60 protein-coding genes, 4 pseudogenes and 2 riboswitches (1 of these 66 running past the window's edge) are annotated in these 57,671 nt (G+C 35.8%); of the genes and pseudogenes, 39 read left to right on the forward strand and 25 right to left on the reverse strand.

The window, feature by feature from the left end; genetic code table 11:
• Positions 1 to 17 precede the first annotated feature (17 nt).
• From JCM9157_RS25935 to JCM9157_RS01405, 15 genes and pseudogenes are all read left to right on the forward strand, one after another.
• A complete protein-coding gene (locus tag JCM9157_RS25935) occupies positions 18 to 107 on the forward strand; it encodes a GNAT family N-acetyltransferase (RefSeq protein WP_369384680.1) in 90 nt (29 codons plus the stop codon).
• Between the two features lie 588 nt (positions 108 to 695).
• Complete coding sequence (locus tag JCM9157_RS01340) at positions 696 to 1,112, forward strand: hypothetical protein (RefSeq protein ID WP_035661309.1); 417 nt, start codon at positions 696 to 698, stop codon at positions 1,110 to 1,112.
• Between the two features lie 205 nt (positions 1,113 to 1,317).
• A complete protein-coding gene (locus tag JCM9157_RS01345; RefSeq protein WP_035661311.1) occupies positions 1,318 to 1,653 on the forward strand; it encodes a PadR family transcriptional regulator in 336 nt (111 codons plus the stop codon).
• Positions 1,640 to 2,380 (forward strand): VanZ family protein, encoded by a 741-nt coding sequence (locus JCM9157_RS01350; protein ID WP_035661313.1) that lies wholly within the window; start codon positions 1,640 to 1,642, stop codon positions 2,378 to 2,380. The genes JCM9157_RS01345 and JCM9157_RS01350 overlap by 14 nt, the downstream gene beginning before the upstream one ends.
• A gap of 175 nt (positions 2,381 to 2,555) precedes the next feature.
• Positions 2,556 to 3,194: a hypothetical protein gene (locus JCM9157_RS01355; protein WP_035661315.1), complete on the forward strand. Its 639-nt coding sequence runs from the start codon at positions 2,556 to 2,558 to the stop codon at positions 3,192 to 3,194.
• Positions 3,195 to 3,523: 329 nt separating this feature from the next.
• Positions 3,524 to 4,771 (forward strand): MFS transporter, encoded by a 1,248-nt coding sequence (locus tag JCM9157_RS01360; RefSeq protein WP_035661317.1) that lies wholly within the window; start codon positions 3,524 to 3,526, stop codon positions 4,769 to 4,771.
• 221 nt (positions 4,772 to 4,992) lie between these two features.
• Positions 4,993 to 5,406: a hypothetical protein gene (locus JCM9157_RS01365; RefSeq protein WP_035661319.1), complete on the forward strand. Its 414-nt coding sequence runs from the start codon at positions 4,993 to 4,995 to the stop codon at positions 5,404 to 5,406.
• A 434-nt stretch (positions 5,407 to 5,840) separates the two neighbouring features.
• Positions 5,841 to 6,890, forward strand: coding sequence for a PIN domain-containing protein (locus JCM9157_RS01370; protein WP_035661320.1), 1,050 nt, complete (start codon positions 5,841 to 5,843; stop codon positions 6,888 to 6,890).
• 381 nt (positions 6,891 to 7,271) lie between these two features.
• A pseudogene (locus tag JCM9157_RS01375) lies at positions 7,272 to 7,652 on the forward strand (sigma-70 family RNA polymerase sigma factor); the annotation flags it as partial.
• Between the two features lie 419 nt (positions 7,653 to 8,071).
• A complete protein-coding gene (locus JCM9157_RS01380; protein ID WP_035661321.1) occupies positions 8,072 to 8,764 on the forward strand; it encodes a DUF1538 domain-containing protein in 693 nt (230 codons plus the stop codon).
• Positions 8,761 to 9,507 (forward strand): DUF1538 domain-containing protein, encoded by a 747-nt coding sequence (locus tag JCM9157_RS01385; RefSeq protein WP_035661322.1) that lies wholly within the window; start codon positions 8,761 to 8,763, stop codon positions 9,505 to 9,507. The genes JCM9157_RS01380 and JCM9157_RS01385 overlap by 4 nt, the downstream gene beginning before the upstream one ends.
• Positions 9,479 to 9,820, forward strand: a complete 342-nt coding sequence (locus JCM9157_RS25080) for a P-II family nitrogen regulator (protein WP_035661325.1) — start codon at positions 9,479 to 9,481, stop codon at positions 9,818 to 9,820. The genes JCM9157_RS01385 and JCM9157_RS25080 overlap by 29 nt, the downstream gene beginning before the upstream one ends.
• A gap of 23 nt (positions 9,821 to 9,843) precedes the next feature.
• The gene (locus JCM9157_RS25085) at positions 9,844 to 10,215 is read left to right on the forward strand and encodes a P-II family nitrogen regulator (RefSeq protein ID WP_035661326.1); all 372 of its coding nucleotides are present in this window, start codon (positions 9,844 to 9,846) and stop codon (positions 10,213 to 10,215) included.
• Entirely contained in the window at positions 10,199 to 10,633 is a 435-nt protein-coding gene (locus JCM9157_RS01400; RefSeq protein WP_035661328.1) for a CBS domain-containing protein, read from the forward strand. The genes JCM9157_RS25085 and JCM9157_RS01400 overlap by 17 nt, the downstream gene beginning before the upstream one ends.
• 34 nt (positions 10,634 to 10,667) lie before the next feature.
• Positions 10,668 to 11,507, forward strand: coding sequence for a YitT family protein (locus JCM9157_RS01405; RefSeq protein ID WP_035661329.1), 840 nt, complete (start codon positions 10,668 to 10,670; stop codon positions 11,505 to 11,507).
• Positions 11,508 to 11,706: 199 nt separating this feature from the next.
• Here JCM9157_RS01405 and JCM9157_RS01410 read toward each other — a convergent pair whose 3' ends face one another.
• The 3 genes from JCM9157_RS01410 to JCM9157_RS01420 form a co-directional block, all read right to left on the reverse strand.
• Positions 11,707 to 12,492 carry an alpha/beta fold hydrolase gene (locus tag JCM9157_RS01410; protein ID WP_035661331.1) on the reverse strand — a complete coding sequence of 262 codons (786 nt, stop codon included), beginning with the start codon at positions 12,490 to 12,492 and terminating at the stop codon, positions 11,707 to 11,709.
• Positions 12,493 to 12,666: 174 nt separating this feature from the next.
• Positions 12,667 to 14,172, reverse strand: coding sequence for a potassium/proton antiporter (locus JCM9157_RS01415; RefSeq protein WP_035661334.1), 1,506 nt, complete (start codon positions 14,170 to 14,172; stop codon positions 12,667 to 12,669).
• A gap of 18 nt (positions 14,173 to 14,190) precedes the next feature.
• Positions 14,191 to 14,751: a tyrosine-type recombinase/integrase gene (locus tag JCM9157_RS01420; RefSeq protein ID WP_035661336.1), complete on the reverse strand. Its 561-nt coding sequence runs from the start codon at positions 14,749 to 14,751 to the stop codon at positions 14,191 to 14,193.
• 195 nt (positions 14,752 to 14,946) lie between these two features.
• On the opposite strand from JCM9157_RS01420, the gene JCM9157_RS01425 reads away from it, so the two are divergent.
• Both JCM9157_RS01425 and JCM9157_RS01430 read left to right on the forward strand, forming a co-directional pair.
• Positions 14,947 to 15,591 (forward strand): phosphatase PAP2 family protein, encoded by a 645-nt coding sequence (locus tag JCM9157_RS01425; protein ID WP_035661337.1) that lies wholly within the window; start codon positions 14,947 to 14,949, stop codon positions 15,589 to 15,591.
• Positions 15,592 to 15,735: 144 nt separating this feature from the next.
• Positions 15,736 to 16,116: pseudogene (locus JCM9157_RS01430) on the forward strand (sigma-70 family RNA polymerase sigma factor); the annotation flags it as partial.
• Between the two features lie 627 nt (positions 16,117 to 16,743).
• Here JCM9157_RS01430 and mgtE read toward each other — a convergent pair.
• The 9 genes and pseudogenes from mgtE to pssA form a co-directional block, all read right to left on the reverse strand.
• Entirely contained in the window at positions 16,744 to 18,105 is a 1,362-nt protein-coding gene (mgtE, locus tag JCM9157_RS01435) for a magnesium transporter (protein WP_035661339.1), read from the reverse strand.
• A gap of 217 nt (positions 18,106 to 18,322) precedes the next feature.
• Positions 18,323 to 18,488, reverse strand: a riboswitch (M-box (ykoK) riboswitch).
• Between the two features lie 445 nt (positions 18,489 to 18,933).
• Positions 18,934 to 19,099, reverse strand: a riboswitch (M-box (ykoK) riboswitch).
• A gap of 375 nt (positions 19,100 to 19,474) precedes the next feature.
• The gene (locus tag JCM9157_RS01445) at positions 19,475 to 20,275 is read right to left on the reverse strand and encodes a YibE/F family protein (RefSeq protein WP_035661343.1); all 801 of its coding nucleotides are present in this window, start codon (positions 20,273 to 20,275) and stop codon (positions 19,475 to 19,477) included.
• On the reverse strand, positions 20,272 to 21,354 hold the full coding sequence (locus JCM9157_RS01450; protein WP_052012903.1) for a YibE/F family protein: 1,083 nt from the start codon (positions 21,352 to 21,354) through the stop codon (positions 20,272 to 20,274). The genes JCM9157_RS01445 and JCM9157_RS01450 overlap by 4 nt, the downstream gene beginning before the upstream one ends.
• A 562-nt stretch (positions 21,355 to 21,916) precedes the next feature.
• Positions 21,917 to 22,954: an ion channel gene (locus JCM9157_RS01455; RefSeq protein ID WP_052012876.1), complete on the reverse strand. Its 1,038-nt coding sequence runs from the start codon at positions 22,952 to 22,954 to the stop codon at positions 21,917 to 21,919.
• Positions 22,955 to 23,160: 206 nt separating this feature from the next.
• Complete coding sequence (locus JCM9157_RS01460) at positions 23,161 to 24,291, reverse strand: histidine kinase N-terminal domain-containing protein (protein ID WP_035661349.1); 1,131 nt, start codon at positions 24,289 to 24,291, stop codon at positions 23,161 to 23,163.
• A 193-nt stretch (positions 24,292 to 24,484) separates the two neighbouring features.
• On the reverse strand, positions 24,485 to 25,363 hold the full coding sequence (locus JCM9157_RS01465; protein WP_052012877.1) for an SDR family oxidoreductase: 879 nt from the start codon (positions 25,361 to 25,363) through the stop codon (positions 24,485 to 24,487).
• Positions 25,364 to 25,513: 150 nt separating this feature from the next.
• A pseudogene (locus JCM9157_RS01470) lies at positions 25,514 to 26,316 on the reverse strand (DUF2935 domain-containing protein).
• A 103-nt stretch (positions 26,317 to 26,419) separates the two neighbouring features.
• Positions 26,420 to 26,695 carry a non-specific DNA-binding protein Hbs gene (gene hbs, locus JCM9157_RS01475; protein ID WP_035661351.1) on the reverse strand — a complete coding sequence of 92 codons (276 nt, stop codon included), beginning with the start codon at positions 26,693 to 26,695 and terminating at the stop codon, positions 26,420 to 26,422.
• 260 nt (positions 26,696 to 26,955) lie between these two features.
• A complete protein-coding gene (gene pssA, locus JCM9157_RS01480; RefSeq protein WP_035661354.1) occupies positions 26,956 to 27,495 on the reverse strand; it encodes a CDP-diacylglycerol--serine O-phosphatidyltransferase in 540 nt (179 codons plus the stop codon).
• 137 nt (positions 27,496 to 27,632) lie between these two features.
• Between pssA and JCM9157_RS01485 the strand changes: the two genes are divergently transcribed.
• Entirely contained in the window at positions 27,633 to 28,427 is a 795-nt protein-coding gene (locus JCM9157_RS01485) for a phosphatidylserine decarboxylase (RefSeq protein WP_035661356.1), read from the forward strand.
• Between the two features lie 57 nt (positions 28,428 to 28,484).
• Here the strand turns inward: JCM9157_RS01485 and mnhG are convergent, their stop codons facing one another.
• From mnhG to JCM9157_RS01520, 7 genes are read right to left on the reverse strand one after another with little or no spacing between them, the layout of a single operon-like run.
• Positions 28,485 to 28,841, reverse strand: coding sequence for a monovalent cation/H(+) antiporter subunit G (mnhG, locus tag JCM9157_RS01490; protein WP_035661359.1), 357 nt, complete (start codon positions 28,839 to 28,841; stop codon positions 28,485 to 28,487).
• Positions 28,828 to 29,103: a Na(+)/H(+) antiporter subunit F1 gene (locus JCM9157_RS01495; protein WP_035661361.1), complete on the reverse strand. Its 276-nt coding sequence runs from the start codon at positions 29,101 to 29,103 to the stop codon at positions 28,828 to 28,830. Before JCM9157_RS01495 ends, mnhG begins: the two co-directional genes overlap by 14 nt.
• Positions 29,103 to 29,579, reverse strand: a complete 477-nt coding sequence (locus tag JCM9157_RS01500; RefSeq protein ID WP_035661363.1) for a Na+/H+ antiporter subunit E — start codon at positions 29,577 to 29,579, stop codon at positions 29,103 to 29,105. The genes JCM9157_RS01495 and JCM9157_RS01500 overlap by 1 nt, the downstream gene beginning before the upstream one ends.
• 5 nt (positions 29,580 to 29,584) lie before the next feature.
• The gene (locus JCM9157_RS01505) at positions 29,585 to 31,066 is read right to left on the reverse strand and encodes a Na+/H+ antiporter subunit D (RefSeq protein ID WP_035661366.1); all 1,482 of its coding nucleotides are present in this window, start codon (positions 31,064 to 31,066) and stop codon (positions 29,585 to 29,587) included.
• Complete coding sequence (locus JCM9157_RS01510; RefSeq protein WP_035661368.1) at positions 31,059 to 31,397, reverse strand: Na(+)/H(+) antiporter subunit C; 339 nt, start codon at positions 31,395 to 31,397, stop codon at positions 31,059 to 31,061. Before JCM9157_RS01510 ends, JCM9157_RS01505 begins: the two co-directional genes overlap by 8 nt.
• Complete coding sequence (locus tag JCM9157_RS01515) at positions 31,398 to 31,835, reverse strand: Na(+)/H(+) antiporter subunit B (RefSeq protein WP_439644328.1); 438 nt, start codon at positions 31,833 to 31,835, stop codon at positions 31,398 to 31,400.
• Positions 31,832 to 34,252 carry a Na+/H+ antiporter subunit A gene (locus JCM9157_RS01520; RefSeq protein WP_035661370.1) on the reverse strand — a complete coding sequence of 807 codons (2,421 nt, stop codon included), beginning with the start codon at positions 34,250 to 34,252 and terminating at the stop codon, positions 31,832 to 31,834. Before JCM9157_RS01520 ends, JCM9157_RS01515 begins: the two co-directional genes overlap by 4 nt.
• Before the next feature lie 337 nt (positions 34,253 to 34,589).
• Between JCM9157_RS01520 and JCM9157_RS01525 the strand changes: the two genes are divergently transcribed.
• Complete coding sequence (locus tag JCM9157_RS01525) at positions 34,590 to 34,820, forward strand: hypothetical protein (protein WP_035661373.1); 231 nt, start codon at positions 34,590 to 34,592, stop codon at positions 34,818 to 34,820.
• A gap of 175 nt (positions 34,821 to 34,995) precedes the next feature.
• Here JCM9157_RS01525 and JCM9157_RS01530 read toward each other — a convergent pair whose 3' ends face one another.
• Positions 34,996 to 35,136: a sporulation histidine kinase inhibitor Sda gene (locus JCM9157_RS01530; RefSeq protein WP_035661375.1), complete on the reverse strand. Its 141-nt coding sequence runs from the start codon at positions 35,134 to 35,136 to the stop codon at positions 34,996 to 34,998.
• A 499-nt stretch (positions 35,137 to 35,635) separates the two neighbouring features.
• On the opposite strand from JCM9157_RS01530, the pseudogene yqeH reads away from it, so the two are divergent.
• The 8 genes and pseudogenes from yqeH to JCM9157_RS01570 all read left to right on the forward strand — a co-directional run bounded on the left by yqeH (position 35,636) and on the right by JCM9157_RS01570 (position 41,073).
• Positions 35,636 to 36,743: pseudogene (gene yqeH, locus JCM9157_RS01535) on the forward strand (ribosome biogenesis GTPase YqeH).
• 30 nt (positions 36,744 to 36,773) lie between these two features.
• Positions 36,774 to 37,619 (forward strand): shikimate dehydrogenase, encoded by an 846-nt coding sequence (gene aroE, locus JCM9157_RS01540; RefSeq protein ID WP_035661377.1) that lies wholly within the window; start codon positions 36,774 to 36,776, stop codon positions 37,617 to 37,619.
• Positions 37,613 to 37,906 carry a ribosome assembly RNA-binding protein YhbY gene (gene yhbY / locus JCM9157_RS01545; RefSeq protein WP_035661380.1) on the forward strand — a complete coding sequence of 98 codons (294 nt, stop codon included), beginning with the start codon at positions 37,613 to 37,615 and terminating at the stop codon, positions 37,904 to 37,906. Before aroE ends, yhbY begins: the two co-directional genes overlap by 7 nt.
• Positions 37,907 to 37,965: 59 nt before the next feature.
• Complete coding sequence (locus JCM9157_RS01550; RefSeq protein ID WP_035661381.1) at positions 37,966 to 38,580, forward strand: nicotinate-nucleotide adenylyltransferase; 615 nt, start codon at positions 37,966 to 37,968, stop codon at positions 38,578 to 38,580.
• Positions 38,534 to 39,103, forward strand: a complete 570-nt coding sequence (yqeK, locus tag JCM9157_RS01555) for a bis(5'-nucleosyl)-tetraphosphatase (symmetrical) YqeK (RefSeq protein WP_035661384.1) — start codon at positions 38,534 to 38,536, stop codon at positions 39,101 to 39,103. The genes JCM9157_RS01550 and yqeK overlap by 47 nt, the downstream gene beginning before the upstream one ends.
• Before the next feature lie 6 nt (positions 39,104 to 39,109).
• Positions 39,110 to 39,463, forward strand: a complete 354-nt coding sequence (rsfS, locus tag JCM9157_RS01560) for a ribosome silencing factor (RefSeq protein ID WP_035661786.1) — start codon at positions 39,110 to 39,112, stop codon at positions 39,461 to 39,463.
• On the forward strand, positions 39,463 to 40,323 hold the full coding sequence (locus tag JCM9157_RS01565; RefSeq protein ID WP_052012878.1) for a CvfB family protein: 861 nt from the start codon (positions 39,463 to 39,465) through the stop codon (positions 40,321 to 40,323). Before rsfS ends, JCM9157_RS01565 begins: the two co-directional genes overlap by 1 nt.
• A 9-nt stretch (positions 40,324 to 40,332) precedes the next feature.
• Complete coding sequence (locus JCM9157_RS01570; protein WP_035661386.1) at positions 40,333 to 41,073, forward strand: class I SAM-dependent DNA methyltransferase; 741 nt, start codon at positions 40,333 to 40,335, stop codon at positions 41,071 to 41,073.
• A gap of 57 nt (positions 41,074 to 41,130) precedes the next feature.
• On the opposite strand, the gene comER is transcribed toward JCM9157_RS01570, so the two are convergent.
• Positions 41,131 to 41,964 (reverse strand): late competence protein ComER, encoded by an 834-nt coding sequence (gene comER, locus JCM9157_RS01575; protein ID WP_035661387.1) that lies wholly within the window; start codon positions 41,962 to 41,964, stop codon positions 41,131 to 41,133.
• Positions 41,965 to 42,047: 83 nt separating this feature from the next.
• Entirely contained in the window at positions 42,048 to 42,302 is a 255-nt protein-coding gene (locus JCM9157_RS01580; protein ID WP_035661389.1) for a DUF2533 family protein, read from the reverse strand.
• Positions 42,303 to 42,374: 72 nt separating this feature from the next.
• Between JCM9157_RS01580 and JCM9157_RS01585 the strand changes: the two genes are divergently transcribed.
• Genes JCM9157_RS01585 through JCM9157_RS01595 form a run of 3 tightly spaced genes read left to right on the forward strand, consistent with a single transcriptional unit; the run spans position 42,375 to position 45,946 of the window.
• Positions 42,375 to 43,007: a helix-hairpin-helix domain-containing protein gene (locus JCM9157_RS01585; protein WP_052012879.1), complete on the forward strand. Its 633-nt coding sequence runs from the start codon at positions 42,375 to 42,377 to the stop codon at positions 43,005 to 43,007.
• Positions 43,008 to 43,067: 60 nt separating this feature from the next.
• Complete coding sequence (locus JCM9157_RS01590; RefSeq protein ID WP_035661391.1) at positions 43,068 to 43,637, forward strand: ComE operon protein 2; 570 nt, start codon at positions 43,068 to 43,070, stop codon at positions 43,635 to 43,637.
• Entirely contained in the window at positions 43,634 to 45,946 is a 2,313-nt protein-coding gene (locus JCM9157_RS01595) for a DNA internalization-related competence protein ComEC/Rec2 (protein ID WP_052012880.1), read from the forward strand. Before JCM9157_RS01590 ends, JCM9157_RS01595 begins: the two co-directional genes overlap by 4 nt.
• Positions 45,947 to 46,028: 82 nt before the next feature.
• On the opposite strand, the gene JCM9157_RS23760 is transcribed toward JCM9157_RS01595, so the two are convergent.
• Complete coding sequence (locus JCM9157_RS23760) at positions 46,029 to 46,163, reverse strand: YqzM family protein (RefSeq protein WP_035661392.1); 135 nt, start codon at positions 46,161 to 46,163, stop codon at positions 46,029 to 46,031.
• A gap of 403 nt (positions 46,164 to 46,566) precedes the next feature.
• Here JCM9157_RS23760 and holA point away from each other — a divergent pair, with 403 nt between their 5' ends.
• Entirely contained in the window at positions 46,567 to 47,598 is a 1,032-nt protein-coding gene (holA, locus tag JCM9157_RS01605) for a DNA polymerase III subunit delta (protein ID WP_035661394.1), read from the forward strand.
• A gap of 50 nt (positions 47,599 to 47,648) precedes the next feature.
• Here holA and rpsT read toward each other — a convergent pair whose 3' ends face one another.
• The gene (rpsT, locus tag JCM9157_RS01610; RefSeq protein ID WP_035661396.1) at positions 47,649 to 47,915 is read right to left on the reverse strand and encodes a 30S ribosomal protein S20; all 267 of its coding nucleotides are present in this window, start codon (positions 47,913 to 47,915) and stop codon (positions 47,649 to 47,651) included.
• A gap of 215 nt (positions 47,916 to 48,130) precedes the next feature.
• Between rpsT and gpr the strand changes: the two genes are divergently transcribed.
• From gpr to JCM9157_RS01625, 3 genes are all read left to right on the forward strand, one after another.
• A complete protein-coding gene (gpr, locus tag JCM9157_RS01615; protein WP_035661398.1) occupies positions 48,131 to 49,246 on the forward strand; it encodes a GPR endopeptidase in 1,116 nt (371 codons plus the stop codon).
• 294 nt (positions 49,247 to 49,540) lie between these two features.
• A complete protein-coding gene (gene spoIIP / locus JCM9157_RS01620; protein ID WP_035661399.1) occupies positions 49,541 to 50,713 on the forward strand; it encodes a stage II sporulation protein P in 1,173 nt (390 codons plus the stop codon).
• A gap of 10 nt (positions 50,714 to 50,723) precedes the next feature.
• Positions 50,724 to 51,077 carry a DUF3679 domain-containing protein gene (locus JCM9157_RS01625; protein ID WP_035661401.1) on the forward strand — a complete coding sequence of 118 codons (354 nt, stop codon included), beginning with the start codon at positions 50,724 to 50,726 and terminating at the stop codon, positions 51,075 to 51,077.
• Between the two features lie 39 nt (positions 51,078 to 51,116).
• Here the strand turns inward: JCM9157_RS01625 and JCM9157_RS25880 are convergent, their stop codons facing one another.
• Entirely contained in the window at positions 51,117 to 51,413 is a 297-nt protein-coding gene (locus JCM9157_RS25880) for a YjcZ family sporulation protein (RefSeq protein ID WP_052012881.1), read from the reverse strand.
• A gap of 195 nt (positions 51,414 to 51,608) precedes the next feature.
• Between JCM9157_RS25880 and lepA the strand changes: the two genes are divergently transcribed.
• From lepA to dnaK, 5 genes are all read left to right on the forward strand, one after another.
• On the forward strand, positions 51,609 to 53,429 hold the full coding sequence (gene lepA, locus JCM9157_RS01635) for a translation elongation factor 4 (protein WP_035661403.1): 1,821 nt from the start codon (positions 51,609 to 51,611) through the stop codon (positions 53,427 to 53,429).
• A 108-nt stretch (positions 53,430 to 53,537) separates the two neighbouring features.
• Complete coding sequence (gene hemW / locus JCM9157_RS01640; RefSeq protein WP_035661404.1) at positions 53,538 to 54,683, forward strand: radical SAM family heme chaperone HemW; 1,146 nt, start codon at positions 53,538 to 53,540, stop codon at positions 54,681 to 54,683.
• Positions 54,684 to 54,835: 152 nt separating this feature from the next.
• Entirely contained in the window at positions 54,836 to 55,867 is a 1,032-nt protein-coding gene (gene hrcA / locus JCM9157_RS01645; RefSeq protein WP_035661406.1) for a heat-inducible transcriptional repressor HrcA, read from the forward strand.
• Positions 55,868 to 55,946: 79 nt separating this feature from the next.
• A complete protein-coding gene (gene grpE / locus JCM9157_RS01650; RefSeq protein ID WP_035661408.1) occupies positions 55,947 to 56,498 on the forward strand; it encodes a nucleotide exchange factor GrpE in 552 nt (183 codons plus the stop codon).
• An 82-nt stretch (positions 56,499 to 56,580) separates the two neighbouring features.
• Positions 56,581 to 57,671: the 5' portion of a molecular chaperone DnaK gene (dnaK, locus tag JCM9157_RS01655; protein ID WP_035661410.1), read on the forward strand. 751 nt of this gene lie beyond the right edge of the window; 1,091 of the gene's 1,842 nt are visible here — the first part of the coding sequence; the start codon lies at positions 56,581 to 56,583; its stop codon lies beyond the right edge, outside the window.

Genomic DNA, 57,671 nt, shown 5'->3' on the forward strand with positions numbered 1-57,671 from the left:
CTATGAAAACAGCTTGAATATTAAATGACTTATATGTTGATAAAGAAGCAAGAAAACAAGGAGTAGGAGAAATGCTCTTACATAAAGCTAAAGAATACGGAAATTGAAACAGGTGCAAATAGCCTTAGTCTCAGTACAGCACCAGATAATTATTCTGCACAAAGATTATATGAAAGAAATGGATACAAAAAGGATTCTCTATTTTATCATTTTGAATTAGATTTAGCTGAATAAACCTTCTTCAACTAACATGAAAATAAACTTCTGTAACTTAGGAAAAACGGCAATACTAAAGAAGACGCAGCTCATTCATTTTTTTAAAAGGGGAGAGCGCCTGTTTCGTTTAGATGAAAAAGTACGCTCTGGAATTTCTACCTTTGCAAATTTGGCTTCAAAGGACGAAATTGAAGAAGGTTGTAATAAGTTGAAAATGGACATTGAAACTAAGAAAATAGAAAATGTTTTAAATAAATATAGTAGCAATTTAGGTGATTATATTTATGTAGTTGCTGAGAAGAAATAGAAAATCTTGTTGAACTAACGGAGGCGTTAGTAAAATTACGGGCTGTAAGAGATGCAGCTCGTTTTTTTTTATACCCACTTATTGGAAGATGATGTTAAACTAAAGGGCAGTTTATTGCAAGAAGGGTTGTTTTTATTATGGAGGAATCTATTAAGAAAAGGGTGGTTTAAAAATGAAGTTGAGAGTATTGTTTGGTATTTTACTTATTGTTATTTTGACGGCTTGTTCTTCAACGACACAAACGGTTATTTCCGATGAAGTAATCTTTTATGGGGAAGGAGAATACTGGAATGTTAGTTACATATTCAATTCAGGATTGTATGAAGAGAAAAAAATAAATTGGGTTGAAATCGAAACAAAAGGTTTTGAGCTAACACAGGAAGAAATTGAGAATATTGACATTGAATTTGAAGGTAGAGATGGTTTGATTACAGGTAATGTGGGAGATATGGAAACGAAAATTGAGGGTAATGCTATCTCTTTTTTAGTTGGTACTGTTAATTTTGAAACATATGAAGAAGATGAATATAAAATCACTATTAACTTCAAAGATAAACACGATTTTATAAAGTTGCAGATAAAACGTTGATATTCAACTAACGGAATCGATAGCTTAATAAAGGTTATCGCCGTCTTCCCTGTTGAAGTTACGAGGCAGTTTAGTCGAAGATATATTTGTAATCACTAAACTTTTTTGAAATAATGGGAAAGTTCCCCAATAACCTTGTAATACGATGTACTTTGTATTACTATATTCAATATAATATTTTGTATTTTTTAGGAGGACAAGTCGTATGGACAAAGAGATGATGAAAGGAAGCATTGATATTTTAATATTATCAGTAGTGAACCGTAGTGATTCATATGGATATGAAATTGTAAAAATATTAAAGCAACAAAGTGATAACGTTTATGATATGAGCGAGGGAACTTTATATCCAGCTTTAAAGAGATTGGAGAATAAAGACTTTATAGAAGCTTATTGGGGAGAATCTAATGAAGGTGGGAGAAGAAAGTATTATCGTATTACTGAAAACGGTAAAAAGGAACTAACTAGAAAAGTAAGCCAGTGGAAAGAAATTAATATATTAGTTTCCAAAGTTACGGAGGGATGGTATGAGTTATATTAACCATTACTTAGAGAAATTGACTTCAGGTCTCAATTGTGATGAAAAGACGAAACAAGATTTGCTTGATGAGTTCAGTGACCATTTATTTTTATTGAAGAAGGAGTATTTAGAACAAGGTCTGTCAGATGAAAATGCTGAAAAATGTGCTGTTTTAGACTTTGGAGAACAATCGCATATTCAGAGTGAATTAGAAAAGACATTAAATCCATTTAATAAAATTTTAAAGGGAACCATCTGGTTAACTTTTTGTGTTTACATATGGTTTATTGTGATGGTTGCATTTATTGGGAAGTTCGACGTATTAGTTAATCATGATAGAGGCGTTACTTTGAGGTTTGATTGGGGTATTTATTCCAACCACAATCTAATTCCTCTTAAAAACATTCATAATGAGATTTACCAATCTATATTTTGGGTAAGTACAAGGAACGTCTTTGATATAACTTTTTTTACAACAATACTCGGTGGAATGTTAATGTTTATTCCTTTAGGAATTTTCCTTTTTATTTTGTTTAAGATTAATACCTTTGCAAAAGCAATATTGTATGTTCTTTTAGTTGGCATAATGATAGAAGGAGTACAGCTTCTGACGGGTACAGGTACGTTGAATGTAAATGATGTTTTCTTTTATTTAATAGGTTCAACAATAGGTTGGTTTCTGTTGAACATTATTAGAAAATTAAATTTAACCAAGGTAGGAAAGGGTCACAGTTTAATATACAGATAAAATAAAAGTAATAACCTCTGTTTAATTATTAATTGTTTCTTAAACTAACGGAAGCGATAGCTTAATAAAGGTTATCGCTTATCCCTGTTGACGTAACGGGCAGTTTAATTGAGGAAAGATTATAACGAAATTTATAAATACGATAATTCAAAAGAAGTTAAGGGGGGAATTGTAGGTGGAAAGTAAAATTGAAGTGTATGAAAAGAAATCTCAATATTTCAGCCCCAATAAACACTTTATTTCACGTATTCAAGAAATGGAGAAGAAATCAGTTTATGGGGCTAAGGTTGCCCAAAAATGGACTGAAATTTTAAATAAATCTCTTAATAGTGAAACTTACCCTGTAAATCATCCGATTGGGCAGGAAACATTTTCGTTATATGCAGAGTATCCAACTGGTGTATTTGAATATGCTTTAGACATTGACGGTGCTACTTCACTTATAAAAGAAAGATGTATTAAGCCAGTACAGTTTACTCCGTCAAACATAATTGATGCTGTTGACCAAGGTAACATAAATAAAGACCCAAATCGGATAAAACCAAACCATAAAAACCCTGTAATCGTACTTCAGAGTCGGTATCTAACTGATAACAAACCTTATTGTATTAATGGAAACCATAGAATATTTGAAGCATATCGAAATAACGATACACAAATAGATGTTTTTCTATTTAAAGATTTGGAGTTTGTACCTTTCTTTTATGACATTCTAAGTAAAGCAACTTACTTTTTTGAGATTGATTACAAGTATGTAGTTTCTGATGAAAGATACATACAAAGCAAAAAAGGTGCATTTGTATATGAATTTTAATTGATTGGAGATAAAGGTTTATTCAACAAACGGATGCGATTGTTTAACAGGAACAGTCGCTTTTCACTAAAGGAGGAGAATAGTTATTTTTCTATTAACTAAAAAAGGAAAAATGGAATATTGAGGATAAAATATAAATAAGTTTTTTTATGAATTGATAAAAAAAGACACTATGGTCCCTATCCCTTATGTGTTGTCAAAAATTCAATCCCCTATAAATGATTATTAAAACTGAAAGAGGCGATAAAATGTAGGTTTTCCCTTTTAAATGTGTAAACAGGCAAATTCTTATCGAATATTGTTATAAACATTTTTAAGGGGATAGGGATATGAATAATAAGAATGTTTCTTTTCGTTTTCTTTGGATTGGTCAGACATTTGCCAATCTAGGTGATGTTTTATATATCGTTGGTTTAATTACGTTAATTTATCAGTTAACAGGCTCTGCTATGTACATGAGTATGGTTCCCTTTTTTATTACTATGTCACAATTTCTAAGTGGAGTATTTGCCCCTCTTATCATTGACAGGATTCGTTTAAGAGGTATTTTAGCGTTTTCCCAATCTGGAAAAACATGCTTGTTGTTCATACTAGGATGGTCATTGTTTAGTAGTTTCTCATATCAAAACATTACAGTCGTTTTTTTGTTAGTATTTATGATTTCATTTTTAGATGGTTGGTCAACACCTGTTAGAAATACAATGGTTCCTCTTTTGGTACAACAAGTTGACTTAGTGAAAGCAAATAGTTTTTTATCTATATTAGACCAAACGATTAGACTTGGAGCATGGTCTGTTGGTGGTGTCCTCGTGGTCTGGTTGGGGAACTATCAAGTAATCTATATTACTGTTTTTTTATATTTTGTTTCAAGTATTATGATGTTCATGATTAAAGAAATTCATCTTAATAATCATTTTAAAGAAACAAACCAAACCTCTCTTCCGAAAACGAACTGGGTCAAAATAAAAGAAGGATGGGTTTTTATTTGGAAAACGCCTGCTGTACGAACGATTAATATAATGGGTGTAATGGAGTCTCTTGCCAGCGCTGTTTGGGTGGCGGCAATCATTTATATCTATGTCGAAGAAGTATTAAAAGCGGGTGAAGAATGGTGGGGCTATATTAACGCTTGTTTTTTTCTGGGATTGATTATTGGTGGGTTTATTAGTTTAAGGTATAATCGCCTCGTAACCGAGCATTTGAGTCATGTTATTGTTGTTGGAACACTTATTGCGAGCGTATTTACTTTTGTGTTTGCAGTTAATTCGATACCTTGGTTAATATTAATTCTTTCTATCTTGATTGGTTTTGGAGAACAATTGGGGGGAATCGCTCAACAAACCACGGTTCAGAAAAGCACCCCGCACAAAGAATTGCCAAAGGTTTATTCTGCTCAATATGCACTTCAATTGGTGACTTACGCTATCTCAGTTCTATTATTAGGCTATCTTACTGAATTATGGGGTGTCAAAATGTCATTCTTACTAGCATCTTTCTTGTTATTTACATCCTTTATGTTTTCATTTTTAAATAGAAAACATTTGAATGCCGTAGTAAAAAAACAAGTATCGACTTAATTTCTTAGAGAGCTTGGAGAATTACTAAGCTCTTTCTCTTTTATCCTAGAGTTAAGTTTGTGAAGTTTTGTACTAAAAGTAACGGGAGCATTCCTTTAAGAAGGGATGCTTTTTCTATGTAATTTCCATAGAATGAATGTAAAATTAAAGAACAATATAAATCACTAATTTGGTAATATTTCACCTGTCGAGGACATCTCTTATTAAGAGGAGGGATTTACATGAAAAGAACTTATATAATTGGCTTGGGTGGGGCTGTAATCTGTGCAACTATATTATCTTTTACCGTGTTTGGCAGCCAGACGAATAGTAACATGGAGGAAGTATTAGATGAAGAAATCATTTTTTATAGTGACGGAATTGTAGTAGATGAAGAATATATGAATGAACTGCAAATTGGAACCATGGAATTAGCTAAGTTTATCGGAGAAAAGTTACAGGACACTGACATAAAGGTGAAGCAAATTGAGCTTGACCTTCCTAATTTACCAAATCGACGTATTCACATTGAAGAACTGACAGCTAAAGTTGAGAATAGCGAAGAGACGGTTAATGAAATAATGAAATCAGCAATAGCAGAAGGTATTGTTCGAGATGATGAACCTTATGAGATAATTGTAAAAAAAGAAAATTAAAGCAGTTCTAACTTTTTTGAGATTCCATATTCTTTTTCTTCTTCAACTAACGGATGCTTTAGTTGAACAAGAGCTATCATTTATAACCGATCTTTTACTGCGTAATACAACCAAACTTTTAATTAAATAATCATTTGAAGAGATCACTCTTATTAGGGTGGTCCTTTTTCGTACTAGACCATTACTGTGCAACAAGTGTATTCACTTTCATATGACTTTGAGAACGACTACACTTAAACTAACAGCTTTAGTTTAATAAGGATTCATATCCAAAGTCAGCATATTCTGTTGGCTTTTTTTATTTTGTCTTGGGAAGTGATTTAGTGTAGAAGTAGGATCATAATTTTCGGTAACTAATTTTAAAATAGCTTTTAAAGGATATATATCCTTTTTTGTCGAATATCAACAAAAAATACGACCAAAAGGAGAGGCAAATGAGTTACTTAATTTTTATAGATACTAATGTTGTGCATAACGATTTTTTCTTTAAAAGTAGCGCTATTAAAAAATTATTGAAGTTCACTAATCATGAACCAGTTAAACTTTGCATTACTCAATTCAACTATAACGAAATCATAAAAAAGTATAGAGATAACGTTAGACCTGCAATAAAAGAAGTGCGACAGGTTAGAAATAGTGTAAGCAAAAGGATGGAAGAATTAGGAATTGACGAATTGTTTGATATGGAGAAACTAAGGGCAGAAAAGTATGTTGAGAATTATAAGCAATTTCTAGATGAGACGATTGAAAATAATAATATACAAATAGTTGGTTATCCAACTGGAGAACATGTTACTGCTCAAATATCAGAGAAATACTTTAACGTAATTAAACCTTTCGGTGAAGGTAAAATATCCTTTCAAGATGCAATTATTTGGGAAAGTATTGTTGAATATTGTAAAAATGAAGATCCAGAGACTGTAGTGTTCATTTCAAACAATACTACAGATTTTGCTGATAATAGTAAAAATAAAATACACAGTGATATAGAAGATGATATTTGCGGACTGCTTTATTACAATTCAGTTGGTGCATTTCTTGAACACGAAGAAGATAACTTACATGATTACTTTATCGATAATTATGAATTTGATAAAGAACTATTGGAAAGCGAATTAAGGACCTTTTTCGATGGAAATTCTCTTATAGATTATTCAATCCATGATCTCCTAATGAATTCAGAGTTTGAAGGAGAATACTTTAGCGGATGGGGTACCGACGGTTACATTGATGAGATGGACTTCGAGATACTTGAAGTTACTTTTGATATCGAAGAGAATGAATTATTAATCTCATTTGGAATAGAGTTAAGTGTTAGTTTTAGTATAGAAACGATTGACCCATCTTACGAAAGAGGTGATTCTGGAGACGGGATGCTGTCGGAAAGCAGTTGTACAGATATATATCTACTGGGAGATATAACATATTCTCTTAATGAAGGGACAATGTCTGACTATGTAGAGAAAGAAATAGATTTTCTATAAGTATCTTAGATGATGTACAAGAATTATAGAAGAGTGCGAGCAACATGAAATATTTTTGGTCTAATAGAGAGTCCCTTTGCTGCACAGTACAACTATACTGCGCCTAAAATAAAATTTATTTAACTATGTGAACAATAATTAAAGTAACGGGAGCTTGAGATTAAAATGGATTCACAAAAAGCATTGGATTAAATCCAATGCTTTTCTGATGTTAAGTTTAGTTAACTATGCTTAAATTAGAACTACTATTTATCCGTAAATCATGTTCTCTTCTAATGTACAAAAACAGTTAAAACCCATACCTGTTTTAGGTTATAAATTTCTTCCCAAAAACCCATAATGTAGCAAAATGAGCTTTTTAAAAGACGCTCCTCTTCTGACATTAGAATAGAAATTCTTATGCACTTGAGAGCCTTAAAGAAGGTTAAGAAGGATGTATCTCTTCACGATCCTATTGGAACGGACAAAGAAGGGAATGAGATCACGTTAATTGATGTGCTGCAAGAAGAAGGCGATGATATCGTGGATGTGATCCAAACGAACATGGAGAAGACTCAAATCTATAAATTCATTCATGTGTTAGATGACAGAGAAAAAGAGGTCATTGTAGGGCGTTTCGGCTTGAACTTGGAAGAAGAGCGCACCCAGCGAGAGATCGCGAAAGAATTAGGAATCTCTAGAAGCTATGTATCTAGAATTGAGAAAAGAGCGTTAATGAAATTGTTTCATGAGTTTTATAAGCAGAGTCAAGGGAAGAGCTAATGATTATTGAAGGGCGATCGATAAAAAGTCGATCGTCCTACTTTTAATTGCCTTAAAGAAGAGTTATGTATAGGATTAGTGAAAAAGAACAGTTTCATATGTAGAAATATTTTTGGACAAATTTAGAAAGATTGAATTTGATTTGATAATGGGAGTGCAGGCATCTTCATAGAAGATGCCTGTTTAATTTTCTCTAAGGTTATGTCTAATCGTGTTCAACTTACCTCGACTGTCTGGTTTCATAGAAAATCGAAATATGAATAGTTAAAGACAGATTTTCTTAAGTTGAAATAAAAAGATTAGAATAACTACACTATGTTTAACCAGCTATGTTACAGGCAAATAAGTTAATAAGTGACTCATTTTAATTTCTCTAGTTTCATAGGAATGAATAAAGTGTTTCGGACAAGGGGGATCAAATGCAAAATATCAAAGATACTGTTAAAGAAGTTGTTTACGCTATCATTCCGTTGTCTTTAGTCGTTATTGTTTTACAGATTACAATCATAGGAATGCCGACTGAAGTGTTTGTTCAATTTCTAATTGGGGTTGTTATGGTTTCAATTGGATTGATTTTATTTTTATTAGGTGTTCATATAGGTTTATTACCAGTTGGTGAGATGATTGGAGCTGCCTTACCGAAAATGGGGAAAGCCTGGTTAGTTGTCTTTTTTGGCTTCCTTCTCGGTTTTGTTGCGACTGTGGCAGAACCAGATGTACGAGTGTTGGCCTTACAAGTTGACATAGTGTCGGACGGTGTTATCTCTAGTAACCTTCTGATATATACAGTAGCATTGGGTGTTGCTATTTTTGTAGGCTTAGCCATGCTAAGAATTTTACTGAAAATCCCCATTACTTATTTACTAATTGGAGGATATGGCTTGGTCTTTCTACTAGCTTCATTTACTCCTGCTCATTTTGTACCTATTTCGTTTGATGCTGGTGGTGTGACAACTGGACCGATGACAGTACCGTTTATCCTTGCTCTGGGTGTTGGGGTTGCCTCGGTACTAAGAGGTAAATCTGCCTCAACGGACGGCTTTGGTTTAGTCGCCTTAGCATCCATTGGTCCTATTTTAGCTGTTTTAATGCTAGGGGTGGTGTATGGATGATAAACATTTTTGAAGGGTTTGGCCATGTTTTATATGAAGTAGCTATTGCCCTAATTCCTCTAGTTATTTTCTTCTTATTCTTTCAATTCTTCATCTTAAAGTTACCTATGAAAAAGCTAGTTGATATTCTCAAGGGGATTTTCTTAACATTCTGGGGATTAGCCTTTTTCCTGCAGGGAGTTCATATTGGATTTTTACCAGCTGGTGAAGCGATGGGATCCATACTCGGTCAAATGGAACATTTATGGATGCTGATTCCAATTGGATTTATCTTAGGATTTGTGGCCACATTTGCCGAACCCGCAGTTAGAATATTAAACCATGAAGTCGAGAAGGTCTCTGGAGGCTATATACCTCAGAGAGTGATGTTATATACATTATCAATTGGTGTAGCCATTTCAATTGCCTTATCTTTACTCCGAATTTTATTAGGGATTCCATTATGGTACTTTATTATTCCAGGATATTTGTTAGCCCTTCTGATGATCCGCTTTTCTAGTCGGACGTTCACGGCAATTGCATTTGATTCAGGTGGAGTGGCTACAGGGCCGATGACCGTTACATTTATTGTCGCAATGGCAGTGGGGATAGCTACAGTTATAGAAGGAAGGGATCCGCTACTTGATGGTTTTGGGATGATTGCATTAGTTGCCCTTTCTCCCATATTATCTGTTTTAACATTAGGTTTACTCTATGGTCGAAAGGAGAAAGAGAATGATCGAACATTTGAATCTGACTCATAAACTACTTGTTACAATTGTTAAAAAAGGAGTCGCGTCTAAAGTTGTAAAGGCGACGAAAGAAGCAGGGGCAGAAGGCGGAACAATCCTATTTGGACGTGGCACTGGGATTCATGAGAAGAAAAAATTCTTAGGAATCTCTGTAGAACCAGAGAAGGAAGTAATTTTAACATTAGTGCCGAAAGATAAAGTCGATCTGATTCTAGAAGCTGTCGAGAAAGCAGGAAAGTTAGATAAGCCTGGAAATGGAATAGGCTTTATTGTAGATGTAAAAAGAGTAGCTGGAATCGTACACTTATTAAAACTCCAAAATTAAAATAATAATCAAGGAGGCTAAGTATGGACACGCCTATTAAATATAATTTGATCGTAACAGTGGTAAATAAAGGCTATTCAGAAAAAGTAGTAGAAGCAACTAAGAAAGCGGGAGCAGAAGGTGGAACAATTATTTACGGACGAGGTACTGGTATTCATGAGCAAGCAAAACTATTTTCCATTGCCATAGAACCTGAAAAAGAACTTGTATTAACTTTGATCGATAGAGAAAAAACGGATGCAGTTTTGGAAACAATATTAATAGAAGCAGAATTAAATAAACCAGGAAAAGGAATTGCTTTTGTTTTAGAAGTAGAGCGTACGATAGGAATTAATCATATACTTAATAGCCTAGTCAATAAAGAAGGTGGTAATAAAAATGCCGATCGTAGCTGATTTTTATCAGAAGATCACAAAGCAAGCTAGTACAGTATTACAACATGATCTAATTGACGTAGTTAGAACAAAGATGTCAGAGCGAGATCCTATCTATCGCTCTGTATATGTTGTAGATCAGAACAATAAACTTTTGGGCATAATCACATTAAGGGAAATCTTAAAAGTGTTAGCAATTCGCAAGGGAGTAAGCGGGAATAGAAGTCTTTCTAGAGGGAAGTTACTTGATTATATTTCCCAAGGTACGCCCGCTGGTGACGTGATGAAAGCTCCAATTTCGGTTAGGAAAACCAACACTTTAGAAGAGGCTCTTGAGTTAATGGTCCGTCATGACATTGAGGAAATTCCTGTAGTAGATGCCCAGGGGAAAGTAATAGGTGATTTAAATGCTTTTGAATTAGTGAGAGAAATGGAATAGAATTGTTTTCTCTAACAAAGTTGGTGGTGAATGTGTGAATAAAGTATTAGATTATATTTTGTTAACAATTGGCTCAATTATTGTTGCGGTAGGTCTGGAATTGATATTAGCTCCCAATGGCTTAGTGGATGGAGGAGTTACAGCTATCTCTATTATGACGAATGCCATTATAAACGTTCCTATTTGGATGACGTTTATTTTATTAAATATTCCCTCTCTAATTATTGCTGGGAAGTACATGGGTAAAAAATTTGTTGTTAGAACAATATATGCCAATATCATCACATCAATTGCTTTGATTTACTTTGCGCCTTTTCCCCCAATCACTACGTCTGAAGTGTTAATCGTGCTGTATGGCGGACTTCTACTTGGAGTTGGGATTGGTTTAGTTGTTAAAGTGGGAGGAGCGATTGACGGGACAGAGATGCTCGCAATATGGGCGAATAATAAATACCATATCCCGATAAGTAAATTTTTATTGCTAATAAACGCTGTTATTCTATCAATTGCTGCCTTTGTCTTTTCTTTAGAACAGGCAATGTTCTCTGTTGCTGTCTTTTTCATTGTTTCAAAAGTTATTGATTTTATATTAGATGGAATTAATCAAGGGAAATCAGTAATGATTATATCAGATAAACCTCAAGAAATAGGTCAAAAGCTAAATGAAAACCTAGGCATAACTATTACATACCTCAATGGAAAAGGAGGATATTCTGGGGAACAAATGCAATTGATATACTGTATTACGGATAGGTTTATGTATCCAAAACTCAAAGAAACCGTTTTGTCTGTTGATAAAGGAGCTATTTTAGAAGCTTCATTTGTAACTGAAACAACAGGAATAAAGAGAAAGTCATTGTTGGAGCACAAGTAAAAAAACGATCTTACCCATTACTAATTTGTTGAAAATATGCTGAATAAGGGGTAAAGGAAATAGTAACAGGAAAAAAATGTTACTTGTTCTAATACCCCTAGGGGAAAACAAGTGAGAGTGGTTTATTCTTTTCTAAATGGTGTAGGTGAATAGCAATGCCTAAGGTAGTAAAAGACAACTTAATTATCACCTATTATTACTAATCGAGAATAGTATATGAGTTGGTTTGATTAGCTATAATAACATCATTTTCAATCCACTCTTCTAGCGTGGCGTTAAAAAGTTTCGGCATTGCTAAAGGAAAACCATGACCAATACTAGCAACTATAAGACCTTTACAATTAGAATTACTCTCCATAATTTCTTTCATTGAGTCTTTCATGATCTTTCTCTCTTTCTCTCCTGCGGTAACTAATATTTTACTACTAGAATCCTTAAAATTCTTAGGGATCTTAAATGACATGTTTTCGTTCATAATTCTTATAAAAGCATCCTTGTTCATTCGACAGCTTTCAAGATAATAAATGTCTTGGTAATCACCATTTATGTACATTGACTTTGCTTGAATTTTAGAAAATGTTTTTAATTTTACAAGTGGGAATGCAAACATCATTGATTTGGTTAGAGTATTAGCGAAAGGAACTTTTTTAACTAAAGCGCTGTTAATCATAGCGAAATCAATCAAATTAGGTTTCTGACTTAGCATAGCAATCAGAACTTGAGCACCTAACGAGAAACCTATTGCTATCACACGTTTACCTTTGCCCTTCTCTTTAATTAATTCATTGAGCTCACTAGCAGCATCACATATGGTAAATTGTACTCCGTTTTTACTTCTTCCATGTTCAGGCATTTCTGGAACTAAGCAGTGGAATTTCGAACTAAAGTATTCGATTTGCTTATCCCACATCCAACCACTTACTCCGCCACCATGAATAAAAACCATCAATGCAGAATTAGTCTCGCCATATTCTTTATAATACAATTCAATGTCACCTCCATAATTAGTTATGTTTAGTTAAGGGATAATTAAATCTATCTTTATCAAAGCTATTGCACTAAATGGCTAGTTGAACAGAAAAAAACATATTAAAGTTTAATAAACAAGCTTAAGGCATTATAGCCTCAAGCTTAATGTGGTCCTATTTTTTGTTAAGTTCTATTCTGCAGCTTCTTTAAGAACTGGATCTTCAGAACGTTTCTGATCAAGTAGATTTTTTAACTGTTGTTTACTATGTTTTGACACTAGAACATATAAGATGTCCCCTGAAAAAATTCGGGTTTCACCATAAGGTGTGATGAGGTTTCCATTTCTTATAATTGCATTTACAAGAACGTCTTTTGGAAACATTATTTCTGCTAAAGACAGATTAACAAGCGCATTGTCTTCACTGATTTCTACCTCAATCACTTCCGCATTGGCTTTCCCGATGGATACTAACTCCAATGAATGGATAGGAGTTTCTTTTTTCGCTCCAGATAATTTAAGCTTTTCAGCAAAAAATGAAATCGTTGATCCTTGAACCAAGGCTGATGTTAACACAACGAAAAATACAACATTAAAAAATAACTGACTGTTTGAAAGACCTGAGATCATAGGGAATGTTGCTAAAACAATCGGTACCGCACCTCGGAGCCCAGCCCATGAAAGAAAGAGCTTTTCTTTTAGATCAAATCTCATTCCTATTGTTGAGATGAAAACGGCAAGGGGTCTAGCTACAAGGATTAAAATGAATGACAGGATTAGGCCTCTAACGATAATATCAAGCTGAAATAATTGAACAGGGAATACAAGTAATCCCAGGATTACAAACATTAAGATCTGCATCATCCATGCAAATCCTTCGTTGAAACGAAAGATAGAGTGGCGGTAAGTTAGTTCAGCATTTCCTAAGACAAGAGCTGCTACGTATACAGCAAGCAATCCACTTGCTCCAACTAGAGCGGTCACACTATATGTTAATAAGGCAAAAGCCATTGCAAAAACAGGATACAATCCACTTGAATCTAGGTTTATACGATTAATGGCATAGATTGCGATCTTTCCAAGTGCGAGTCCAATCAGAAGCCCCATTCCCATTTGCCAAAAGAATGACCCAACAAGTAAATAATAATTTGGTTGATCAGTCATCAATAATTGTATGAATGAAATGGTTAGAAATACAGCCATCGGATCGTTTGTACCAGATTCAGCTTCTAGTGTAGCACCCAATCTTTCTTTAAGGTTCACATTTTTTAATCCTGCAAAGACGGCGGCCGCGTCTGTTGATCCAACGATGGCACCAAATAAAAAGGCTTCTAACCAGGTCACATCTAGAATAAATTTAGCGGCTGTTGCAACGACAGCTGATGTTATTAATACTCCGAACGTAGCTAAAGACAAAGCGGGGATAGTAACTGGTTTTACAGTGGACCATTTTGTTTGTAAACCACCCTCAAAGAGGATGATAACAAGTGCAAGTATCCCGATTAGCTGAGCATATTTTGCATTATCAAAATAAATGAAGCCAATTCCATCACTACCAGCTAACATCCCAACTAACATAAAGAGAACTAGCGCGGGTACACCAAGCCGCGTGGAGAATTTTGCAGTTACTACACCAGCAATTAATAAGAGGGCAGCCATCAAGATAATATAATCAGTATTAAAAACTCCATCAAACATAGATTTTCCTCTCCTTTCTTAAAGGTTAACATCCATTAATGGTGGTTCAGCTTTTTCATCATCGTTGATTCCAATATAACGAAGGGTTGCCCCACGAGTTTCGTGATTAAAGCGCTTTTGTAAAAGAGAAACAGCTATTCCTTGCTTATAAGCATGATAACCAAATGTTTTACGTAAGGTATGAGTACCAATTTTATCGTGAATACCAGCACTCACTGCTGCTTGATTAATAATTCTATAAGCTTGCTGTCTAGTAATGGGACGTTTTTTATTTGATGACCCGAACAAAAAATCATCATGATTGAGGTTTTTCTGTTTCAAGTAACTACTGAGGGCTTGTTTCACCTTTTGGTTTAAGTAGACTCTTTCAGTTTGACATTTAGTCTTAATATTTAAAAAGTCCCGAGGTGTATCATTCTCTATTACATCGCTACATAGGAGCTCTAACATCTGACTAATACGTAAACCAGTATTAATTCCTAGTACAAATAATAAAAAATCACGTCTTGAGCGTTTGCGAAGATAGAGCTTCATTGTACGTATTTTCTCAGTATCGCGAATTGGTTCTACAAATTCCATTGATTAACCCCCCTTTGGAGTTTACATATTCATATTATAACATAGATTTATGTAACATTTAGGCGTTTACACCCAATTCAGATAACTTTAGTTATTTTAATTTAATTGTAATGATTTAAATGTTAGCTGTACAGGTAAGTGGGATCATCTTACAATGATGATTAGACATTATTACTCTTATAGGGGATGTAAAACATGTGGAAGAAAAAACGCTATTTAATGGTGAGTCTTATTTGTCTTTTGTTATTTATAGTAGTGGCTGAATTAGTTAGAGGTGGATACACTCGTTATTTTGATGAATTTATTAGAGGATTAAAAATCTTAGATTTTGAATTCGTAATTTGGTTAATGATAATCATGACGGAGATTGCTTCAGCTGAAGCTTTTTTGTTGGTAACGACATTACTATTAATTCTCTTCTGGATGAAGGGACGAAGAAATATATTCCTGTTCTTTTTTACACTGTCAGCAGGTGGAGTCTTCATGAATTTTACTTTGAAAATGATCTACCAACGTGACCGTCCAAACGAAGCGATTGATATTGAGGTATTTGGAAATTCTCTACACATGATTTCCTATAGTTTTCCTAGTGGGCACACAATGAGAGGAATGATTCTGTTTATGTTCCTTCTCTACTTAAGTAAATATTTATCTAAGAAAATTCTAAGACAAATGTTCATTTCAATATCGCTATTTTCAATTATTAGCATTCCTCTTAGCAGAATTGTTTTGGATGTACATTTTACTTCAGATATTCTTGCTGCTGCTCTAATTTCAGTTGGTTGGTTTTATGGTTGCCTTTTTTTATTTGAGAAAAAATTAAAAGTTGTAGGTAGATGATTGAAGGATTATAGTAAGAAGTTTGAACCTTAAATTAAAGAGATACTTAAATAAACGCACACTTATACCATTTTTTGTTATGAAATGCTTTCTAAAACCCCATAATGTAGATGAATGAGCCGTTTTAGAAAGCGCCCCTCTGACATTAGAGTAGAAATCCTAATGCACCTTAGAGCCTTAAAGAAGGTCAAGAAAGACGTTTCTCTCCACGATCCGATTGGGACGGATAAAGAGGGGAATGAAATTACGTTAATTGATGTTCTGCAAGAAGAAGGCGATGATATCGTTGATGTGATTCAAACGAATATGGAGAAGACGCAGATTTATAAGTTCATCCATGTCTTAGATGATCGTGAAAAAGAAGTGATTGTGGGTCGTTTCGGGTTGAACTTGGAAGAAGAGCGAACCCAACGTGAGATCGCGAAAGAATTGGGGATCTCTAGAAGCTATGTTTCTCGCATTGAAAAGCGAGCGTTAATGAAGCTGTTTCATGAGTTTTATAAGCAGAGTCAGGGGAAGAGCTAACTAAAGTATTGAAAAAGGGCGACCGAGAGAAACAGGTCGTCCTTCTTTTATTGTTAATGAAGTTAGATGTTATGATTAAAATAAGAAAATTAATTAAAAAATAGAAAAACTTCAGTATTATGGTATTAAGTGAAATTAAATAGATGGGAGAGGCAAAATAAATGAAAACAAGTTTTTGGCTAGAAAATTCTGGACAAATGGAGGAAAAACGAATGTAAACTCTTATTCAGTCAATTTTCCTAATGTCTGGTCGGATAACCACATAAGATTAGATATTAAAGGGGAAATCAATGAATAACTGGAATAAGGGCCAGCAGGAAGTAATTGAGGAATTTATAGCCACTTGATCGCAACAAATATATGAATGTAAATTACAGATTAAAGGAGTGGTGAGAAAATATCCTTAATACCAATTGATAAATTAAAATAAATGCTGAGCTATTTAAATGTAAATTAGGTAAAGAAAGACTTATTTAAAGATATAGTGTTTGGATAGTACAATTTAATAGGCATTTTCTTTGTAAAACAGAGAATGCCTATTAAAAATGAAATTAAGACAAAAACTAGACTTCTATACTCATAATGAGGGCAATTTCCAATAAGGATTCCTTTTTAGCACAGGAAGTATTATAAGAAATCAAGTAGTGCTGTTGCAATAGAGAAGTAAATTAACAACCCAAGAATATCATTAACCGTTGTAATAAATGGACCCGATGCAATAGCTGGATCTAACTTCAATTTATTAATGACAAGCGGAACCGTTGCCCCAATAACAGTTGCAACACTTAATGTACAGAAAATAGAGAAACCAACAATTAATGCTAACACCCAGTGACCGTACATGATGGTTACAGTTACACTTAAAACGGCCATACAAATTAAACCGAGCATGATTCCAGTTCCTAGTTCACGTTTGACCATCTTACCGATACTTCCTCTTTTGATTGTTCCAAGTGCTAGACCACGAACAGCAACTGCTAACGATTGTGTACCGGTATTCCCAGCGGAGTCCATAATAAGTGGGATAAAGACTGCCAATAACACAATTTCTTCTAGTGTCTCTTCAAATTGTCCAATAACTCCTGCTGTAATTAAACCAAAAAACATTAGCATAATGATCCAGGGAGAACGCTTTTTAGCTGCAGTAAAGGAGCTAACATTGACATCAGTTGCTCCCTTAGCAGCTGAAATTTCACCTAAGTCTTCCGTAGCTTCTTCTTCAAGAATATCAATAACATCATCGAAAGTAATGATTCCAACAAGGTGATTTTGCTTTGAAACAACGGGTGCTGCTAAGAAATCATATTTCTTAATTAGTTTTGCTACATCCTCTTGGTCCATATCATCTGTTACAGAGACAACTCTCGTACTCATAATTTCCTCTATCACTTCTGTTGGTTGAGCTGTAATAAGGTCTCTAAGAGAAATAACCCCAACCAATTTTTCTAAATGGTCAACTACATATAAATAGTAGATGGTTTCAGCATCGGGAGCATCATTTCTTAGTTTTTCAATAACATCCGAAACGATGTCTGTAGATGAAATGCTAACAAATTCTTTTGTCATAACGGCTCCAGCTGTTTCTGGTGCATATGACATTAATTCTTTAACATCTTCAGCTTCTTCTTTGTTCATTTTCTTTAGAATATCTTCTGCTTTTCTACCTGTCATAACAGCCAAGAAGTCAGCGACATCATCTGCGAACATATTGTTAAACATCTCTGAAGAATAGTTCTCATCAAGTTCTTGATAGATTCGTTTTTGATGGTCAATTTCTAAGCCTTCGAAAATATGAGAGAAGTCTTCTGGAGTTAAGTATTCATATACTCTTTCCCTTGTATCATCTTTTAATTTTACAAAAATATCGACTTGATCAGTAGGATGTAATTCTAGAAATGTTTCACGAAATTGAACACGATCTCCCGCTTGAAGTGTATCTAAAATGAGCTGCTCATATTGCTCGCGATTTTGTTCATCTAATTTAACCATGGTGATCCTCCTTAATTGAGGAGTTCTTGAGCTTCGTAGGTAAAGACAAGATGTGAGTGAACTCCTGTTACGTGTATTCTTTTTCTGAACTGCCAATTTATGCAATGAATTGGAAGGATTGCTTTCCTTTCCCATTCCACATCACTGCTAAAATAAAACACCTCCCACGAATGGGAGGTGTTTTGTAAAAAACTATATGCCAAAAAAGACAAGCCGTTATACTCCTCCATTCGTAGAGCTTTAGCACTGTGCGGCATAGGACGAATCCAGCTACGTTAAAAACCACCTTATGTCGATAGTTCTTGTTGACCCATTGGCGTCTTTGGACATTTTTGGGCAGCAGCGTATCTCCAGCACAGGAGCCTCACCTAACGAGGTATTATTTAGTTAGAGTTGACTTTAGCCAAAATCATTGCTGTCAACAAATTATATGTTAGTAGAAAAATTGTTGTGAACCATGAAAGAATTAATTAATGCCTGTTTTGACATGCAAAGACTCTCGCTTTACATGAGTGTGCTAATAATATTGTGGCCATTCAATAAGAAATTTTGCGATATTGATTCTTCTTCATGACATGAATTGAATTTCATGTCAATTTTTTGTGCGTTAAAAAAGAACAAATAAAATGACTCAGGTTCAGGACTACTATCCAATTCAAATCACCCCCAGCTACAATTTGGTTAACAGTGACCTCGTATTCTGTCATGCTCAAAAAGAAAACAAAAAAGACACCTTCAACGAATGAAGATGTCTTGTGCACAGCAAAATTTAGCAGAGTTCTACTCTAACAAAAACAAGTCAAAGTAAGACACAGCAAAAAAAGCGTCCAGTTTCCTCCATTCGTAGAGCTTTAGCACTGTGCGGCATAGGATAAATCCAGCTACATTAAAAACCACCTTATGTCGATGGTTCCTGTTGACCCATTGGCGTCTTTGGACGTTTTTGGGCAGCAGCGTATCTCCAGCACAGGAGCCTCACCTAACGAGGTATTCAGTTAACAACAGAACTTAGCATAACAGGAGTAAATTAATACTGTCAATAAAAATTTAATCTCTAATGAATTATCATGGATATCTTAACATTGTTTTAACATAGATCAAATAGGCTTTACTAAGATTTTTCTACTCTATCAGAAATTTTTTGGGTTTTCAATAATGACAAGGGGGAAGAGCTAACTAGGATATTAAAAATGAACGAATCAGGTCGTTCTTCTCAAAATGTCTGAATGGGATTAAAGGTGAGAACTCCCCTAAAGCGGCACAAGATTTATTCTGAGAAATCCATTCTATCTTTAGGGGAGCATAGAATAAGTCGACATAATTAGTTACTTAAGTTTTATGTCAGAAGATGAAAACAGATCCTATTGGGTTATATTACCTCTTTCCCTGTATTTTCATCTGTGGTTTTTATAGATGTTTTCATGTTTACTAAGGCATAGGCAGTTATCCAAGAGGTAATTGGAATAATGAGCGTTATTCCAATACCAGCACAAAATATCGTTATCATTTCCGCACTAAATATTTTTGAATTAACTATTTCACCAAGGGAGTAGGATAAATCTATAAACCATATAAACAGCGCTAGATATCCTCCAAAAAAAGCAAAAAATATCGTATTTGTACTTGTTCCTAGAATATCTCGACCGATTCTCAACCCAAATCCAAATAAATCCTTTCTACTGATCAGAGGATGATGATGATGTAATTCATACATAGGTGATGCTACAGCGATAGCGGTATCAGTGATAGCTCCTATCGTAGTCATGATGATCAAAGAAACCATAATTTTGACAAAATCGATACCAACATAAAAGGAAAACATGCTAAGTTCCTCTATCTCTTCTTCTCCGAACCCGTAAATCATCGACTTCTCCGTTACAATGAAAATAAAGAAAAATAAAATGACAATGGTAATCATAGTGGAAATGTATGCTGATATTGTTTTTTTGTTAATTCCATTAATAAAAAACAAATTGATGCAGCTAATGATGGTGCAGGCAACGAACGTGATAATAATTGGATTATTGGATGGACTTAACAAAAAAATGATCGTACATAAAATTATGCCAATATTAAAAAATAAAGCTAGAAAAGAACGTACTCCTTTTTTTCCACCGATTAATGTCATTAAGATAAATAAAATAGCAGCTAGCAACAATAGAACATTCATGAATTTGCTCTCTTTCTTTTCACAAAATAAATAGCCGTATATAGCCCAATTGGAATGGTTATGACAATCCCGATACCACCAGCTAATGCTCTTGCCAATTCTAAAGAAAGATTTATAGAAAGGGTAAACCCAAGTGACGACATATTCATTAAATAGAGAATAATAATGGGAATTGATCCACTAACATAGGCAAAAAATAATATATTTGTCATCGTTCCCATAATGTCCCTTCCAATTTCTAGGCCTGAATGTATCAGAGATTTCACTGAAATGTTATGGTCTTTTTCATATAGCCCAAAAATCGAAGAAGACATTGTAATAGCGACATCCATAACAGCTCCTAGAGATCCTATAAACAACCCTGCTAGAAAAACGGTTTGATATGATCGAGTAATAAATTGTAGTTCTTCATATCGAAGCCCTTGCCCTGAAGTTACTGATAAAGCAAAACAGGTGATGAGCAATGAAAGAAACGTACCTATCAAAGTTGCTATAATTGCTGCATATGTTTTTTCATTTAGACCGTTTACGAGTAGTAGCGAGATGACCGTAAAAATAACAACACTTACACTAATAATTAACAATAAGCTCCAGTTGGAATGATTGATATAAACATGCAAGGCATAGGTTAATAGAACTGCATTGATCAACAAACTTATCATAGAAAAAAGCCCTTGTTTTTTACCTACTATAAGTAACACAAAGAAAAATATCCAGGCAACAAGTAGAAGGTATTTATCACGTTTTACGTCTACAATGGTTCCCGTTAACTCTTCAGTTTCTGCTATCATGCCTTCGATTGATACAAATAGTTGATTTCCAACTTGAAACTCATGATCATATAACTTAGAGGTGGAGAACTTATTGACTATATGAATTATTTTCCCCTTGTCCTCTCCGTTCTTTATTTTCGCAATGAGCTCTTGCGTAGATATAACATCATTATTGTTAAATTGGTCGATTGTTTCTGTTTTGTCCTCAAGACTCGTATCTATTACTACTGCTATAGGACGTTCATATAAAAAGTGATTGTTATGGACAAAAAGAAATGTTGATATAAAACAAATGGCAATTATCATGTAAATCAATTTCTGTTTGTATGTTATCTTTTTTAATAGCTGAATGATAGAACGCAAACGAAACCTCCTAATTCAAAAGTATGCACAGCTCGACAAATGATAGTAACGTTTTACAATATACGTATTATAAATGAAAAGTCATTGTCTGTATTACTCTTTTTTCAAAAGATTTGTAGGAATGAGACCCCAGGGATCTTAATGAAGCTGTTTCATCATTTTTATAGGTGCATCAAAGGAAGAGCTAACTAGAGTATTGAAAAGAAGGCCGAGCAAGAATATTAGCTCGTCCTTCTTTTAGTTTGTATGAATAGGGTTTAAAGTCGGAGAACAATTTTAACCAAGGAGTAAATATCGAACTAATTGTATGTATGAACGAGTAATATTGAAGTTATCGGAGATACCAAATTTCACTCAAAAAAAGAATAAAATGTTACGTTACCAACCATCATGAATAGTTTAGTGATGGATGTGTAATTGATGTAGCGGAAGCTTTACAAAATGTAAGGTTGATTCAAAAACACAATTAGAACTCATCAAAAAAATATTTTGCTAACTTATCAACTTAAACAGGACTAACTATTTTGTTGTAAGTCTCATCGTCACAAATGACATATAATTTAGCATCAGGTGGCATAGGATCACTCAACCTTTTAATAATACCGAAATCTTTATGGTCAGAGATTAAGGTTGCTCCAGCCTTTTTCAAATCTTCATAAGCATCGTTGTATGTCTGCCATGAAGATTTTAAACCTATCTCCCACACATTTGCTCCATATTCTCGGCTTAAAAGTTGCATAAATAGCTTGGTTGAGCCTTGATGAAGAGCAGCTTTTGCCATTAAATCTGAAAAGGCTTCGTTTGATAGAACGAATTCATCCACATTGGCATGCTTAAAGTTGGGAACGTGCTTCTCCTTTACGATTTCGACAATGGTATAGATATTAACCTTTTTCTTTTTTGCAAAGCCTTCAATGGTCGAAGCAATAAGAAGGGACTTTCCATCCTTTGATACAGGGTCTAATGTTTGATCAGAAGCAAAAATAAGAACTGATTTTGCTTTTGAGATACTAGCCATCTCAATTACATGTTCATCAGTTGGATCGCCTTGAATATAAACAAATTTTTCATTACTATTGGGAGCTTTGGAAAAAGAATCAATTAATACAATTTCTGCGTTTGGGGTAGAAATTGAAATTTCGTGGATTGTTTTCTCAGCTTTTTTTGACCAACCTATTATCACAAAATGATTATTCCCTTTGTATCTCAATTTTCCTTCCTCCTTTAAGCGTTGGTAAATGCCAAAGCTCTCGACAATCTTACCGATAACGATACCGATTAAGCCGATACCAATCATATACAAGATGATTCCGAAGACTCTACCAGCAAATGTAAGAGGAACAAAATCACCAAATCCAGTCGTTGTAATAGTGGTCATAACCCACCATAGACCGATAAAAGGGGACTCAAATGTTTCCGGTTCAAGATAGTGAATTATAAGTGCACTACTTGCAATGAGCAAAGTCGTAAAGAATACCAACGTTAGAGTTCTAATACGAATAACAATTTTCATTAAATCAAATATAAATAAGCTAATTAACATAGGTGCCTCCATCATTTCTATATTTGATTTTTGTAGTATAACCGTTATGAAAATCATTCATGAGACAAGTTTTAATTCATCTTGATAAGGCTAGAGAATTATGAAGGAGGAGGAAGTGGAAGTAAACCTGATAAATTTGTAAACTCTGACTTTCGAAGGAAAAAAGAAAGAGGCATCTAACTCGCTTAGACGTCTCTTTTAATGGCTTATAACGTTTTCATTGGTAGATTAATAAGAAAGGTTGTTTCTTGGTCGTTAGAAAGGCAATCCAAAGAACCGTTATGTTTTTCAATAATATTTCTGCAAACGTATAATCCAATCCCAGTTCCGAGGTCTTTTGTAGTGAAAAATGGTTCAAATATCGTTTCCCTGACCGACAAAGGAATCGCTGGACCATTATTAGCAATCGTTACTTTAATTTCTTCTTCAAAGCTATTTTCAGCAGAGACTTTGATCTCTCTTGGCTTTTCTTTTTGTCTGAGTGCATCAACTGAATTCATTAACACATTAACAAACACTTGTTTTAATTCATCTTTATTGGCTTCTACTTGTAAATTATCGTCAAGCATTAGCGTAATCTTGATATCTACATCTGCAAAACTCGGATATAAAAATTGGAGAATGTCTTCAATTAATAATTTAATATTAACCATTCGTTTGCTTTCACCCACAATATCCATTTTTGACGTATGAAGAAATTGTGTAATTCTAAATTTAAGTTGATCTAATTCCATTTCAATAATGTCCAAGTATTTAAGGTTAGGATATTCATTTCGTAACAATTTATTAAATCCAATTATAGAAGTCAATGGATTTCTAAATTCATGTACAAAGCTTGATGACATCTGCCCGAGTATTGCTAATTTATCTTTATGAGATTGATTAATAAAAAGCTTTTTCTCTTGTAATTCATCATTTTTTATCTCGGTATATTTAGTTACGGCATTGTAGCAAAAATGATCGAAAAGCTCATTAACTGAACAAATCGTCTCATTCATAATTAAGGGAGTTACTCCTGAATTTAATATATACTTAACTAGTATGCTTCTACCAATATTCACGTTATAAACGAAATCTCCAATGTTGATATTGGCTGCGACTCTTTCATGAGCAACAATGAAGGCTAATTCTTCTAATTGATTTTCAATGGTCTTATTTAGTATTTTATGACTTATGAGTTCATACATTAATTGGCCATTTTCGGTTACTTTTTCTTTGAAGCGATCATGAGGATCTAGTTTTATCTTACCTTGCCATTCTTCTAGAAAGTTCATCTTGTTGAGTTCTAAATAATCATATAAGTCTCTGAAGTGAGAATGAGTTTCTATGGTTTTCATTAATAATCACTACTTTCTTAAACAGAAGTATTGTTACTTATAATTAGACAAGATTATCTCTTATTCCTTTATTTTTGACAGGATTATAAAAAAGAACTTTCAGAATTAGAAATATAAAAAATAGCCTGCTTTTGTGAAATATAAATAATCACAGCAGACTAATCGTTTATTTTATGTTGTTTTATGGCAATTGCTAGCCATTTACTACTGATCCTCCATTTATATGAAGGACCTGACCTGTAACGTAACTTGAATCATCAGAGGCTAAATAAACGTAGCTTGGAGCAAGTTCTACAGGTTGCCCTGGTCTTCCCATAGGACTCGTTGTTCCAAAAGACGCCACTTGATCAGCTGGGAACGATGCTGGTATTAGAGGGGTCCAAATTGGGCCAGGAGCAACGGCATTAACTCGTATGCCTTTTGAGACGACACTCTGAGAAAGAGATCTTGTTAAGGCAACCATGGCGCCTTTAGTCGATGCATAATCCATTAGAACAGGATTTCCTTTGTAAGCAACAATAGAAGCGGTATTTATGATGGTGCTTCCCTTTTTTAAATGGGGCATAGCGGCTTTAATAAAATGAAAACATGAAAAAATATTTGTTTTAAAGGTTCGCTCCATTTGCTCAACACTAATATCTTCAATGTTTTCTTGATAATATTGTTCAGCAGCATTATTTATCAAGCAATCCAATTTACCAAAAGTCGCTATTGTTTGTTTTATAGCATCCTGACAGAAGGATTCTTCGCCAATATCACCAGAAATAAGGAGGCACTGACCACCATATTTCTCAATTTCTGTTTTTGTTTGATTAGCATCTTCATGTTCCTCAAGATAGACGATAGCAAGCTTTGCTCCTTCTTTTGCAAAGGCAATAGCTACAGCTCGTCCTATTCCGCTGTCTCCGCCTGTTATCAGTGCGACTTTTCCTTCTAATTTGCTGCTGCCTTTGTAAGCAGGGTCATCATAAATAGGTGATGGATCCATCTGACTTTCTAGTCCAGGTTGATGATTTTGCGTTTGTGCTGGTTGTCCATTAGATTGAATTGAACTAATTTTATTGAATTCCATTCTTTCACTCCTAACTGTTTATATAATTAGGATTTTCAACTTACGAAAGAAATAATCATCAAATTGAGATATGAACGTTATCAAACCAATCTAAATGATGATTTAAAGGCTAGTTAGATCAACACGACCCTAACTAGCCTTAATTTAATATTACGTTGATCTGGGCTTCGTAGGATCACAGTCAGGCATGTCTAGATGTGAGGACTGTGCTAACTTGATTAGATAGTAACATTCCTCCTAGCCATGTGGTCTGCCATTAACTGATCTAATGTTCCAAGTAACCTGTTGCTCATTTCCATTTCTTCAAGTTCGTCTAGGAATGTTTTAAATAAGGCTATTTCCAGTTTTACGTTTTCATTAAAACGTTCTAATGCAGGAAACATTTGGACATTTGAACGAAGGTAACCAGCCATCTCAACAGCTTTAATGTAAAATTGTTCAAATCTTTCTGTAAAGGCTTCGCTTTTTTCTTGGAGTTGTTTCTCAACTAAATCGAGGTTATCTGTGATGCCTCCTGCATGTCCTGCAGCATCTAGCAGCCAAACGAGATGATGGTGAAGGGGATGAGCTACTGGTGGAACTTGTTGCTGAAGTAAGTAGGGCAGTATTCGCAGATACTCTTCAACTTCATTGACCATATGGTTTAAAAACGTAGGGGATAAATCAATAGTGATATCACCAACTAAGTGTTCACGGATAATTTCTAACTTAAAGGCGCGAATTTGCTGAGCCTGTTCATTTGCTTGTTCAGTCAAGTTTTGCAAAGCTTCAATAGATAGGTTAGAACGACTTTCGTTAAGGAGACTATCAAACGTTTCAATAAAATAAACAGCTTTTTTTATAAATTCTTGCTCTGTAGGAGAAAGAGTGTCTCTTATAAACCTTGCATGATCACCTAATACTTGTAACCAAAATTGATGTTCATAAATGGCCTGATCAGAAAAAGAGTTCAATTTTTCCACCTCATTTTAATTAGTCTATCTACATTATGAGGAGGGGGAACTTATTATGATATACAAAAAAGTGAAGGGAGGTTTGTCCCTTCACTTTTGCATACTATTCGTTTACAGCATCCTTAAGTTGTTTACCTGGCTTGAAAGCTGGATTTTTTGTAGCTGGAATCTCGATTTCTTGTCCAGTTTGAGGATTGCGACCTTTACGTGCAGAACGCTCACGTACTTCGAAACTACCGAAGCCTACAAGTTGAACTTTTCCACCCTCAACAAGTGCTGAAGTAATACTTTCGAATACAGCGTCTACTGCTTTAGAAGCATCCTTCTTTGAAAGATCTGCTTGCTCTGATACTGCATTAATTAAATCTGTTTTGTTCATGAAAAAAAACTCCCTTTCATACCATGTTTTGAAAACACTACATCTTCTGATTCTGACGAAGTGTTTAATCTTCTTTTTCATATAGCTTGTCTTCTAAACAAGCTGAAAAATAAAGCCGCAACTTTATTTAATAATGAAACCCTAATGGTGTCAAGACTTTCCACGGAAAATAAAACATATATACCCATTTTTTTCTGTTTTTTTGACAATTTAACGTCATTTTTCGATAAATTCATTTATTTTTTGGCAAAAATAAAGGGTTAGATCTTTTTTACTTTGAATGAGCTTATCATACAAATTCCAAGAAAGAGCGTAGCAATAAGAAAATAGGGAGCCGCTATAAATGGGATAAGTAGAAGATGAAATGTTAAAATACAACCTGCAGCGGTTATCGGGAGGCCTACAAAATAACCTGTACTCTCCGTAACATTAAATCGTGCTAAACGAATAGCCCCACAAGCTATGAAGAAAATAGTAAGAAACATTCCAGGTAACCCAAACGAAAACAACACAGCTTGATATAATAGAAATGCTGGCGCAACACCAAAGGAAATGATATCACTTAAAGAGTCTAACTGTTTACCGAATTCAGAAGTACTGTTAAATCGTCTTGCGGCAGCACCATCTAAACGATCAGTTAAAGCAGCAATGGTAATAAATAAAAGACCTAGACGCAATTCATTCTGTATAATAAACATAATAGCAACAGCACCAAAGCTTAAATTCACGATTGTCAGAGCATTAGCAATTTGCCCTTTTACCTTTTTAACGGTATGATCCAAATGATGTAGCAGGAACATAGGCATCAACTCCTTACATAGATTTGTAAGTCAAAAATCTCATTATTTTCTTAAATAATAATCATATCACAGCTCTCTAGAAACGACTAGGTACCACAGCCATTCACGCTTATTTAAAAAAATGGAGGGAAATTATTTTGAAAAAAGTACTTTTTAGATCGTGTATAGAATTAACCAATCATCGGTTAACGTCAAATTTGCTCCGATCCTTTGCAAGGTCACGTTTAAGCAAGCCATTTGTTAAACCTTTCTCTAGAACGTTTAACCTGAATGAGGAAGAAATGGCTCGACCATTGGATCAATATAATCATTTACACGATTTGTTCATCAGACAATTAAAAGAGGGAGCTCGCCCCATTGGCGAAGAGCCAAATACACTTGTAAGTCCAGTTGATGGTGTGATGGCACAGTTTGGAGAATTACAAGAAGAGACACGCTTTCATGTTAAAGGTCAAACATATGATATTGTTGAGATGCTCGGATCTAAAGACGCTGCAACTCCTTATATAAATGGACGATACTTTATCTTATACTTAAGCCCTAGTCATTATCATAGAATCCACAGTCCAGTTGATGGAACTATTAAGAAACAATGGATTCTAGGTGGACGTTCCTATCCTGTAAATGATTTAGGCTTACGGTACGGAAGGAGACCTTTATCAAGGAATTACCGTTTAATAACCGAAATGAATGTGGGCACTAAACAAATGGCACTTATAAAAGTAGGTGCAATGAATGTCAACACGATTGAGACGACCCATACAAGTAAAACGTTATCAAAAGGGGACGAGGTTGGTTACTTTTCATTTGGTTCAACTGTTGTCTTATTATGTTCAAGTGGATTAATAACTGATATTAATGTCAGTGAAAATAGTGAGATTAAGTTAGGACAAGCTATTGCAAAAATGAGCCCTAGTAAAGAAATTAACTAAATACGGAAACTGAGTATAAAAAGGATCCACTCATTCTGAGGTGGATCCTTTTATCATTTATGATTCGTTCATTTTCTTTTTGTACATCTCTTTTAAATCATCTTGACCACTTTTTTCCCATAAAGGTACTCCAGTTCGATAAGCAGCCCTAGCAACCATTAGAGCTGCAACTGGTGCTGTTAAGAATACAAATAGGATAGCTAGTAATATTTTGCCGACAAAGATACCTTCAACTAATAGAAAGAAAAGGAAAGTCGCTACCATAATTGAAATAACACCAAGCGTTGCACTTTTCGTTGCAGCATGTGTGCGTCCATACACATCAGGAAAACGAATTAACCCAATTGAACCGAGAAGACTTAGAAAACCACCAAGAATGATAAAGATACTCAAAATGATCTCAATCGCGGTCAAATACAACACCCCTTTCAATAAATTTAGATAAAGCGATTGTACCGATGAAGGCAAGTATACTAATAACTAGTACGACTTCAGAATAAGCGATCGTTTCTTGAACGATCATTAAGATGCCAATGAATCCGATTAGGTTAATGCCTAAAGAGTCTAGTGCTACAATTCGGTCTGGCATAGTTGGTCCAATGACCGTTCTGATAAAGCAAACTAATAATGAAATCGACATGACGACTAAAACAATCGTTAAAATAGTGTGAAACATTACTTCGTCACCTCCAGAATCGCCTTTTCAAACGTGTTATGGATTTGACGAATCATTTCTTCTTTATCAGGTACGTGGATGGAATGGATATAGATGAATTTATTATCATCAGAAAAGTCCATTGACAATGTACCTGGAGTTAATGAAATTAAAGAAGCAAGTAAAGTTAATTCCCATTCTGTTTCAAGTTTGGTCGGAACAGCGATAATTCCTGGCTTAATATTTAACTTTGGACTTAACACGATTTTAATGACATCAATGTTAGCCAAAATAAGCTCTTTGAAAAATAGCAACGTTAATTTAATCATCGCCCATACACGACGAAAATAGAAATCGAATTGCAAAAAGCGCCTTAACACTAACAAGATGAAAATACCAATGACATAGCCAACTAGAAAATCTACACCTGTATAGCTATTTTGGAGAAAAGCCCAAATAAGAGCAATGAACACATTTAATAGGATTTGATAGGCCATAGCAACTACTCCTTAAGAACAGATTTGATATAGATCGATGGATCTAGGATTTGTTCTGCCACTTGTAAAGAATAAACGAAAATTGGTTCAGCAGCGAAGCCCAGAATAATGGTCAGTGCAACAAGTGGGACAATAGGTAATAGTAATTTGCCTACCTTATAGTTAGCTTGCTGTTCCGTATGTTTTTGTTCACCCCAGAAGGCATAGATGAAAATCTTCATCATGGAGAACAATGTTAAAAGGCCTACAGCTAGTGCAACTGCTGCTATCACATAATTTCCTTCTTCAAAACCAGCAAGAATAATAGGAAACTTACTGAAAAATCCACTCAAAGGAGGAATACCTGCAAGTGATATGGCAGAAATGAAAAACATCCAGGCAAGATAAGGATGAGTCTTTAACAATCCACCCATTTTCTTTAGATCTGTTGTTCCTGTTATTTTTTGGGTTGCCCCAGCAAATAGGAACAATGCAGATTTTACGATAATATGATGAGCAATGTAATAAATTGCCCCAGCAACAGCTAGTTGAGAGTAAATACCTAGTCCCATCACCATATATCCAACCTGACTAATAATATGATAAGAAAGAATACGTTTAAAGTCGAACTGTGAAACCGCTCCAAGTACCCCAAAAATCATTGTAAACCCAGCAATTGTAACGATTAAGTAGTGGGTGAACCCAGGGTCATGTGTGAAAATTAACGTGAATGACCGGATGATCGCATAAATCCCTACTTTTGTGAGAAGACCTCCGAATAAGGCAGCAATTGCTGCAGGTGGCCCGTAGTAAGAGCGAGGTAGCCAGAAATAAAGTGGAAATAACCCACCCTTCATCGCAAATACGATAAAGAATATAATGGCAATCACGTTTAATACCCCAACTTGTTCAAGCTCACCAACACGCTCAGCAATTTGAGCCATATTCAACGTTCCCGTTACCGCATAAATGTACGCGACACCGACAATAAATAAGATTGAGGCAAACACGTTAATAATGACGTATTTTAGAGATTCTCTAAGTTGGTATTTGGTTCCACCCATAACAATTAAGATATAGGAGGAAATTAACATCACTTCAAAAAAGACAAATAGGTTAAATAAATCTCCCGTTAAAAATGCACCGTTTACCCCAGCTAATAAGAAGAAGTAAAACGGATAGAAGAAGAATTTTTCACGTTCAGACGAGATCGTTTGAAAAGCGAAAAATAAACAGACAACACCGACGATACTACTAAGAATAACCATCATTGTTGCAAACATATCAGCAACTAGGACAATTCCAAATGGAGCAGGCCAGTTACCTAATTCCAGAACCGTTATGCCGTTTTGATAAACAAAAACGGCAATGTAAAAAGCAAGGCCCAGTAACACGAAAGCAGTAATTCCACTAATCACTCTTTGAATCGTATGTTGTTTATTAAATAAAATTAAAATCGTTCCTATAATAAACGGAATTAAAACCGGTAAGATAATTAAGTTACTCATCAGCAGATCCCCTTAATTGGTCTAGATCATCAGTCTTATGTTCTTTATACGTTCTATAAGCAAGAACAAGTAGGAAAGATGTGACCCCGAAACTAATTACAATCGCTGTAAGAATTAGAGCTTGCGGTAGTGGATCCGCATAAGCTTCCGAACCTAGACTTAACAGCGGTGGTGTTCCTCTCTGTAAGCCTGCCATTGTCAAAAGTAACAAATGAGCGCCGTGTGATAATAGGATTAGTCCTATGATTACACGTAACAAGCTTTTCGTTAAAATCATATAGGTTCCAACCATGAAGAGGACACCAACAGTGATGGACATTAATATTTCCATTTATGCATCATCCTCCGCAATCGTTAAAATAATGGTTAAGGCTATTGCCACAACAACAAGGTAAACTCCAAGGTCAAAAGGCAACGCCGTTGTTAACTCAGTTTCTCCTAAAATAGGAAGTTGATAATATTCAAAGAATTGAGTTAGAAATGGATAACCAAATAACATACTTGATACACCCGTTGCAATCGCAATTAATAAGCCGATTGCAATCATATGTGTATAGTTAAAAGGTAAAGCCTTCTTCATGCTCTTCATATCAAAGCCTAAATACATGAGTAGGAGAGCACTAGCAGTCATTAGCCCTCCAATAAATCCTCCGCCGGGGTTATTGTGTCCGGCGAAGAACAAGTAAACGGAGAAGGCTAGAATGATAAAAGTAACAACTCTTGTTAACGTATGAAGCATTAGTTCATTTGATTTGATTTGTTTCTTCACACGTCTTCACTCCCTGTCATCCGTAATTTAATTAAAGCAACTACCCCAAGTGCGGCTATTCCAAGAACTAGAACTTCAAGTAGAGTATCTAGACCACGGAAATCAACTAAGATTACGTTAACCATGTTGTAGCCACCTGCAAGTTCTTTTGAATTTTGAATAAAGTATTCAGCAATAGATTCAAAACCAGCTTCGTTCCCCAAAGAAGCTGCGCTAAAGGCAATAGCTGTAACAAGACCACCAACACCAATCGAGATGATTAAATTCACTATGTTGAAGCGTGGCTTAAACGATTCTTTTCTTAGTTCAGGTAAATGATAGAACGCAAGCATGAATAACACTACAGTGACTGTTTCAACTAATAATTGAGTAAGAGCTAAATCAGGAGCACGGAAGACTACAAAGAATAACGCTAGTAGAAAACCGATTACACCTACGACAATGATAGCTGTCATACGGTGGTTTATGAATGGAATAACCAGTATTGACGCTATGAATACAATGGTTAGAACCCACATAAACGGATCAATAGCTGTTACATTTACGAAATCAATCGAAAAAGCTTGGTAGCGTATCATTGTGTAACCAAGTAATAAAATCATAAATACACACATGTAAACAAAGTAATCGCGCAATAATCCGGTCATTTGAATTCGAGTAACGAATTGAGACCCGCTAATTAACCCTGAAAGTGCATTGTCGTAGAACCAATTTAGTGGATCGCGTTCTTTTAAATAGATAGCCGTCTTTGACCACTTTTTCATCATTAAGTAGATGAAAGTACCTACTAAAACTACTCCAAGGGTCATAAATAACTCCGTATTAAATCCATGCCAATGATAAATATCAACTTTGAACACTTGATTTTCCGCTAATAAATTCGGCAAAATAGCATTCATAGCGGGTTCAATTAATGTGTAAGCTAATAAATTTGGAAACAGCCCGAAGATCACAACGAGTGATCCTAAAATGATAGGACTGATTAACATTCCAATCGGAGCTTCGTGCACGTGAACATCATAGTTTTCTGGTTTAAATTTGCCTGTAAAGGTTTTAAAGAACATCACCATACAGTATACAAACGTGAACACACTCGCAATCCACGCAAGGACGATCAGAACAATACCCCAAGTTGGCATATTAAAAATAGGTAATTCGGAAGCATTTATTAATCCAGTAAAGAACATTTCTTTACTCAAGAAACCATTGAAAGGCGGTAATCCAGCCATTGAAGCTAAGCCAATCAAGGAAATCGTAAAGGTAATCGGCATTATTGTCATTAATCCACCGAGTTTACGGATATCTCTTGTACCCGTCTCATGGTCAATGATACCAGCGGTCATAAACAAACTACCTTTAAAGGTTGCGTGATTAATTAAGTGAAACACTGCTGCAAGTGTAGCAGTCGTAAACAATAAGGCTTGCTCGGTTTCAAATCCGTAATAAAGAGATGCTGAACCTAAACCAAGTAAACACATAATTAAACCCAGTTGACTAATCGTTGAGAATGCCAAGATGGATTTAAGATCTTTTTGTCTGACCGCAGATATGGATCCCCAACATAAAGTGACGATTCCACCAATTGTTAAGATCCAAAACCACTCTGCAGAGCCTCCAAAAACAGGAGTTAATCTCGCAACTAAGTAAATACCTGCTTTAACCATCGTTGCTGAGTGTAAATAGGCACTAACAGGGGTTGGTGCTTCCATTGCATCTGGTAGCCAGATATGAAATGGGAATTGAGCTGATTTTGTAAAAGCCCCAAGTAAAATTAAGAGCATAGCTGGTAAAAAGAGAGTACTTGTCGTGACTAAATCAACATTTGCAATGATTTCTCTGATACTAAATGTATTGGTCATCACATAAAGCAATGAAAAACCACCAAGCATGGATAAACCACCAAATACCGTAATCAACATGGATTTCTGTGCACCATACGTTGATTTTTCTCTGTGGAACCAGTAACTAATTAACAAGGATGAAGCTAAACTTGTTAATTCCCAGAACACATAAAGAACAATTAGATTGTCGGATAGAACGACCCCAAACATGGCCCCCATAAACATGAGGAGATACACATAAAAGTTATTTAGTTGCTCAGTCTTCTTTGATAAATAGTAAATGGAGTATAGAACAACTAGAGTTCCAATACCCGAGATGAGTAAAGCGAATAACAAGCTAAGTCCGTCTAAATAGACAGTAAAATTGATCCCAAGAGAAGGAACCCAAGGGACAGTGTATTCAATAACACCTCCGTCTGATGTTACAGGTAAGTATTGAATAAAATAAACAAACAACACGAGCGGGAGTACAAGGACGAACCACCCCGTATGTATCGGTCTTGCATACTTATACAGAAAAGGAATCAAAATGGCTAACAAAAATGGGGAGATTGTAGCCCAATGTAAAACCGTCAAATCAAATACCTCCTTCTTTTTTTCTTATCCATAATAAATTGTGCCAATGTTACTCTTTTTACCCTCTTTTCCTCTACAATAACTACTATTAATTGAGACTAAATAAAATTATAACCTAATTCTGAAACACGTGCACCCAAGAGCCCTTTAGGTTTCAGTGTTTTTCTCAGATCTTTTAAATATGTAGAAATACGATAAAAACGGCAAAAAAATTTTTTTTATTTTTATCCGAGTAAAAATTTGGTATATCGATGTATATTTTCTCTGAAGTTCGACACTCTATAAGTAATAAGCCTGTTCTATAAAGGATCGTTGCTAAAATTTAGGAGTGACAACCATGAATAATAAGCAAAAGGGGTTAGCGGCTATAAGTATTTTTCTAGTGCTTTTTTCTGGGGGATGGTATGCAAATGAGTTTAATAAACGTACGATTCATGAAAAAGGATTAGATGGCCCAAACTCCGTTAATGTCCAACAGTTAGACAATCATATTGTCCCAACAACCGGTCCATTTCAACCAAGAGAATACATCAGGATTGGAAACAGAGTTCCAAACCGAGCTGAATAATGGAACCAAAAAAAGAGCTATCGTATTCGCGATAGCTCTTTTCTAAATTTAGAATCGTTTTAAAGTTGGGGTGGAAGAAAAACGAAAGACCTCCGCGTAAGAGCCACCCTTAATTGTTGTTCGGGGCTGGGAAGAGTAGATTCTCTTTCAATCTCTCGCGGAGGTCAAGTTTTTACTAGGATGATAGTTTTATTTTGTCAGTGAGGGAGCGTTTAGCAATTTCTAGTCTAATTAGTTCGATGAAATCAGGGTTAAGTTTAAGTTCCATAGCTTTGTAGTATGTGTCAATTAGTAGTTCGTCAGATAGATTTTGCATATAGTCCTGTCCTAAAAGAAGACAGGTTCACCTCCTCAGTTTCTGTGTTTATTCAAAATTTAGTAGTAATAATTTTCCTTTTATGTGAATAAATTAGTAAGTTGTTTTTGTTAATCTCATCCTATCATGGTATTAAAAATAGAACAACTGTTCTAGTTATCCACATTGTTAGGTGGATAAGTTGTTAATTCCCTGTTCATTAAAAGGCCAAACCCCTTTAGTTATTAGAGGATAACGTGTATAACGTTATCCACAGGTGTTGAGAGATGCTTGTTTTTGTCGAAAATTTTTTTTTGTTGATGAAAAATATGGGGGTTTTGACAATAAAAATCAAAAGACGACAACATGCTTTCCTCTAAATTTGAAAAATAACAGCAATAAAGGTATAGTTAAAGTTTGGTAAGTATTAGATGAAATTAATTGTCTGTAAATAAATCATAAGAAAAATTTTCTATGAAATATTAATAAGTAAGAAATGTGAGTTTTAGGGAGGATTAATATGGAAGAAAGTAAAACAATTTGTGTCGGGTGTGGCGTGGCCATTCAAACGGAGGAGAAAGATCAACTAGGTTATGCACCACCGTCTTCATTAACAAGAGATGTGGTCACTTGTCAACGTTGCTTTAGGTTAAAGCATTATAATGAGGTCCAAGATGTCTCTTTAACAGATGATGACTTCTTGAGAATCTTAAATGGTTTAGGGCAAAAAGATGCTTTAATTGTAAAAGTGGTTGATATATTTGACTTTACGGGTAGTTGGTTGCCGGGGATTCATCGTTTTGTTGGGAAAAATGAGGTACTACTTGTGGGAAATAAAGTTGACTTATTACCTAAGTCTTTAAATCAAAATCGCCTTAAGAATTGGATGAAGAAATCAGCCAAAGATCTCGGGCTAAAGCCAATTGACGTTATGTTAATGAGTGCAGAAAAAGGACAAGGTGTCGTAGAGATTGCCACAGAAATTGATCGCTTGCGAAAAGGGAAGGATGTTTTTGTTGTTGGTTGTACAAACGTAGGGAAATCAACGTTCATTAACCAAATGATCAAAACATTTGGTGGGGATACGGAACAGTTAATTACCACTTCACATTTTCCAGGAACAACACTTGATATGATTGACATTCCTTTAGATGATGGGAAAGCCTTATATGATACACCAGGAATAATTAATCATCATCAGATGGCTCACCATATAGATAAAAACGAATTAAAAATCATTACTCCGAAGAAAGAAATTAAACCAATGGTTTTTCAATTGAACGAAGGCCAAACATTATTCTTTGGTGGGCTAGGCAGGTTTGATTTTACTCAAGGAGAAAGAACCTCTTTTACATGTTATTGCTCGAATGACATTCACATTCATCGTACGAAACGTGAGAAAGCAGAAGAGCTTTATGAGCAGCACCTTGGAGAGTTATTAACACCACCTGGAGAAGAAACGAAAGAAACTCTACCACCATTGGTTAAACATACGTTTCAAATAAAAGATAAAAAATCAGATATTGTCTTCTCTGGACTAGGTTGGGTTACGGTCAATGGTCAAAATGTTAAAGTTGAGCTACGCCCCTAAAGGAGTAAATGTAACCATTCGAGAATCTATCATATAAAGAGATTTCTAAGTAGGGGAGAGGAAAAAAATGGAGAAAGTCTTTGGGTTACTAGGACATCCAGTTGGGCACTCGATGTCGCCTCTTATTCATAATGATGCTTTTCAAGTATTAAATATTGAAGCAAGGTATCATGCTTTTGATGTCCAGCCGAATCATGTAAAAGAAGCAATAGATGGAATTAGAGCCTTAAACCTCTCAGGCTGTAATGTGACAGTTCCACATAAAATAGCTGTAATGGAATTTCTTGATGAAATTGATGACGAGGCTACTCAAATCGGAGCTGTTAATACGATTGTTAACAAAGAAGGAAAGCTTATAGGCTATAATACGGATGGTCGAGGTTATGTGAAGTCTTTATTAGAGGAGACAGGAGAAGAAATCGGTTCGAAAAAATTTCTGATTATCGGAGCTGGTGGAGCCGCTCGCGGTATTGTGACAGCTTTGCTAAGACAAGGAATTGGTCAATTAACCATTACAAACAGAACGCTAGAAAAAGCACAACCATTATTGAAGCTTGCACAAGTATATGAGACTGATGCTTGTGCCATTGAGAAACACAAAGCAGAATTAACCTTAAACGAATTTGATGTTATTATCAATACAACTTCAATCGGGATGAGCCCCAATATCGAAGAGTCTCCTATTTCACTCAAGAATATGAAACGGGGGACGATTGTTAGTGATTTGATTTATAATCCAATTGAAACAAAACTTCTTAAAGATGCTAAGCAACAAGGGGCTAAAACCGTAAATGGGATTGGAATGTTTGTTAATCAAGCAGTACTCGCATTTGAACACTGGACAGGTGAGAATCCTGACCCATTGAGGATGGAAAAAATCGTTTTACAACAATTAGGAGGAACAACATGTTAACAGGGAAACAGAAAAGATTTTTAAGATCTAAAGCACACCACTTAAATCCAATTTTCCAAGTAGGTAAAGGCGGAGTTAATGAGAACATGAGCAAACAAGTAGAAGAGGCACTTGAGGCTAGAGAGTTAATCAAAGTAAGCATTTTACAAAATTGTGATGAAGATAAGGATGAGGTTGCAGCTGCATTAGTGACACATACAAAAGCTGAACTTGTACAAGTAATAGGTCATACGATTGTGTTATATAAAGAATCAAAAGAAAATAAAGCAATTGTTCTTCCATCATAAGGGAAAAACTCTGACGTTCTATAGTAAATGATTATCGTGAGGAGGGAGGGGGTAACGTGATGAAAAAGATAGGTTTGTTTGGTGGTACTTTTAATCCTCCGCATTTTGGACATTTACTATTTGCTCAAGAAGTCCTAGTAACCTTCGAACTGGATGAAATATGGTTTATTCCAGTTAATGTCCCTCCTCATAAGAAAAGTGATGACCTTGCTTCCAATGAAGATCGAGTTGACATGTTAGTGGAGGCTTTGAAGAATAACGAACATTTCCATGTTTCAACAATTGAATTGGAACGGAAGGGTCCGTCATATACGATTGACACAGTCAAGCAGTTAAAGCAAATATACACAGACTACCAATTTTATTTTCTAATTGGTGGGGACATGATTGATTATCTACCAAAATGGTACAGAATTGAAGAATTAATGAAACTTGTGACTTTTATAGGGGTAGAGCGTCCTGGAACTACTATAAAAGACTCGCTATATTCTGACCAAGTCAAGTTAATAAAAATGATTCAAGTTGATTTTTCATCTTCTTTAATTCGAAAACGAGTGGAAGAAGGAAAGCCGATTACGTATATGGTTCCGACAGAAGTGGAATTAATGGTGAAAGAGAGGTCATTGTATGAACCTAGAACAAGCATTGGAAAAGGTAAGACCTCACCTTACTGATCATCGCTATCAACATACATTAGGGGTTATTAAAGCTGCAGAAGAATTAGCAGAGAGGTTTGATGCTGATAAAGACAAAGCAATAATTGCTTCTGTTTTTCACGATTATGCGAAATTCCGTGATAAGGAAGAAATGAAACGGCTTGTCCGGGAGAAACTAAATGATAAGTCAATCTTGGACTATGGTGATGAATTACTGCATGCACCTTGTGGGGCTTATTACGTTGAAAATGAGGTTGGAATAAAAGATCAAGAAATTCTAGATGCTATTCGTTACCACACAACAGGCAAGCCTCATATGACTGTTTTGGAAAAAGTGGTTTTTTTAGCAGATTATATAGAGCCTGGTCGACATTTCAAAGGAATTGAGACAGTCAGAGAAATCGCAGAACATGATCTAGATAAAGCGATAATAGAAGCTTTGAAGAACACAATGAACTTCTTAATGAAACAAAACCAATTAGTTTTCCCGGAAACAATAGCAACTTACAACCAATTAATTAACGATAAAAAGGAGAAGTGATGTTTGGTGAATGAAGAATCCATTTTTGAACTAGCGGTAAAAGCAATTGATGATAAAAGAGCAGAAAATATAGTAGCGTTAAATATGAAAGGTGTTTCCCTTATTGCAGATTACTTTGTTATATGCCACGGTAATTCAGATAAACAAGTGCAAGCTATTGCCTATGAATTGAAAAAAGTGGTTCAAGAAAAAGGGATAGAAATTAAACGATTAGAAGGCTTTGATCAAGCTCGTTGGATTTTAATTGATTTAGGTGATGTCGTTGTTCATGTTTTTCATAAGGACGAACGAACGTATTATAATTTAGAAAAATTATGGGGAGATGCGCCTGTTGTAGAATTAGAAGGGGTTTTAGGGTAATGGATCTAAAACCAGGATATACTGAAAAATTAAAAGTGGTAAGAAAAGCCGATTTTGGTTTTTTTATAAGTGATGGAAATACAGATGTGTTGCTACATGAAAGGGAAGCTACCGAACCAATTGAAGTTGGGGATGAAGTGGAAGTATTTCTTTATCATGACCACCAAGGCAGATTAGCGGCTACTATGGAAAAACCTTTCTTACAATTAGGAGAGATTGCTTGGTTAGAGGCTGTAGAAGTAAAAACGGGTCATGGTGTTTTCTTTCACAATGGGATATCACGTGATCTCTTTTTATCAATGGATGAATTACCATATGACAGAGGGATGTGGCCACAACCTGGTGACAAGCTTCCTCTATCGCTCACATGGGATAAGCGCGGCCGTTTAATGGGGAAGCTGGTTAAAGGCGAGCCAATTGAGAAACAATCGATTAAAGCAACAGCAGAAGTGATGAATCAAGAAGTAAGTGGTTATGTTTATCACTTTTTAGATGAAGGTGCCTTGCTGTTAACTGATGAAGGTTATATTGCCTTTCTACACAATGATGAGATGGTAGAAACACCTAGATATGGTCAGCACATTCAAACTCGTGTTCAATTTGTCAGAGAAGATGGACGTATTAATGTAACGATGATGCCAAAAAGATCAGAACAACAAGATGAAGATGCTGATCGAATTTATGCATTTTTACAAGAGCGCGGGGGGTCAATGCCTTATTGGGACAAAACACCTCCAGAAGACATTGAACTTAGGTTCTCAATTAGTAAAGCTAAATTTAAAAGAGCGCTAGGTAAGCTTATGAAAGAAAAAAAGATTGAACAGCGAGATGGCTGGACTCACTTAAAACAAGATAAATAAGGAGCTTATATGAATTATCAAGCTTTTGCTAACTTATATGATTCATTAATGGCTGATGCGCCATATGAAAAATGGGTTGACTTCATCGCGCAACAAGTTAAACAAGATTTAAGTGGATTGTCTATCCTGGATGTTGGTTGTGGAACAGGTGATTTACTCTTGAGGCTTAACAAAAAAGGGGCGAGGGTAACAGGGGTTGATATATCTGAAGACATGCTCGCAATTGCCAAAGAAAAATGCGAGCATGCAGGATTCTCACCTCCTCTGTTTCAACAATCAATGACGGAGCTAGAGACTATTGGTGAATTTGATGTTATCACCATCTTTTGTGATTCTTTAAATTATTTGGAGACTGAGAAAGATGTAGGCGATACTTTTAAAAGCATTTATAATTTGTTGAAGCAAGGCGGGTTACTGTTGTTTGACGTTCATTCTGTTTCCAAAATCACAGGCTTTATAAATCAAACTTTTGCTGAAGACGTTGGCAACATGGCTTATATTTGGACGTCCTTCCCTGGTGAATACCCAAACAGTGTTGAACATGAAGTCACTTTTTTTATTGAGAACGAACAAAATGGTTTATTTGAACGAAATTTTGAACTACATAAACAACGAACATTTCCAGTTGAGGTTTATCTTAATTGGTTAGATGAAGCTGGATTTGAGATAACTGGAACTTTCGGAGATTTTACTTTGTTAGAACCGACAAATGAAAGTGAAAGAATTTTTTTCTCAGTTAAAAAGAAATAAAAGAGGAATTTGTAAAAATATCACGAATAAAAAGAGGGAGAGCATAGCTCTTCCTCTTTATTTAACAGATTTATTAGAAAATGCCTCGGTAATAAGCTCTTGATCCTCATAGTATTTTGCATGAGTTTGTTGAAACAAATGATCAAACATCGCTCCAGTTTCTGCTTCAAGGACCTTAATTCCTTCTCCTGTTATTCCACCTGGAACACAAACGCGTTGTTGTAACGTCGGTAAAGTATAGTGTCCTTTTTCGAGTAATTTTCCCATTCCAATCATCATATTTGTTGCAAGAGTTGTTGCATCTTCTTTAGAAATGTTTGTCTGTCTTACAGCCCCGTCAATAAATTGTTGCATCATATAACTAAAAAAGGCCGGACCACAACTAACAATATCTGATGAAACACGAGTAATGTCTTCAGCGATTTCAAGTGGTTCTGAAATGGTCGCCATAAGAGATGTTAAGTATTGTTTATCTTCCTCTTGGCAACGGCTACCAAAGCTTAACAAGGAAGAACCAGTTAGTGCTCTGTTTAATATACTCGGAATCGCTCTTGCAACTTTACAGTTAACAACTTCTTCTAGTTGCTCGACCGATATAGGACTTGTAATCGAAATTAACAACTTACTTGGATGGAGCACCGGCGCGATTGATTGTAACACTGTAGGAAATTGTAAAGGTTTCGTGCAGATAAAAATGACACTTGCCTCTTGAGCTACTTCTTCTGCGTTTCTTCCAATAATAACGGTTGGGAAACGTTTTTTTAATGCCTCCGCTTTCGCTCTATTACGGTTTGTAATCACTAATTGATTTGGAGAAATGGCACCAGACTCAATAAATGATTCGAGCAGAATCGTACCCATGCTTCCTGTTCCTATAATTCCTATTTTCAAGTAATCCCCCTCCTTTAACATGATCAAAACGCGATTACCCGTTATGACTAAACGTATGAAGGAGGAACTTATGTTATGACCTATTATCTTAGGTTAAGATAATTAATTATCATTTCCTTGGTAACAAGCTTACGTGGAGGAAACTGAAACTTCATAGCAATCTTATTCATTTCTTCCGTAATTTGATTTATTTCCGTTGGTTGGAAATCTTGGCCAGCTTTCGCTATTTCAAGTGTGTGTTCAATAGCACGTTCTCTAGCGGAATCGAGAAGAAGAAATTGCTTTTGAGCCTCTCGGTGTTTACGAACTTGTTCGGCAATTTGTAAATGTACAGACATGTAACATTCGTCTCCTTTTATCTAAGTATTAACTAATATTATAACTTAAGTTTGGAAAAGGGTGAACTAAGAATGAAAATTATGCAAAATCAAATCTTATTAGTCGTTATTGTGATTCTAATTGTCGGTGTTTTAGTGTTCTTTCAACTTGATAATGGAGAAGAAGAGGCAGTTGAGGATTTATTCGAGCAATTTAATTCAGCCGATGAAGATAAGGAAACAGAAGAAATTCGAGAGGAAGAAAAGAAGGTTGTTATTGATGTTAAAGGGGCGGTTGCCGAACCGGGAGTTTATGAGTTAAGAGTGGGAAATCGAATTCATCACGCAATTAGTAGGGCTGGAGGTTTGTTGCAAGATGCTGACGAGAAGAAGTTGAATTTGGCACTTTTATTGCAAGATGAGATGGTGGTTTATGTGCCTACTCTTGGAGAGGAGGGAATGGACATTCAAATTGGGATTCCAACATCAAGTCAAAATCAAGAAGGGAAGATTGCTATTAATCATGCTGATTCAAAAGAGCTTGAGCAATTACCTGGAATAGGACCAGCGAAAGCTTCAGCAATTATCGCTTATAGAGAAGAAAACGGACCCTTTAAAGAAGTTAATGATTTGTTAAAAGTGTCTGGAATTGGGCCAAAGTCCATTGAGAAACTAGGCGAATTTCTAATCTTTAATTTGATGATTATTGGAAGATTTGTTCATTGACTAGGGATAAGCTTTTCACTAAACTTGCATTAATAACTATATCAGTACAGGAGGAAGAAAATGGAACGCATTTCATGGGATCAATATTTTATGTCGCAAAGTCATTTATTAGCGTTAAGAAGTACTTGTACACGTTTAATGGTAGGGGCCACTATCGTAAGGGAAAATCGTATTATCGCTGGAGGGTATAACGGCTCAGTTACGGGAGGGGCTCATTGTATAGATGATGGTTGTTACGTAGTTGATAATCATTGCATTCGTACCATACATGCTGAAGTGAATGCTTTATTACAGTGTGCGAAGTTTGGTGTTGCGACAGAAGGATCAGAAATATACGTGACACATTTTCCTTGTGTTCACTGTTCCAAAGCAATCATTCAAGCAGGAATTAAGACGGTTTACTATGCAAAGGATTATAAGAACCATCCATATGCAAATGAGATGTTTCAAGAGGCAGGTATAAATGTTGTTCAAGTACAGCTAGAAGAAGTAAGTCTCGATCCTGCTTATAATGAAAAGAAGGAATTAACGATTTCACTTCTTGAAAAATTAAAAAAAGCTGGTGTCAGTAAAGAAGAGCTTTTAACATATCAAGAACAAGTCAGTCGCTTATTCATGATTGGAAAATGAATAAGCTTGGATATCTTCTACCGCTTATTCCCTTCTCAGCAACACTCGGTCTTCTACTTGCGATTAGTGGATCGAGTCCTCTTTACCTATTAATCCTCGTTATTTTTCTTTTAGTTTGTTTCAGTAATCCTTCCCTTTTTAAAGAGAAGCTACTTTTTATTTTAATCTCTTTTCTGTTTTATTATTTAGTTGGAGTTCAATTTACTAATCAAATCACAACGTCTTATAAAGCTGGGAATCAAACCCTTTATGGTCAGATTCATACTGTTCCTATCATAGATGGTGATTCTTTATCATTTAGATTAAAAACAGATAGGAGCGAGATAATTCAAATTCATGCGTTTTTGCATGACCAAAGTGAACAGATTAACATGAAACAGCTAACTCCGGGTGAGGTGTGTAAGATAGAAGGTAGCCTTTCTGAACCGATGCCTCCAACTAATTTTGGTCAATTTCATTATCAAAATCATTTAAAATTTAATGGAATTAATTGGATTATGAGACCTGAACGGGGAAAGATCAACTGCATTAGTAAAAGTGATTCTCTGTATTACGGGCTGCAAAAGTGGAGGCATAAACAAATGCAGAGAATTGAAAAGGATGTTGATCCAGATTATCAAGGATTAATGAATGCTTTATTGTTTGGGGATCGTACTTTAATGGAAGAGGATTTACTTAAAGCCTATCAACGGTTAGGAATCATTCATCTATTGGCTGTTTCTGGTTTGCACGTAGGAATGATCGTTTCATTATTATTTTACTTGTTCATTAGAGTTGGAATCACCCGAGAACGGACGATTGAAGTATTGTTATGTATCCTTCCTATTTACGTTGTCATTGCGGGTGGTGCCCCTTCTGTGATTAGAGCGTCAATTATGTCGATGGTTGTTTTACTATGTATGAGAATGAAAATGAAGGTATCACCTTTGAACGGAATTGTGATTGTATACCTTGGCTATTTAATTTACCAGCCTTTTGCATTGTTTCAATTGGGTTTTCAGTTGTCATTCCTCGTTTCCTTCGGGTTAATTATTTCCTCCCATATCATTAGAAAGTACACTATACTTGGTCAACTATGGGCCGTAACATTTCTTTCTCAACTTTTGTCTTTTCCGATTATCCTGTTTCACATGTTTGAAATCTCTTGGATCAGCCTTCCTTTAAATATGGTCTTTATTCCGTTTATTACGACTATAGTACTGCCGTTAACGCTTTTGTCCTTTTTCTGTTCTTTTATTTTGCCGTTAACTGTAAACATCCCACTTTTATTCCTCGAATTTATATATCCGTTTATCAATACCGTATTGCTTAAAATGGCCAATTTAAAATTCAGTACATTTAATGTCGGAAAACCTTCTTTGTTTCTTGTTCTATTGTTTTATAACATCATTGTCTTCGCTTTTGTCTGTTGGGAAAGAGGGGGGAGACGTTGGTGGAAGTGGCCTGGTGTGTTAATAGGTCTTCTCTTTGCTTATCAAATTATGCATCCATACTTGGATCCGACAGCAAAAGTGACGATGATTGATGTGGGACAAGGAGATAGTTTTCTTATAGAACTACCATACCGAAAAGCAGTCTATCTTATTGATACTGGAGGGACAATGTCATTTATAAACGAAGAGTGGAGGCAGAGTCGAAAACCATTTGAGGTTGGCCAGGATGTGTTAGTCCCAACGTTAAAAGAGAAAGGAATTAGGAAGATTGATCGCCTCATTTTAACCCATGGCCACTTGGATCATATAGGTGGATCGTTTGCTTTGTTAAAAAAAGTAGCGGTTAATAAAGTTTATTATGGACAAGGAGTCGTTGAAGGAGACATTGAATTGCAATTGTTAACTGAGTTTCAGCGCAATGGTGTAGATATTCAATTAATTGGAGAAGGCAAAAGCTGGAGAGAGGCAGGAGCAAATTTTGTAATACTATCCCCAAAAGGGAACGAGAACAGTTTAAATAATCGTTCAATTGTTCTTTTGGCTGAAATCGAAGGGATTTCATTTTTATTTTCAGGTGATTTAGAAGAAGAAGGAGAACAACGATTACTTCAAGATTATCCCAATTTACAAGTTGATTTTCTGAAAGTTGGTCATCATGGAAGTAGAACGTCCACGACTGAAGCTTTTTTAGACCGTGTGAATCCAAAATGGGTTCTGATTTCTGCCGGTCGGAGAAATCGCTTTGGGCATCCTCACCCTGAAGTGATTACACGTTTAGAGGAGAAGGATATTCCCATTTTTCGAACGGACCAACAAGGAGCGGTTGAATTTAGGTTGAAAGAAAAAACAGTAACTGTGAGGAAAGTTCTTAAATAATTAAATAATAAAAAGAGGCTTGGACAAGTTAATCACTCTTAATAATGTCCTAGCCTCTTTTTAATTTTGTCAGGTCAATCGCCTACATACCGCTAAACACATCTACAATTGAAGCGATGATGAATAGTGTCGCAAAGAAACCAAAAGGAATGATAAACCCGACCGCAGAATCAATCGCATCATTTCGTTTACATTGTACTTCTTTTTCAAAATGCATCAGACATTCCTCCTTATCAGATATAGTATACGGGATGCAACGGAAAATTACTAGGTTGTTTCTGTTAGCTTGTTTCTAAAACATCTTTTGTTCAAAAAATTGTTATATTTTAGCTTGGTTGGTTCGTCTGTAAAGAGTTGTCACCTATAGTTTAACATTGCATAGGATATTATAAATAGTGAAGGCGGTCATGGTTATCGTCATAAATAAGATAATTACCCGGGGTCTTATTTTATGGCGTTTATCATAAATGGGGATCTGGCAGTTTCGTGCTAGGTCCCTTTCTCATTTCCCTTGTTATTTCTGGGCTTTTTGTCTATTCTTAAAGGTGTGGAAACACACAATTAAAGCATAGTATTTCCCGTGCTTTTTGAAATATGCATGTAAATGAGGAATGAATTCAATGTCATATTTATCATTTAAAAAAGAAGTGAAACGAGGAGATATAAGACCCGTTTACTTTATGTACGGAACTCAAACCTTTCTTATGGAAGACTTACTAATCGACATTATTAGAGAGACTTCTCTTTCTCAAGACGACCCTAATGTCATCTCTTATAGTCTGCAGGACACACTATTAGATATAGCAGTTGAAGAAGCTGAGACATTTCCTTTTTTTGGTGGAAAAAAGATTGTCATCATTAAAGACTTTTCTCTTGTGACTGCTCAAAAACAAGACACAAAGCTTGAGCATGATTTAAATCGCTTGCAGCTGTACATAGAACATCCATCACCTGAAACAGTCATGATCTTACTTGCTCCTTATGAAAAATTAGATGAAAGAAAGAAAATTACAAAAGAGTTGAAAAAGCGAACCGCGTTAGTGGAATGTGCCCCTTTTGATGAAAAAACATTGTCGCTTTGGTTAGATGGACAAGCTAAAACAAAAGGATTTGAATTCACAGTTGATGGCAAAGATTCTTTATTAGAGCGTGTAGGTCCTCAGTTATTATTGTTAGCATCAGAAGTTGAAAAACTTGCCCTGTATGTAAATGGAGACCGCGTTGTAGATAGGGAAGTTGTTGAACTGCTTGTAGCTCGTTCTCTTGAACAAGACGTATTTGCCTTGATTGATTTTGCGATTAAAAAGCAATTAGATAAAGCATTAATCATTTATCATGATTTGTTAAAGCAAAGAGAAGAGCCTTTAAAGTTACTTGCCTTAATTGCTAGGCAATTACGAATTTATTATCAAGTTAAAGAAATGACAAAACGTTCATATTCACAAAAAGATATGGCTTTGCAGTTAAAGTTACATCCATATGTGGTAAAACTCGCCAGTCAACAAATAAACAGGTTCGAAGAAAAGCAGTTGCTGTTGCTTTTAGAAGCAGCGGCCGATACTGATTATGCAATCAAATCAGGGAAAATGGAGAAAACATTAGCTGTTGAATTATTACTGATGAAATTATCAAGTCTTCATGCAAGAAGATAAAAAAAGAAAAAAACACACGATGAACGTGTGTTTTTTTCTTTCGGCTTCTATTATGCAGAAAGACCGTTTAGCTTCTTCGCTAGACGAGACTTTTGACGAGATGCTGCATTTTTATGGATAAGGCCTTTGTTAGCTGCTTTATCAAGCTTTTTAATCGCATCAGTTAAAGCTGCTTTTGCAACTTCTACGTCACCAGCTTCTAATTTTGCTTCGAAGTTTCTGATTGAAGTACGTAGAGCAGATTTAACAGAGATATTTTGTGCACGACGCTTATCAGCTGTTTTCACACGCTTAATTGCAGATTTAATATTTGGCATATCATTCACCTCCCAATAAGTGATCAGGTTGATCCCAGTCCATCTATTATGAACGGTTTCGTAAGCTTTTTTAAGTACGGAATGACACATGCGTATCATACATACAACAAATTGCATTCTATCAAATTTAATGTGAAAAAGCAATAGTAGAATGAAAACAAGCTCAGTCGGAAACACTATCTTCACAAGAGTTTTTATGGAGGAGTGTGTAAATTATGTCTGATGAATTAAATTTAGAGCAATATCAGGTGCGCACAGATCTTGCAGTAGAGGCACATCAAATGGTTTTAGAGGAAGAAGAAAAAAAGGGGAACGCGACTAAAAATCTAAATGGTGTTCAAATAAAAGAAGAGAATATTGATGGCGTTAGTGTCACAAGAGTAACGATTGATGAAGTAGGAGCAAAGCGACTTGGAAAGAAGAAAGGAAACTACTTAACCTTTGAATCACTAGGAATTCGTAGAAAAGACACAGAAATTCAAGAGAAAATGGAACGAGTATTTGCAGAGAGATTCCACGCTTTTATGAAAGAAATTGGCATTAAGGAAACAGATACTTGTCTTGTTGTTGGACTAGGGAATTGGAATGTGACACCAGATGCACTAGGGCCAATAGCGGTTGAAAATCTCCTAGTAACTAGACACTTATTTCAATTAGCTCCTGAGCAAGTTCAAGATGGCTTTCGCCCAGTAAGTGCCGTTACCCCAGGTGTAATGGGTTTAACTGGTATTGAAACAAGTGACGTGATTTACGGAATTATTGAAAAAACTAAACCTGATTTTGTAATTGCAATAGATGCACTTGCTTCTCGCTCAATTGAACGAGTAAATGCAACCATTCAAGTGTCTGATACGGGGATTCATCCCGGTAGTGGTGTTGGGAATAAGCGTAAAGAACTGAGTCAAGATGCGCTTGGTATTCCGGTAATTGCTGTTGGTATACCAACAGTCGTTGACGCTGTATCCATTACGAGTGATACAATTGATTATGTATTGAAACACTTCGGAAGAGAGATGAAAGAAGGGAATGCTCCTTCTAGAGCTCTGGCACCAGCTGGGATGACATTTGGAGAAAAACGTAAGCTTACGGACGAAGATTTACCGGACGAGGCAAAGCGCGAAACGATTATGGGGATGGTTGGGAATTTACCTGAGAACGAAAAACGTCAACTTATTCAAGAAGTGCTAGCGCCACTCGGTCACAACCTAATGGTCACGCCAAAAGAAGTGGATGTGTTTATAGACGACATGGCGAACGTCATTGCAGCGGGGCTAAACGCAGCCTTGCATCAAAGAGTGAATCAAGACAATGTAGGGGCTTATACACATTAATTAAAATGATCATAACGAAGCTGGAACTTAACAAAAGTATTTAAATGAGCATACGAACGATGCAGACCTTAGCAGGTTGTATTTCCGGAGCGATTGCTAAGCTGCAATTCTTTACATTCGTATTTCTCGTTATTAAAAACTTTTTTGTCACAGCTTCGTTTTTTTATGTTTATTCATTTTTGGTTCTAATCTTATCTCATCCAACATAGTAGTGAGGTAGAAGCTCCAATACATCATACTAGTGGACAAGTAATCGTCGCAGCAGACAACTTCACATGGAGAAGGGATGGGACCATGAAAAGAAATCAATTTAGAAGCTTCACGGTTTCAATTAATCGGACGAGCTTTAAAAAAATAATTGTCATGACTATATTAGGGTTAATGGCGATGTTTATTTTTACAGGAATGCTTACATCCTTTGAACCGGGGTATGGGCTAGCTTCTAATCAAGTACATGAGTGGGCAACCGGGATAAAAGGAGAAGATTTCCTTCACGTACTGGGTATGGAGAATAAGTATTTCACTGAAGCTTTGCCTGAGGGAAGTAAACCTCCAAGTGTATCCAACCTCGCCTTTCAAGTGACAACAAGCATTAATCCGGATGACCCAAGGAGTTTACTAGGACGAGAACTCCCGGGCTTTGCCTTGTTTGATGGCCAAATTTTAGTAGCGGGTAAAGGGACGGATTATACAAATTTACCAGTAGAGTCTGCACCTCCAATGGATGTTATTATGGCAGAACGTGAAGCCACACAGGAAAGTTTAGCCAAACTTGAACAGTTAGAAAAAGAAGGAGAACAGGTTCATGGTTCGACTGAAGGTAGAAGTGTTGTTCATATTATTCACTCTCATAACTATGAATCTTTCTTACCTGAACTAGAAACGAATAACCCGAATGAAGCACAACACAATACGATCAATATTACAATGGTCGGAGAGAAGCTTTCACAAGAACTTGAAAAAAGAGGAATTGGAACCGAAGTTGAAAAACGAGATATCCAAGGAAAGTTATCGGAGCGCGGCTGGCAATACAGTCAATCATATGATGCGTCAAGGGAACTCGTAAAAGAGGCCATGGCTCAAAACGATGATTTAGAATTTTTCTTTGATTTACATCGAGATTCATTACCTAGAGATAGAACGACAGTCGAGATTAATGGAGAAGAATTCGCTCGTATTGTGTTTGTAATCGGAGGAAATCACGATAATTATAAGCAAAATTTCAGTCTTGCTGAAGATCTTCATAATATGCTTGAAGAAGAATACCCAGGTTTGAGTCGAGGTGTCATTTTGAAACAGGGACGATCAACTAATGGGCGATTTAATCAAGATTTATCAGACCGAGCTATTTTACTAGAGTTTGGTGGGGTTGGTAATACACTAGATGAAAATTTCCGTTCAGCCGAAGCAGTGGCAGAAGTATTTTCGAATTATTACTGGGACGCAGAGGCAGTAGACGGTCAATAGGAGGGGCGTTATGAAAAAGCTGGTTGTGAGAATAGGTGTAATCGGAATATTAATTTTGCTTGGTGCATTATTTGGAGTTCAACAAATGAATGAAGCACTTGGAATCTCACAACCAGTGCCTCTTCTAATTGAGACAAAAGAAACTCAACCGAAAAAGGAAAAGCTAGAGAAGGAAGAAAGCCCTAATACTAAATTAGAACTAGTAGCTAAAAAGGAAACGGTAGAAAAGGTTGGGAGATTTAATTTCTTTTCAGATATGGGAAATTCAATTGCGGATGGATTCAATTTTTTGAGTAGAAGTTTGTTGTCGCAAGTGATGTCATTTGTTAACAATATATTAAATGGTTATTCTTCAGATGAATGAAGAAAGGGGCATCCAATTGGATGCCCTTTTTACTTTTCATTAGACAGTTCCAGGAGTTGCCCAAGAAGCGCCAATGATGACTAATAGAATGAATAGGACGACGATTAACGCAAATCCACGTCCAGCTGCAGGAGCTACAGGAGCGCCGCATCCAGCCATAGGAGCACCGTATCCATATCCAGCACCTGCTACAGGAGCGCCATATCCAGCACCGTAACCTGCACCGTATCCAGCCGTATCAAATCCGTATCCAGTTGTAGGGGCAGCTGCAGCTCCGGCAACAGCGCCAGCGCCTGCTCCAAATGCTGCTCCAGCCATTGGTCCACCAAAAAACATATTGTAAAACCACCTTTCCTTAGAAGATACTGTTACCTTATGCATAAGTAGGGAATGTGGGACTTGAAAAAAAGCCCAATTTAAAAACTGACTTTGAAAAAATGATCTTATTCTATAAGTTTGTTGCTTGACTCTTATCCGATTGGTATAATTGAAAACAGTGTACATTGTACGAGAATGTAGGAGTGATCATTCATGAATAAAGAACAAAGACTAGCTCGTCAAGCGAAGATTCGTAATTTCTCGATCATCGCCCATATTGACCACGGTAAATCGACACTTGCCGATCGTATCTTAGAAAAAACAGGTGCATTAACACAGCGTGAAATGAAAGAGCAAACGCTCGATGCGATGGATTTAGAGCGTGAGCGTGGAATAACAATAAAATTAAATGCTGTTCAGCTTACTTATAAAGCAAAAGATGGAGAAGAGTACATTTTTCACTTAATTGATACTCCGGGACATGTTGATTTCACATATGAAGTGTCTCGTAGTTTAGCCGCTTGCGAAGGAGCTTTACTCATTGTAGATGCTGCACAAGGTATTGAAGCGCAAACATTAGCTAACGTTTATCTAGCTTTAGATAACGATTTAGAAATTCTACCTGTTATTAATAAAATTGACTTACCTAGTGCCGATCCAGAACGTGTAAAACAAGAAGTTGAAGATGTTATTGGTTTGGATACATCTGATGCCGTTTTAGCGTCGGCCAAAAACGGGATTGGGATTGAAGATATTTTAGAACAGGTCGTTGAAAAAGTTCCTGCTCCAACAGGCGATCCGGAGGCTCCTTTAAAAGCACTGATATTTGACTCGTTATATGACCCTTATCGTGGGGTTGTCGCGTATATCCGTATTGTTGAAGGAACAGTTAAACCAGGACAGAAAATAAGAATGATGGCAACAGGGAAAGAATTTGAAGTAAACGAAATCGGTGTGTTTACACCAAAAGCTGCAAAAAGAGATGAATTAACTGTGGGCGACGTAGGTTTTCTATCTGCGGCCATAAAAAATGTAGGAGATACCAGAGTGGGTGATACGATTACGAATGCTGTTAACCCTGCTACTGAACCGCTCCCAGGATATCGTCGAATGAATCCAATGGTGTACTGCGGACTTTATCCGGTAGATACAAATGAATACAACGATTTACGTGAAGCGTTAGAACGTTTAGAGTTAAATGATGCTTCTTTGCAATATGAGCCAGAGACATCGCAAGCACTAGGGTTTGGTTTCCGTTGTGGATTCCTTGGTTTATTGCATATGGAAATTATTCAAGAAAGAATTGAGCGTGAATTTGGGATTACATTGATCACAACGGCACCAAGTGTTATTTATCAAGTGAAAACAACAAGTGGTGAAGAAGTTCGAATTGATAATCCAGCTAACATGCCGGAAGCGCAAAGAATTGATTCTGTTGAGGAGCCGTACGTTAAGGCAAAAGTTATGGTGCCTAATGATTTTGTTGGGTCTGTAATGGAGCTTTGCCAGAAAAAACGTGGTATCTTCGGTGATATGCAATATCTTGATGAAAATCGTGTTCAAATTGTTTATGAGATTCCACTTTCGGAAATTGTTTATGACTTTTTTGATCAGTTAAAGTCGAATACAAAGGGATATGCTTCTTTTGACTATGAGTTGATTGGTTATAAGACATCTAAACTAGTGAAGATGGATATTCTTTTAAATGGTGAAACGGTCGATGCACTTTCTGTAATTGTGCACAGAGATTTTGCTTATGAGCGTGGAAAGATTATCGTAGAAAAATTGAAAGAACTTATACCGAGACAACAGTTTGAGGTTCCTGTTCAAGCGAGTATTGGTCAGAAAGTTATCGCTCGTTCAACAATTAAAGCAATCCGTAAAAACGTTCTTGCGAAATGTTACGGGGGAGACATCTCACGTAAGCGAAAATTACTTGAGAAGCAAAAAGAAGGTAAAAAGCGTATGAAGTCCGTCGGAAATGTTGAAGTGCCACAAGAGGCATTTATGGCAGTTCTACGTATGGATGATTAATTACTATTAAACCGCAGGATTCTTCCTGCGGTTTTGGTTTTTTAATCATAGGGAAAGACTAACAAGAAATAGTAAGTGAGTCCTGTTTTCTTGAAGGGAGACATTTTTATGGTACGAGCAGCTTATATACATATTCCATTTTGTGAACATATTTGTCATTATTGTGATTTTAATAAAGTATTTTTGAAAAATCAGCCTGTAGATCAATACATCAACTCGCTACTTTTAGAAATAGATAGAATGATGCAATTGCGATCAAACAGTGCACTGAAAACAATTTACATTGGTGGAGGAACACCAACCGCTCTGACGGCGGAGCAACTTGATGTGTTACTAAAGGGAATAAAATCAATAATTGATATAGGAAAATTAGATGAATATACGATTGAGGTAAACCCAGATAGTATTGAAGAAGATAAATTGCTAGTGTTAAAAACACACGGCATCAATCGGTTAAGTATGGGTGTTCAGACATTTGACGAAGGATTGTTGAAAGAGATTGGAAGAACGCATTCAGCAAGAAGTATTAAGGACGCAGTTAAAAGAAGTAGAGAAGCTGGGTTTACTAATATTTCACTTGATTTAATGTTCGGTCTACCTGGACAATCCCCGAGTGACTTTAAGAAAAGTTTACTTGAGGCGATTCAGTTAGACGTTGACCACATTTCTGCCTATTCTTTGAAAGTTGAAGAAAAAACAGTGTTTTACAATCGGCAACGCAAAGGGAAATTAACACTTCCTCCTGAGGAAGATGAAATTAAGATGTACGAGATATTAAGAGATGATTTAAAACAAGCTGGTTTTAAGCAATATGAAATTAGCAATTTTGCTAAACCAGGATTTGAAAGCAAACATAATCTAGTTTATTGGAACAACGAAGAGTATTTTGGATTTGGCGCTGGTTCTCATGGATATGTTGATGGTGTCCGATATCAAAATCATGGGCCAATTCCTAAGTATTTAAAAGCAATTGAAGAAGGAGCAAAGCCTGTTTTACAAGAACATGTTGTGTCAGAGATTGAACGAATTGAAGAAGCGATGTTTATGGGATTACGAAAAAGAGAAGGCGTCAACCGGAAACAGTTTGAGAAACTGTATAATAGGTCTTTAGAGGAAGCCTTTAGCGAACAGATAGATATGCTTGTAAAAAGAGGCTTATTATGCTCTACGAAAGATTCTATCTATTTAACGGAAGAAGGTCTACTTCTAAGTAATGAGGTATTCGAGCAATTTATTGCTGTGTTAAGCGAATAAGGCGAAGGACAGACCTGACCATAAGGATAAGGTTTGTCCTCTTTTTTTATGACAAAAAGGTCTTTATTTATTGACAAACCGCTCCCTTTTTGATAATTTATCATTAGATTTAGCACTCGAACAGAGTGAGTGCTAACAGAGGTGATGAGGGGATGTTAACAGATAGACAATTGTTGATTCTGCATGCCATTGTTGATGATTATATTCGTTCTGCTGAGCCAGTAGGCTCAAGAAGCATTTCTAAAAGGGAAGACATTACCTTTAGTCCAGCAACAATCAGAAATGATATGGCAGATCTAGAGGAATTAGGTTTTCTAGAGAAACCACATAGCTCAGCAGGTAGAATACCTTCTCAAAGAGGATATCGCTATTATGTTGACAATCTTCTTATGCCACATCATTTAACAGATGACGAAGAATCAGGAATTCAATCTATTTTTTCTGAGCGAATTCGTGAAGTGGAAGAAGCGATTCAACACTCAGCTAGAGTGCTTTCAAATATGACTAGTTACGTCTCATTAGTTTTAGGGCCAGAAATGTTTGAAGCTACTTTGAGAAGTATACAAATTATTCCACTTTCAAAAGGTTCAGCTATTTTAATTTTAGTAACGAACACAGGACATGTGGAAAATCAAACGATCTCAGTTCCAGAATCAATTGAGCCAACTGATTTAGAACGAACGGTCAACATTCTGAATGAACGTCTCATGGGGGTTCCACTCTATAAACTTAGAGAGAAAATGGAAAGTGAAGTTAAAGATGTGCTCAGGTCCCATGTCAGAAATTATGATCACGTTTTGAACATGCTTGGTTCATCATTGGAATTAGAAAAAGCAGAGAAAATCTTTTACAGTGGTAAAACGAATATCCTATCTCAACCAGAATTTAGAGATGTTGATAAAGTTCGAATGATCTTAAATATGCTAGAAGAAGATGAAATGATGCATCAAATTTTAAGATCACCCACAAGTGGGATTCAAGTAAGAATTGGACAAGAAAACAATCTCGAAGCTTTCGACTCATGTAGCTTGATTACTGCTTCTTACTCCATTGGAGGCAAGCATATGGGGACGATTGGAATTTTAGGTCCGACTCGAATGGAATACCGAAGAGTTATAGGAGTAGTTGATACATTATCAAAGGATTTAACAAAGCTGTTAACAAACTTGTATCAACAAAGGTAGAAATGGTAATATTGACAATTAGTTGTGGTTTTTCAACTAATTGTCATGCTACATAGATGATTTTAATTTTACTAGGGGGGTGAATGAGTTGACAGAAAAAGAAACACAAACAGTTGAAGAAACTGTAGAGGCTGTTCAGAATGAGCAGGATATGACTGCAGAAACGGAAGAAGCTGAGGTCATTGATGAAAGATCTGCTGCTGAAGTTGAAATGGCTGAACTAAATGCAAAAATTTTACGTATTCAAGCTGATTATGATAATTTCCGTCGTCGTTCTCGTGAAGAAAGAGAAGCGGCTGCGAAATATAGATCTCAACATGTCGTTGAAGCACTCCTTCCTGTTGTTGATAATTTTGAGCGTGCTCTACTTGTAAAGCCTGAATCTGAAGAAGCTAAATCCCTTTTAAAAGGGATGGAGATGGTTTATCGTCAATTTCAAGAAACATTGAAAAATGAAGGTGTTGAAGTCATTGAGACGGTAGGGCAAACGTTTGATCCTCACTTCCATCAAGCTGTTATGCAAGTTGAAGAAGAAGGGTTTGAGTCTAATCAAATTGTGGAAGAATTACAAAAGGGATATAAGCTAAAGGATCGTATTCTTAGACCTTCTATGGTTAAGGTGAATGCATAATCCCTACATAGGAATGAGAAAAATCCTTTTTGTTGAATAGATGATAAATAAAGAATGAAAAGTTGAAACGGAGGAAGAAATCATGAGTAAAATCATTGGAATTGATTTAGGTACAACGAACTCTTGTGTCGCTGTTATGGAAGGTGGAGAAGCAACGGTTATTCCTAACCCAGAAGGAAATCGTACAACGCCATCAGTTGTAGCATTTAAAGATGGAGAGCGTCTTGTTGGTGAGGTAGGGAAACGTCAAGCAATCACTAATCCAAACACAGTTATCTCTATTAAACGTCATATGGGGACTAATCATAAAGAAACAATCGAGGGAACTGACTACACACCTCAAGAAATTTCTGCGATTATCCTTCAAAAATTAAAAGCTGATGCAGAAGCATATTTAGGTGAAAAGGTAACAAAAGCAGTTATTACAGTTCCAGCTTATTTTAATGATTCACAACGTCAAGCAACAAAAGATGCTGGTAAAATTGCTGGTCTTGAAGTTGAGCGTATCGTCAACGAGCCAACGGCTGCAGCTCTTGCATATGGTCTTGAAAAAGAAGAAGATCAAACGATTTTAGTTTACGATCTTGGTGGTGGTACGTTTGACGTATCCATTCTTGAACTAGGTGATGGTTTCTTCGAAGTAAAAGCAACATCTGGTGATAACAAGCTTGGTGGAGATGATTTTGACCAAGTAATCATTGATTACCTTGTTGAACAATTTAAAAAAGATAACGGTATTGATCTTTCTCAAGATAAAATGGCGATGCAACGTTTAAAAGATGCAGCAGAGAAAGCGAAAAAAGATTTGTCTGGTGTAACTCAAACTCAAATCTCACTTCCGTTTATCACAGCTGATGCAACTGGTCCTAAACACTTAGAAGTAAGCATGAGTCGTGCGAAATTTGAAGAGCTATCTGCTGATTTAGTAGAGCGTACACTTGAACCAACTCGTCGTGCTCTTTCTGATTCAGGTTTATCTGCAAGTGAAATTGACCGTGTTGTTCTTGTTGGGGGATCTACTCGTATTCCTGCTGTTCAAGAAGCAATTAAGAAATTAACAGGTAAAGATCCTCACAAAGGTGTTAACCCAGATGAAGTTGTTGCACTTGGAGCGGCAGTACAAGCGGGTGTTTTAACTGGTGATGTTAAAGATGTTGTTCTTCTTGACGTAAC

The sequence above is a fragment of the Halalkalibacter akibai JCM 9157 genome, from assembly GCF_000513135.1.
Lineage (GTDB): Bacteria > Bacillota > Bacilli > Bacillales > Bacillaceae_D > Halalkalibacter > Halalkalibacter akibai.

Excerpts from the sequence above, each read along its gene's own strand:
- JCM9157_RS01340 (WP_035661309.1), top strand. The coding sequence starts at position 696 with ATGAAGTTGAGAGTATTGTTTGGTATTTTACTTATTGTTATTTTGACG.
- JCM9157_RS01345 (WP_035661311.1), top strand. The coding sequence starts at position 1,318 with ATGGACAAAGAGATGATGAAAGGAAGCATTGATATTTTAATATTATCA.
- JCM9157_RS01350 (WP_035661313.1), top strand. The coding sequence starts at position 1,640 with ATGAGTTATATTAACCATTACTTAGAGAAATTGACTTCAGGTCTCAAT.
- JCM9157_RS01360 (WP_035661317.1), top strand. The coding sequence starts at position 3,524 with ATGAATAATAAGAATGTTTCTTTTCGTTTTCTTTGGATTGGTCAGACA.
- JCM9157_RS01365 (WP_035661319.1), top strand. The coding sequence starts at position 4,993 with ATGAAAAGAACTTATATAATTGGCTTGGGTGGGGCTGTAATCTGTGCA.
- JCM9157_RS01370 (WP_035661320.1), top strand. The coding sequence starts at position 5,841 with ATGAGTTACTTAATTTTTATAGATACTAATGTTGTGCATAACGATTTT.
- JCM9157_RS01380 (WP_035661321.1), top strand. The coding sequence starts at position 8,072 with ATGCAAAATATCAAAGATACTGTTAAAGAAGTTGTTTACGCTATCATT.
- JCM9157_RS01385 (WP_035661322.1), top strand. The coding sequence starts at position 8,761 with ATGATAAACATTTTTGAAGGGTTTGGCCATGTTTTATATGAAGTAGCT.
- JCM9157_RS25080 (WP_035661325.1), top strand. The coding sequence starts at position 9,479 with ATGATCGAACATTTGAATCTGACTCATAAACTACTTGTTACAATTGTT.
- JCM9157_RS25085 (WP_035661326.1), top strand. The coding sequence starts at position 9,844 with ATGGACACGCCTATTAAATATAATTTGATCGTAACAGTGGTAAATAAA.
- JCM9157_RS01400 (WP_035661328.1), top strand. The coding sequence starts at position 10,199 with ATGCCGATCGTAGCTGATTTTTATCAGAAGATCACAAAGCAAGCTAGT.
- JCM9157_RS01415 (WP_035661334.1), bottom strand. The coding sequence starts at position 14,172 with ATGTTTGATGGAGTTTTTAATACTGATTATATTATCTTGATGGCTGCC.
- JCM9157_RS01420 (WP_035661336.1), bottom strand. The coding sequence starts at position 14,751 with ATGGAATTTGTAGAACCAATTCGCGATACTGAGAAAATACGTACAATG.
- JCM9157_RS01425 (WP_035661337.1), top strand. The coding sequence starts at position 14,947 with ATGTGGAAGAAAAAACGCTATTTAATGGTGAGTCTTATTTGTCTTTTG.
- mgtE (WP_035661339.1), bottom strand. The coding sequence starts at position 18,105 with ATGGTTAAATTAGATGAACAAAATCGCGAGCAATATGAGCAGCTCATT.
- JCM9157_RS01445 (WP_035661343.1), bottom strand. The coding sequence starts at position 20,275 with ATGAATGTTCTATTGTTGCTAGCTGCTATTTTATTTATCTTAATGACA.
- JCM9157_RS01450 (WP_052012903.1), bottom strand. The coding sequence starts at position 21,354 with ATGATAATTGCCATTTGTTTTATATCAACATTTCTTTTTGTCCATAAC.
- JCM9157_RS01455 (WP_052012876.1), bottom strand. The coding sequence starts at position 22,954 with ATGTTAATTAGCTTATTTATATTTGATTTAATGAAAATTGTTATTCGT.
- JCM9157_RS01460 (WP_035661349.1), bottom strand. The coding sequence starts at position 24,291 with ATGAAAACCATAGAAACTCATTCTCACTTCAGAGACTTATATGATTAT.
- JCM9157_RS01465 (WP_052012877.1), bottom strand. The coding sequence starts at position 25,363 with ATGGAATTCAATAAAATTAGTTCAATTCAATCTAATGGACAACCAGCA.
- hbs (WP_035661351.1), bottom strand. The coding sequence starts at position 26,695 with ATGAACAAAACAGATTTAATTAATGCAGTATCAGAGCAAGCAGATCTT.
- pssA (WP_035661354.1), bottom strand. The coding sequence starts at position 27,495 with ATGTTCCTGCTACATCATTTGGATCATACCGTTAAAAAGGTAAAAGGG.
- JCM9157_RS01495 (WP_035661361.1), bottom strand. The coding sequence starts at position 29,103 with ATGTTTCACACTATTTTAACGATTGTTTTAGTCGTCATGTCGATTTCA.
- JCM9157_RS01500 (WP_035661363.1), bottom strand. The coding sequence starts at position 29,579 with ATGGCCTATCAAATCCTATTAAATGTGTTCATTGCTCTTATTTGGGCT.
- JCM9157_RS01505 (WP_035661366.1), bottom strand. The coding sequence starts at position 31,066 with ATGAGTAACTTAATTATCTTACCGGTTTTAATTCCGTTTATTATAGGA.
- JCM9157_RS01510 (WP_035661368.1), bottom strand. The coding sequence starts at position 31,397 with ATGGAAATATTAATGTCCATCACTGTTGGTGTCCTCTTCATGGTTGGA.
- JCM9157_RS01525 (WP_035661373.1), top strand. The coding sequence starts at position 34,590 with ATGAATAATAAGCAAAAGGGGTTAGCGGCTATAAGTATTTTTCTAGTG.
- JCM9157_RS01530 (WP_035661375.1), bottom strand. The coding sequence starts at position 35,136 with ATGCAAAATCTATCTGACGAACTACTAATTGACACATACTACAAAGCT.
- aroE (WP_035661377.1), top strand. The coding sequence starts at position 36,774 with ATGGAGAAAGTCTTTGGGTTACTAGGACATCCAGTTGGGCACTCGATG.
- yhbY (WP_035661380.1), top strand. The coding sequence starts at position 37,613 with ATGTTAACAGGGAAACAGAAAAGATTTTTAAGATCTAAAGCACACCAC.
- JCM9157_RS01550 (WP_035661381.1), top strand. The coding sequence starts at position 37,966 with ATGAAAAAGATAGGTTTGTTTGGTGGTACTTTTAATCCTCCGCATTTT.
- yqeK (WP_035661384.1), top strand. The coding sequence starts at position 38,534 with ATGAACCTAGAACAAGCATTGGAAAAGGTAAGACCTCACCTTACTGAT.
- JCM9157_RS01565 (WP_052012878.1), top strand. The coding sequence starts at position 39,463 with ATGGATCTAAAACCAGGATATACTGAAAAATTAAAAGTGGTAAGAAAA.
- JCM9157_RS01570 (WP_035661386.1), top strand. The coding sequence starts at position 40,333 with ATGAATTATCAAGCTTTTGCTAACTTATATGATTCATTAATGGCTGAT.
- JCM9157_RS01580 (WP_035661389.1), bottom strand. The coding sequence starts at position 42,302 with ATGTCTGTACATTTACAAATTGCCGAACAAGTTCGTAAACACCGAGAG.
- JCM9157_RS01585 (WP_052012879.1), top strand. The coding sequence starts at position 42,375 with ATGAAAATTATGCAAAATCAAATCTTATTAGTCGTTATTGTGATTCTA.
- JCM9157_RS01590 (WP_035661391.1), top strand. The coding sequence starts at position 43,068 with ATGGAACGCATTTCATGGGATCAATATTTTATGTCGCAAAGTCATTTA.
- JCM9157_RS01595 (WP_052012880.1), top strand. The coding sequence starts at position 43,634 with ATGAATAAGCTTGGATATCTTCTACCGCTTATTCCCTTCTCAGCAACA.
- JCM9157_RS23760 (WP_035661392.1), bottom strand. The coding sequence starts at position 46,163 with ATGCATTTTGAAAAAGAAGTACAATGTAAACGAAATGATGCGATTGAT.
- holA (WP_035661394.1), top strand. The coding sequence starts at position 46,567 with ATGTCATATTTATCATTTAAAAAAGAAGTGAAACGAGGAGATATAAGA.
- rpsT (WP_035661396.1), bottom strand. The coding sequence starts at position 47,915 with ATGCCAAATATTAAATCTGCAATTAAGCGTGTGAAAACAGCTGATAAG.
- gpr (WP_035661398.1), top strand. The coding sequence starts at position 48,131 with ATGTCTGATGAATTAAATTTAGAGCAATATCAGGTGCGCACAGATCTT.
- spoIIP (WP_035661399.1), top strand. The coding sequence starts at position 49,541 with ATGAAAAGAAATCAATTTAGAAGCTTCACGGTTTCAATTAATCGGACG.
- JCM9157_RS01625 (WP_035661401.1), top strand. The coding sequence starts at position 50,724 with ATGAAAAAGCTGGTTGTGAGAATAGGTGTAATCGGAATATTAATTTTG.
- JCM9157_RS25880 (WP_052012881.1), bottom strand. The coding sequence starts at position 51,413 with ATGTTTTTTGGTGGACCAATGGCTGGAGCAGCATTTGGAGCAGGCGCT.
- lepA (WP_035661403.1), top strand. The coding sequence starts at position 51,609 with ATGAATAAAGAACAAAGACTAGCTCGTCAAGCGAAGATTCGTAATTTC.
- hemW (WP_035661404.1), top strand. The coding sequence starts at position 53,538 with ATGGTACGAGCAGCTTATATACATATTCCATTTTGTGAACATATTTGT.
- hrcA (WP_035661406.1), top strand. The coding sequence starts at position 54,836 with ATGTTAACAGATAGACAATTGTTGATTCTGCATGCCATTGTTGATGAT.